At 69.7% G+C, this 54,489-nt stretch carries 58 protein-coding genes and 1 riboswitch (1 of these 59 only partly in view); of the genes, 30 read left to right on the top strand and 28 right to left on the bottom strand.

What is annotated here, in order from left to right:
• A protein-coding gene (locus tag AQI88_RS30095; RefSeq protein WP_067005149.1) for an FAD-dependent oxidoreductase crosses the window boundary here: on the bottom strand, nucleotides 1–702 show its beginning. It extends 927 nt beyond the left edge of the window; 702 of the gene's 1,629 nt are visible here — the first part of the coding sequence; the start codon lies at nucleotides 700–702; its stop codon lies off the left edge, out of view.
• 201 nt (nucleotides 703–903) lie between these two features.
• Between AQI88_RS30095 and AQI88_RS30090 the strand changes: the two genes are divergently transcribed.
• The 7 genes from AQI88_RS30090 (at nucleotide 904) to AQI88_RS30060 (ending at nucleotide 6,127) form a co-directional block, all read left to right on the top strand.
• Nucleotides 904–1,977 carry a SchA/CurD-like domain-containing protein gene (locus AQI88_RS30090; RefSeq protein WP_067005147.1) on the top strand — a complete coding sequence of 358 codons (1,074 nt, stop codon included), beginning with the start codon at nucleotides 904–906 and terminating at the stop codon, nucleotides 1,975–1,977.
• Between the two features lie 88 nt (nucleotides 1,978–2,065).
• Complete coding sequence (locus AQI88_RS30085) at nucleotides 2,066–2,512, top strand: cupin domain-containing protein (protein WP_067005145.1); 447 nt, start codon at nucleotides 2,066–2,068, stop codon at nucleotides 2,510–2,512.
• Complete coding sequence (locus AQI88_RS30080; protein ID WP_067005143.1) at nucleotides 2,509–3,768, top strand: beta-ketoacyl-[acyl-carrier-protein] synthase family protein; 1,260 nt, start codon at nucleotides 2,509–2,511, stop codon at nucleotides 3,766–3,768. The genes AQI88_RS30085 and AQI88_RS30080 overlap by 4 nt, the downstream gene beginning before the upstream one ends.
• 7 nt (nucleotides 3,769–3,775) lie before the next feature.
• Nucleotides 3,776–5,023 carry a beta-ketoacyl synthase N-terminal-like domain-containing protein gene (locus AQI88_RS30075; protein WP_067005141.1) on the top strand — a complete coding sequence of 416 codons (1,248 nt, stop codon included), beginning with the start codon at nucleotides 3,776–3,778 and terminating at the stop codon, nucleotides 5,021–5,023.
• 19 nt (nucleotides 5,024–5,042) lie between these two features.
• Nucleotides 5,043–5,300, top strand: a complete 258-nt coding sequence (locus AQI88_RS30070; RefSeq protein WP_067005139.1) for an acyl carrier protein — start codon at nucleotides 5,043–5,045, stop codon at nucleotides 5,298–5,300.
• Nucleotide 5,301: 1 nt separating this feature from the next.
• The gene (locus tag AQI88_RS30065) at nucleotides 5,302–5,781 is read left to right on the top strand and encodes an SRPBCC family protein (RefSeq protein WP_067005137.1); all 480 of its coding nucleotides are present in this window, start codon (nucleotides 5,302–5,304) and stop codon (nucleotides 5,779–5,781) included.
• Between the two features lie 22 nt (nucleotides 5,782–5,803).
• Nucleotides 5,804–6,127, top strand: a complete 324-nt coding sequence (locus AQI88_RS30060; protein ID WP_067005135.1) for a TcmI family type II polyketide cyclase — start codon at nucleotides 5,804–5,806, stop codon at nucleotides 6,125–6,127.
• An 87-nt stretch (nucleotides 6,128–6,214) separates the two neighbouring features.
• On the opposite strand, the gene AQI88_RS30055 is transcribed toward AQI88_RS30060, so the two are convergent.
• Entirely contained in the window at nucleotides 6,215–7,243 is a 1,029-nt protein-coding gene (locus AQI88_RS30055) for a methyltransferase (protein ID WP_067005133.1), read from the bottom strand.
• Nucleotides 7,244–7,304: 61 nt separating this feature from the next.
• Nucleotides 7,305–8,375, bottom strand: a complete 1,071-nt coding sequence (locus tag AQI88_RS30050; RefSeq protein ID WP_067005131.1) for a right-handed parallel beta-helix repeat-containing protein — start codon at nucleotides 8,373–8,375, stop codon at nucleotides 7,305–7,307.
• Between the two features lie 185 nt (nucleotides 8,376–8,560).
• Between AQI88_RS30050 and AQI88_RS30045 the strand changes: the two genes are divergently transcribed.
• The 5 genes from AQI88_RS30045 (at nucleotide 8,561) to AQI88_RS30025 (ending at nucleotide 13,379) form a co-directional block, all read left to right on the top strand.
• Entirely contained in the window at nucleotides 8,561–9,238 is a 678-nt protein-coding gene (locus tag AQI88_RS30045; RefSeq protein WP_208615939.1) for a rhomboid-like protein, read from the top strand.
• Nucleotides 9,235–10,641: an NAD(P)/FAD-dependent oxidoreductase gene (locus AQI88_RS30040; RefSeq protein WP_067005129.1), complete on the top strand. Its 1,407-nt coding sequence runs from the start codon at nucleotides 9,235–9,237 to the stop codon at nucleotides 10,639–10,641. The genes AQI88_RS30045 and AQI88_RS30040 overlap by 4 nt, the downstream gene beginning before the upstream one ends.
• A 49-nt stretch (nucleotides 10,642–10,690) precedes the next feature.
• Nucleotides 10,691–11,170 carry a GNAT family N-acetyltransferase gene (locus AQI88_RS30035; protein WP_067005127.1) on the top strand — a complete coding sequence of 160 codons (480 nt, stop codon included), beginning with the start codon at nucleotides 10,691–10,693 and terminating at the stop codon, nucleotides 11,168–11,170.
• Nucleotides 11,171–11,229: 59 nt separating this feature from the next.
• Entirely contained in the window at nucleotides 11,230–11,778 is a 549-nt protein-coding gene (locus AQI88_RS30030; RefSeq protein ID WP_067005125.1) for a GNAT family N-acetyltransferase, read from the top strand.
• Between the two features lie 104 nt (nucleotides 11,779–11,882).
• Nucleotides 11,883–13,379: an alpha/beta hydrolase gene (locus AQI88_RS30025; protein WP_067005123.1), complete on the top strand. Its 1,497-nt coding sequence runs from the start codon at nucleotides 11,883–11,885 to the stop codon at nucleotides 13,377–13,379.
• A gap of 11 nt (nucleotides 13,380–13,390) precedes the next feature.
• Here the strand turns inward: AQI88_RS30025 and AQI88_RS30020 are convergent, their stop codons facing one another.
• From AQI88_RS30020 to AQI88_RS30010, 3 genes are read right to left on the bottom strand one after another with little or no spacing between them, the layout of a single operon-like run.
• Nucleotides 13,391–14,905: an MFS transporter gene (locus tag AQI88_RS30020; RefSeq protein WP_067005121.1), complete on the bottom strand. Its 1,515-nt coding sequence runs from the start codon at nucleotides 14,903–14,905 to the stop codon at nucleotides 13,391–13,393.
• Between the two features lie 53 nt (nucleotides 14,906–14,958).
• The gene (locus tag AQI88_RS30015; RefSeq protein WP_067005119.1) at nucleotides 14,959–15,963 is read right to left on the bottom strand and encodes a zinc-binding dehydrogenase; all 1,005 of its coding nucleotides are present in this window, start codon (nucleotides 15,961–15,963) and stop codon (nucleotides 14,959–14,961) included.
• Between the two features lie 49 nt (nucleotides 15,964–16,012).
• Nucleotides 16,013–17,173: an NAD(P)-binding protein gene (locus tag AQI88_RS30010; RefSeq protein WP_067005118.1), complete on the bottom strand. Its 1,161-nt coding sequence runs from the start codon at nucleotides 17,171–17,173 to the stop codon at nucleotides 16,013–16,015.
• 128 nt (nucleotides 17,174–17,301) lie between these two features.
• Between AQI88_RS30010 and AQI88_RS30005 the strand changes: the two genes are divergently transcribed.
• Nucleotides 17,302–17,979: a pentapeptide repeat-containing protein gene (locus AQI88_RS30005; RefSeq protein ID WP_079057889.1), complete on the top strand. Its 678-nt coding sequence runs from the start codon at nucleotides 17,302–17,304 to the stop codon at nucleotides 17,977–17,979.
• A gap of 4 nt (nucleotides 17,980–17,983) precedes the next feature.
• Here the strand turns inward: AQI88_RS30005 and AQI88_RS30000 are convergent, their stop codons facing one another.
• Entirely contained in the window at nucleotides 17,984–18,484 is a 501-nt protein-coding gene (locus AQI88_RS30000) for a hypothetical protein (protein ID WP_067005114.1), read from the bottom strand.
• Nucleotides 18,485–18,554: 70 nt separating this feature from the next.
• On the opposite strand from AQI88_RS30000, the gene AQI88_RS29995 reads away from it, so the two are divergent.
• Nucleotides 18,555–19,949, top strand: a complete 1,395-nt coding sequence (locus AQI88_RS29995; RefSeq protein ID WP_067005112.1) for a M1 family metallopeptidase — start codon at nucleotides 18,555–18,557, stop codon at nucleotides 19,947–19,949.
• Nucleotides 19,950–19,986: 37 nt separating this feature from the next.
• Here the strand turns inward: AQI88_RS29995 and AQI88_RS29990 are convergent, their stop codons facing one another.
• A complete protein-coding gene (locus AQI88_RS29990; protein ID WP_244184395.1) occupies nucleotides 19,987–21,543 on the bottom strand; it encodes a M4 family metallopeptidase in 1,557 nt (518 codons plus the stop codon).
• A 602-nt stretch (nucleotides 21,544–22,145) separates the two neighbouring features.
• On the opposite strand from AQI88_RS29990, the gene AQI88_RS29985 reads away from it, so the two are divergent.
• The gene (locus AQI88_RS29985) at nucleotides 22,146–22,613 is read left to right on the top strand and encodes a hypothetical protein (RefSeq protein ID WP_159050433.1); all 468 of its coding nucleotides are present in this window, start codon (nucleotides 22,146–22,148) and stop codon (nucleotides 22,611–22,613) included.
• A 72-nt stretch (nucleotides 22,614–22,685) separates the two neighbouring features.
• On the opposite strand, the gene AQI88_RS29980 is transcribed toward AQI88_RS29985, so the two are convergent.
• Both AQI88_RS29980 and AQI88_RS29975 read right to left on the bottom strand, forming a co-directional pair.
• Entirely contained in the window at nucleotides 22,686–23,756 is a 1,071-nt protein-coding gene (locus tag AQI88_RS29980) for a hypothetical protein (protein ID WP_159050432.1), read from the bottom strand.
• A gap of 252 nt (nucleotides 23,757–24,008) precedes the next feature.
• On the bottom strand, nucleotides 24,009–24,218 hold the full coding sequence (locus AQI88_RS29975) for a hypothetical protein (RefSeq protein ID WP_067005104.1): 210 nt from the start codon (nucleotides 24,216–24,218) through the stop codon (nucleotides 24,009–24,011).
• Between the two features lie 53 nt (nucleotides 24,219–24,271).
• Between AQI88_RS29975 and AQI88_RS29970 the strand changes: the two genes are divergently transcribed.
• The gene (locus AQI88_RS29970) at nucleotides 24,272–24,697 is read left to right on the top strand and encodes a hypothetical protein (protein WP_067005102.1); all 426 of its coding nucleotides are present in this window, start codon (nucleotides 24,272–24,274) and stop codon (nucleotides 24,695–24,697) included.
• Here the strand turns inward: AQI88_RS29970 and AQI88_RS29965 are convergent.
• From AQI88_RS29965 to AQI88_RS29955, 3 genes are all read right to left on the bottom strand, one after another.
• Entirely contained in the window at nucleotides 24,676–25,278 is a 603-nt protein-coding gene (locus AQI88_RS29965) for a Uma2 family endonuclease (protein ID WP_067005100.1), read from the bottom strand. The two genes, AQI88_RS29970 and AQI88_RS29965, sit on opposite strands and share 22 nt — an antisense overlap.
• Before the next feature lie 49 nt (nucleotides 25,279–25,327).
• Complete coding sequence (locus tag AQI88_RS29960; RefSeq protein WP_067005098.1) at nucleotides 25,328–26,251, bottom strand: helix-turn-helix domain-containing protein; 924 nt, start codon at nucleotides 26,249–26,251, stop codon at nucleotides 25,328–25,330.
• 203 nt (nucleotides 26,252–26,454) lie between these two features.
• Nucleotides 26,455–26,931, bottom strand: coding sequence for an ATP-binding protein (locus tag AQI88_RS29955; RefSeq protein WP_067005096.1), 477 nt, complete (start codon nucleotides 26,929–26,931; stop codon nucleotides 26,455–26,457).
• 156 nt (nucleotides 26,932–27,087) lie between these two features.
• Here AQI88_RS29955 and AQI88_RS29950 point away from each other — a divergent pair, with 156 nt between their 5' ends.
• Nucleotides 27,088–27,942: a helix-turn-helix domain-containing protein gene (locus AQI88_RS29950; RefSeq protein WP_067005094.1), complete on the top strand. Its 855-nt coding sequence runs from the start codon at nucleotides 27,088–27,090 to the stop codon at nucleotides 27,940–27,942.
• On the top strand, nucleotides 27,939–28,211 hold the full coding sequence (locus AQI88_RS29945) for a DUF397 domain-containing protein (protein WP_067005093.1): 273 nt from the start codon (nucleotides 27,939–27,941) through the stop codon (nucleotides 28,209–28,211). The genes AQI88_RS29950 and AQI88_RS29945 overlap by 4 nt, the downstream gene beginning before the upstream one ends.
• Before the next feature lie 72 nt (nucleotides 28,212–28,283).
• Here the strand turns inward: AQI88_RS29945 and AQI88_RS29940 are convergent, their stop codons facing one another.
• Nucleotides 28,284–28,859 carry a TerD family protein gene (locus AQI88_RS29940; RefSeq protein WP_067005091.1) on the bottom strand — a complete coding sequence of 192 codons (576 nt, stop codon included), beginning with the start codon at nucleotides 28,857–28,859 and terminating at the stop codon, nucleotides 28,284–28,286.
• Between the two features lie 159 nt (nucleotides 28,860–29,018).
• Here AQI88_RS29940 and arfB point away from each other — a divergent pair, with 159 nt between their 5' ends.
• Both arfB and AQI88_RS29930 read left to right on the top strand, forming a co-directional pair.
• A complete protein-coding gene (gene arfB / locus AQI88_RS29935; RefSeq protein ID WP_067005089.1) occupies nucleotides 29,019–29,447 on the top strand; it encodes an alternative ribosome rescue aminoacyl-tRNA hydrolase ArfB in 429 nt (142 codons plus the stop codon).
• Nucleotides 29,448–29,752: 305 nt separating this feature from the next.
• The gene (locus AQI88_RS29930; protein WP_159050431.1) at nucleotides 29,753–31,294 is read left to right on the top strand and encodes a hypothetical protein; all 1,542 of its coding nucleotides are present in this window, start codon (nucleotides 29,753–29,755) and stop codon (nucleotides 31,292–31,294) included.
• Between the two features lie 95 nt (nucleotides 31,295–31,389).
• On the opposite strand, the gene AQI88_RS29925 is transcribed toward AQI88_RS29930, so the two are convergent.
• Together AQI88_RS29925 and AQI88_RS29920 are read right to left on the bottom strand one after the other, a co-directional pair.
• The gene (locus AQI88_RS29925) at nucleotides 31,390–31,851 is read right to left on the bottom strand and encodes a GNAT family N-acetyltransferase (protein WP_067005085.1); all 462 of its coding nucleotides are present in this window, start codon (nucleotides 31,849–31,851) and stop codon (nucleotides 31,390–31,392) included.
• A gap of 60 nt (nucleotides 31,852–31,911) precedes the next feature.
• Nucleotides 31,912–32,484, bottom strand: a complete 573-nt coding sequence (locus tag AQI88_RS29920; RefSeq protein WP_079057887.1) for a flavin reductase family protein — start codon at nucleotides 32,482–32,484, stop codon at nucleotides 31,912–31,914.
• 334 nt (nucleotides 32,485–32,818) lie between these two features.
• Here AQI88_RS29920 and cdgB point away from each other — a divergent pair, with 334 nt between their 5' ends.
• Together cdgB and AQI88_RS29910 are read left to right on the top strand one after the other, a co-directional pair.
• Nucleotides 32,819–34,474, top strand: coding sequence for a diguanylate cyclase CdgB (cdgB, locus tag AQI88_RS29915; protein WP_067005083.1), 1,656 nt, complete (start codon nucleotides 32,819–32,821; stop codon nucleotides 34,472–34,474).
• Between the two features lie 117 nt (nucleotides 34,475–34,591).
• Nucleotides 34,592–35,530 (top strand): CBM35 domain-containing protein, encoded by a 939-nt coding sequence (locus AQI88_RS29910; protein ID WP_067005082.1) that lies wholly within the window; start codon nucleotides 34,592–34,594, stop codon nucleotides 35,528–35,530.
• Nucleotides 35,531–35,740: 210 nt separating this feature from the next.
• Here the strand turns inward: AQI88_RS29910 and AQI88_RS29905 are convergent, their stop codons facing one another.
• The 3 genes from AQI88_RS29905 to AQI88_RS29895 form a co-directional block, all read right to left on the bottom strand.
• Nucleotides 35,741–36,661 carry a 1-phosphofructokinase family hexose kinase gene (locus AQI88_RS29905; RefSeq protein WP_067005080.1) on the bottom strand — a complete coding sequence of 307 codons (921 nt, stop codon included), beginning with the start codon at nucleotides 36,659–36,661 and terminating at the stop codon, nucleotides 35,741–35,743.
• A gap of 119 nt (nucleotides 36,662–36,780) precedes the next feature.
• Nucleotides 36,781–37,965: an N-acetylglucosamine-6-phosphate deacetylase gene (gene nagA, locus AQI88_RS29900; RefSeq protein ID WP_208615938.1), complete on the bottom strand. Its 1,185-nt coding sequence runs from the start codon at nucleotides 37,963–37,965 to the stop codon at nucleotides 36,781–36,783.
• Complete coding sequence (locus tag AQI88_RS29895) at nucleotides 37,965–38,906, bottom strand: ROK family protein (RefSeq protein WP_079057886.1); 942 nt, start codon at nucleotides 38,904–38,906, stop codon at nucleotides 37,965–37,967. Before AQI88_RS29895 ends, nagA begins: the two co-directional genes overlap by 1 nt.
• Nucleotides 38,907–39,014: 108 nt before the next feature.
• Between AQI88_RS29895 and AQI88_RS29890 the strand changes: the two genes are divergently transcribed.
• Together AQI88_RS29890 and AQI88_RS29885 are read left to right on the top strand one after the other, a co-directional pair.
• Nucleotides 39,015–40,295, top strand: coding sequence for an ABC transporter substrate-binding protein (locus AQI88_RS29890; RefSeq protein WP_449657835.1), 1,281 nt, complete (start codon nucleotides 39,015–39,017; stop codon nucleotides 40,293–40,295).
• A gap of 35 nt (nucleotides 40,296–40,330) precedes the next feature.
• Nucleotides 40,331–40,555, top strand: coding sequence for a DUF3263 domain-containing protein (locus AQI88_RS29885; protein ID WP_067005073.1), 225 nt, complete (start codon nucleotides 40,331–40,333; stop codon nucleotides 40,553–40,555).
• A 220-nt stretch (nucleotides 40,556–40,775) separates the two neighbouring features.
• Here AQI88_RS29885 and AQI88_RS29880 read toward each other — a convergent pair whose 3' ends face one another.
• Together AQI88_RS29880 and tnpA are read right to left on the bottom strand one after the other, a co-directional pair.
• Nucleotides 40,776–41,984, bottom strand: coding sequence for an RNA-guided endonuclease InsQ/TnpB family protein (locus AQI88_RS29880; protein ID WP_067005072.1), 1,209 nt, complete (start codon nucleotides 41,982–41,984; stop codon nucleotides 40,776–40,778).
• Nucleotides 41,981–42,421 (bottom strand): IS200/IS605 family transposase, encoded by a 441-nt coding sequence (gene tnpA / locus AQI88_RS29875; protein ID WP_067005071.1) that lies wholly within the window; start codon nucleotides 42,419–42,421, stop codon nucleotides 41,981–41,983. Before tnpA ends, AQI88_RS29880 begins: the two co-directional genes overlap by 4 nt.
• A gap of 141 nt (nucleotides 42,422–42,562) precedes the next feature.
• On the opposite strand from tnpA, the gene otsB reads away from it, so the two are divergent.
• The gene (gene otsB / locus AQI88_RS29870) at nucleotides 42,563–43,396 is read left to right on the top strand and encodes a trehalose-phosphatase (protein ID WP_067005070.1); all 834 of its coding nucleotides are present in this window, start codon (nucleotides 42,563–42,565) and stop codon (nucleotides 43,394–43,396) included.
• A gap of 134 nt (nucleotides 43,397–43,530) precedes the next feature.
• Here the strand turns inward: otsB and AQI88_RS29865 are convergent, their stop codons facing one another.
• Both AQI88_RS29865 and AQI88_RS29860 read right to left on the bottom strand, forming a co-directional pair.
• Complete coding sequence (locus AQI88_RS29865; RefSeq protein ID WP_107118700.1) at nucleotides 43,531–44,949, bottom strand: alpha,alpha-trehalose-phosphate synthase (UDP-forming); 1,419 nt, start codon at nucleotides 44,947–44,949, stop codon at nucleotides 43,531–43,533.
• A gap of 88 nt (nucleotides 44,950–45,037) precedes the next feature.
• Nucleotides 45,038–45,982, bottom strand: coding sequence for a glucosyl-3-phosphoglycerate synthase (locus AQI88_RS29860; protein ID WP_067005069.1), 945 nt, complete (start codon nucleotides 45,980–45,982; stop codon nucleotides 45,038–45,040).
• A 131-nt stretch (nucleotides 45,983–46,113) separates the two neighbouring features.
• Nucleotides 46,114–46,269, top strand: a riboswitch (SAM riboswitch).
• A 17-nt stretch (nucleotides 46,270–46,286) separates the two neighbouring features.
• Between AQI88_RS29860 and thrC the strand changes: the two genes are divergently transcribed.
• The 4 genes from thrC (at nucleotide 46,287) to groL (ending at nucleotide 50,532) form a co-directional block, all read left to right on the top strand.
• A complete protein-coding gene (gene thrC, locus AQI88_RS29855; RefSeq protein WP_067005067.1) occupies nucleotides 46,287–47,570 on the top strand; it encodes a threonine synthase in 1,284 nt (427 codons plus the stop codon).
• A 110-nt stretch (nucleotides 47,571–47,680) separates the two neighbouring features.
• Nucleotides 47,681–47,956 carry a MoaD/ThiS family protein gene (locus tag AQI88_RS29850; protein WP_067005066.1) on the top strand — a complete coding sequence of 92 codons (276 nt, stop codon included), beginning with the start codon at nucleotides 47,681–47,683 and terminating at the stop codon, nucleotides 47,954–47,956.
• 432 nt (nucleotides 47,957–48,388) lie between these two features.
• Entirely contained in the window at nucleotides 48,389–48,592 is a 204-nt protein-coding gene (locus tag AQI88_RS29845; RefSeq protein WP_004929928.1) for a cold-shock protein, read from the top strand.
• 317 nt (nucleotides 48,593–48,909) lie between these two features.
• On the top strand, nucleotides 48,910–50,532 hold the full coding sequence (gene groL, locus AQI88_RS29840; RefSeq protein WP_067005064.1) for a chaperonin GroEL: 1,623 nt from the start codon (nucleotides 48,910–48,912) through the stop codon (nucleotides 50,530–50,532).
• A gap of 90 nt (nucleotides 50,533–50,622) precedes the next feature.
• Here groL and AQI88_RS29835 read toward each other — a convergent pair whose 3' ends face one another.
• From AQI88_RS29835 to AQI88_RS48590, 5 genes are all read right to left on the bottom strand, one after another.
• Entirely contained in the window at nucleotides 50,623–51,300 is a 678-nt protein-coding gene (locus AQI88_RS29835) for a Uma2 family endonuclease (RefSeq protein WP_079057885.1), read from the bottom strand.
• A gap of 59 nt (nucleotides 51,301–51,359) precedes the next feature.
• Nucleotides 51,360–52,067, bottom strand: a complete 708-nt coding sequence (locus AQI88_RS43745) for a hypothetical protein (RefSeq protein ID WP_079057884.1) — start codon at nucleotides 52,065–52,067, stop codon at nucleotides 51,360–51,362.
• Nucleotides 52,068–52,341: 274 nt separating this feature from the next.
• Complete coding sequence (locus tag AQI88_RS29830) at nucleotides 52,342–52,791, bottom strand: hypothetical protein (RefSeq protein ID WP_067005062.1); 450 nt, start codon at nucleotides 52,789–52,791, stop codon at nucleotides 52,342–52,344.
• Entirely contained in the window at nucleotides 52,784–52,981 is a 198-nt protein-coding gene (locus AQI88_RS29825; protein WP_067005061.1) for a DUF397 domain-containing protein, read from the bottom strand. The genes AQI88_RS29830 and AQI88_RS29825 overlap by 8 nt, the downstream gene beginning before the upstream one ends.
• Nucleotides 52,982–53,087: 106 nt before the next feature.
• On the bottom strand, nucleotides 53,088–53,210 hold the full coding sequence (locus AQI88_RS48590; RefSeq protein WP_279616580.1) for a hypothetical protein: 123 nt from the start codon (nucleotides 53,208–53,210) through the stop codon (nucleotides 53,088–53,090).
• A gap of 59 nt (nucleotides 53,211–53,269) precedes the next feature.
• Here AQI88_RS48590 and AQI88_RS29820 point away from each other — a divergent pair, with 59 nt between their 5' ends.
• A complete protein-coding gene (locus AQI88_RS29820) occupies nucleotides 53,270–53,839 on the top strand; it encodes a peptidoglycan-binding domain-containing protein (protein ID WP_067005060.1) in 570 nt (189 codons plus the stop codon).
• Nucleotides 53,840–54,489: the final 650 nt, after the last annotated feature.

Raw genomic sequence — 54,489 nt, 5'->3', positions numbered from 1 at the left:
GAGCAGGGCGCCGTCGGCGTCCGGGTGGGTGAGGTAGCAGCAGATGAAGCGGCGGTCGCCGACCACTTCGGCGAGTCCGGCGGAGCGGAAGGTGACGCTGACGTTGGCGAAGAGGTCGCCGGGGCCCGTCTGGCCGATGCCGAGGGCGTGGCGGACGGGGCTGCGGGGGCCGTCGGCGGCGATGAGGTAGTCCGCGCGGACGGTGCAGCGCTCCTCGGTGGTGCGGTCCAGGACGGTCGCCGTCACTCCGTCGGCGTCCTGGGCGAAGGACTCCATCCGGTGGAAGTAGCGCAGGTCGCCGCCGAGTTCCCGGGCGCTGTCGAGGAGGACGGGTTCGAGGTCGTTCTGGCTGCACAGGCACCAGCTGGTGGGGCTGAACCGGGCGAGTCCGCCGCCGGGGTCGATCTGTTTGAACAGCCATTCGCCCGCGTCGCCGACGAGGGTCGGGGTCTGCAGGATGCCGTGGTTGTCCGCGAGGAGTGAGGCCGCCGCCTTGATGTCCGGCTCGATGCCGGCCACCCGGAACAGTTCCATCGTCCGCACGTTGTTGCCGCGGCCGCGGGGGTGGATCGAGGTCCCGGAGTGGCGCTCGACGAGCATGTGCCGCACACCGAGACGGCCCAGGAACACGGACATGGACAGGCCCACCAGGGAGCCGCCCACGATGAGGACGGGGACCCGGTGGTCGGCTTTCTGATGCATCGAAGCCTCCAGAGGCAGGGGTGCGCGTGTGGGGCGCCTGTGAGTTCTCTTGCCCGGTGCGGCCTGCTTCGCGTGCCCAATCACCCACGTGGTTCATACGAGTCGCGGGCTTGTGGGGACCGGCACAGGATCAAGGAACGCTGCCGTCGCGTCAGGTGCGGCCGGCGTCGCCTCTGCCCCCGCGAAGGAGATGTGTGCAGGATGACCACGACGTCTGAACGTCTTTCAGGAACGCTGACCCGTGAGGTGTCGAAGCGTGTCTCCCAGTCCGTGTTCGACGGCTCCCGGCTCCGGGTCGTCCTGCTGGTCGACGTGCACGACGGCGCGCAGCAGCAGTTCCTGGAGGCGTACGAGCAGCTCTGCAACCAGGTTGCGTCCGTTCCCGGTCATGTCAGTGATCAACTCTGCCAGTCCATCGAGAATCCATCCCAATGGCTCATCACGAGCGAGTGGGAGAGTGCTCCGCCGTTCCTCACCTGGGTGAACAGCGAGGAGCACGTGCAGATGGTGGAGCCGCTGCACTCCTGCGTCCGGGACACCCGGTCGCTCCGGTTCCACGTGGTGCGCGAGACCGGTCACGCCGAGTCCGGGCAGCGCCGGCTGCAGGCTCACCCGCGCATCGGTGACGGGGTGATCCGGCACGCGCTGACCTTCACGGTCAGGCCGGGCACCGAGGAGAAGGTCGCGAAGATCCTCTCGGACTACGCCTCGCCCGAGGCCCGCGTGGACGACACGACGCGGCTGTGCCGGACCTCGCTGTTCATGCACGGCAACCGGGTGGTGCGGGCCATCGAGGTGCGCGGCGACCTGCTCGCGGCGCTGCGGCACGTGGCCCGGCAGCCGGAGGTGCGGGCCGTCGAGGAGGCGATCAACCCGTACCTGGAGCAGGAGCGGGACCTCAACAACCAGGAGTCGGCCCGGGTCTTCTTCACCCGGGCGGCGCTGCCGGCCGTGCACCACGTGAGCGCGGACGACCAGCCGGAGGGGATGCGGCAGGCCCTGTGCTACCCGGCCCGGCCCGGCCGCGGGATGCGGTTGGCCGAGCTGCTCGCCCGGACCGACTCGGCGGCCGCGGACGATCCGGCGAGCCCGATCCTGCGCAGCACGGTCTTCCAGCGCGACGACGTCGTGGTGCGGCTGGTCGACGTGCGCGGCGAGCGGGACGTCGAGGCGCTGCCGCCGGATGCCCGTGCGGCCGCGGAGGTGCGGGAGCTGCTCGATGCCGAGGCCGCCCGAATGGAGCTGATCACCGACCGCCGGTCGCCGGACGCCTGATCCGGCGGCCGGGTCCCCCCAACCGCCAAGCGTCAGCGCAGCACACTCAACGGAGGAAACGTTGTCCATCAAACCCCGTCCGAAAATCGTGGACCTCAGTGAGGTCGAGCCCAACGTCCGGCGAGGTGGCGACCTGCGCGCCATGCTCACCCCGGCCACGGTCGGCTCCACCAGCGGCTTCATGGGCGTGGCCATCGTGCAGCCCGGTGACCGCATCGGTGAGCACTACCACCCCTACTCCGAGGAGTTCGTCTACGTCGTCTGCGGGCATCTGGAGGTGGACCTGGACGGTGAGCCGCACACGCTGCGGCCCGAGCAGGGTCTGATGATCCCGGCCTACCTGCGGCACCGTTTCCGCAACGTCGGCAAGGTGGAGGCGCGGATCGTCTTCCACCTGGGTCCGCTGGCCCCGCGGCCGCAGCTCGGCCATGTCGACACCGAGGAGACCGAGGTGATCGGCGCCGCCGCGGTGCTCACCGAGCCGACGCCGGCGGGTGCCGCCTGCGCGGCCGACCGAGGTCAGGTTCGGTCATGACCCGGCGCGTGGCGGTCACTGGCATAGGCATCGTTGCTCCGGGCGGCATCGGCGTACCGGCATTCTGGGATCTGCTTGCCGACGGCCGGACCGCGACGCGGGGCATAACCTTCTTCGATCCCACGGGGCTCAGGTCGCAGATCGCCGCCGAGTGCGACTTCGACCCGGCGGCGTACGGCCTGGACGCGGAACAGGCCGCGCGGGCGGACCGGTACATCCAGTTCGCCCTGGTCGCCGGGGAAGAGGCGGTCCTGGACTCGGGTCTCGACCTGGCCGGGGAGGATCCCTGGCGGGTCGGGGTGTCGGTGGGCACCGCGGTCGGCGGCACCACCCGCCTGGAGCACGACTACGTCCTGGTGAGCCACCGCGGGCAGCGCTGGGACGTCGACCACCGGGAGGCGCAGGCGCATCTGCACCGGGCGTTCTCCCCGAGCACGGTCGCCTCCGCGGTGGCGGAACGTTTCGGCGCCCAGGGTCCGGTGCAGACCGTCTCCACCGGCTGCACCTCGGGCCTGGACGCGGTCGGGTACGCCTTCCACACCGTCGAGGAGGGCAGGGCCGACATCTGCATAGCCGGAGCGTCGGACTCGCCGATCTCCCCGATCACCATGGCGTGCTTCGACGCGATCAAGGCCACGTCCCCGAACAACGACGACCCGGCACACGCCTCCCGGCCCTTCGACAACCACCGTGACGGCTTCGTCATGGGCGAGGGCGGTGCGGTGCTCGTCCTGGAGGAGCTGGAACACGCGCGGGCCCGCGGCGCGCACGTGTACTGCGAACTGGGCGGCTACGCCACCTTCGGCAACGCCTACCACATGACCGGCCTGACCAGCGAGGGCCTGGAGATGGCCCGGGCGATCGACAGCGCACTCGACCACGCCCGGCTCGACCCGACGGCCATCGACTACGTCAACGCACACGGCTCCGGCACCCGGCAGAACGACCGCCACGAGACGGCGGCCGTGAAGCGGGCGCTCGGCCACCACGCCTACGACACCCCCATGAGCTCCATCAAGTCGATGGTGGGGCACTCCCTCGGGGCGATCGGGGCCATCGAGGTGGTCGCCTGTGTGCTGGCCCTCGCCAAGCAGGTCGTACCCCCGACCGCGAACTACGAGACCCCCGACCCCGAGTGCGACCTGGACTACGTCCCGCGTGTCGCCCGCGAACGGAAGCTGACCAGCGTCCTGTCCGTGGGCAGCGGGTTCGGGGGTTTCCAGTCCGCGGTGGTTCTGACCCGGACGAGGGAGTGAGGACACGATGAGCGCTCCGCATGAACGGCGCGCGGCCATCACCGGTATCGGGGTGGTCGCGCCCAACGGGACCAGCACCGACACCTTCTGGAAGGCCACCCAGGAAGGCCTCAGCGTCCTCGACCGGGTCACCCGCGAGGGCTGCGAGCACCTTCCGCTGAAGGTGGCCGGCGAGGTCCGTGCCTTCGAGCCGGCGGCGACGATCGAGGAGCGGTTCCTCGTCCAGACCGACCGGTTCACCCACTTCGCCATGGCCGCGGCGGACTTCGCACTGGACGACGCCCGGCTCGGGCAGGCCGACACCTCCGAGGAGCCGTACTCCATCGGGGTGGTCACCGCCGCGGGGTCCGGCGGCGGTGCGTTCGGCCAGCGCGAGCTCCAGCAGCTGTGGGGCAAGGGCAGCCGGTTCGTCGGCCCGTACCAGTCCATCGCCTGGTTCTACGCCGCGAGCACTGGCCAGATCTCCATCCGCCGGGGGTTCAAGGGCCCCTGTTCGGTCGTCGCCTCCGACGAGGCCGGCGGCCTGGACGCCCTCGCGCACGCGGCGCGGGCGGTGCGGCGCGGCACCGATGTGATCGTGGCCGGCTCCACCGAGGCGCCGCTGGCGCCGTACTCGGTGGTCTGCCAGCTCGGCTACCAGGAGCTGAGCTGTGCGGCCGACCCGTCCCGCGCCTACCGCCCGTTCACGGAGGCCGCCTGCGGCTTCGTGCCCGCCGAGGGCGGCGCGATGCTCGTGGTGGAGGCGGAGCAGGCCGCGCGGGAGCGCGGTGCGGACGTCCGCGCCCTCGTCGCCGGGCACGCGGCCACCTTCACCGGCGCCTCCCGCTGGGCGGAGTCCCGAGGCGGCCTGGCCCACGCCGTCCGGCAGGCGCTGGACGAGGCCGGCTGCGCGCCCGAGGAGGTCGACGTCGTCTTCGCCGACGCCCTCGGGGTGCCGGAGGCGGACCGCGCCGAGGCGCTCGCGCTCGCCGACGCCCTCGGCGCGCACGGCACCCGGGTGCCGGTCACGGCGCCGAAGACCGGCATCGGCCGGGGCTACTGCGCGGCGCCCGTGCTGGACACCGCGGCGGCCGTGCTCGCGATGGAGCACGGACTGATCCCGCCCACGCCGAACGTCTTCGACGTCTGCCACGACCTCGACCTCGTCACCGGCCGCGCCCGCGTCGCCGAGCTGCGTACGGCGCTGGTGCTCAGCCGCGGGCTCATGGGGTCGAACTCGGCGCTCGTGCTGCGGCGCGGCGCCGGCAACGCCTAGCAGCACAGGAGGTAATCGCATGACCGCACAGATCACCGTGGAAGTACTGGCCGCGCTGATGAAGAAGGCCGCCGGGGTCACCGTCGCCCCGGACGCGCTGCTGGAGCTGGGCGAGTCCGGCTTCGACGCGCTCGGCGTCGACTCGCTCGGCCTGCTCGGCATCGTGGGCGAGCTGGAGAACACGCACGGTACCCCGATGCCCCCGGACGCGGAGCGCTGCAAGACGCCCCGGCAGTTCCTCGACCTCGTCAACAGCACCCTGATGGCAGGAGCCTGAGATGGCAGGACACACCCAGAACGAGATCACCATCGCCGCACCGCTGGACCTGGTCTGGGACATGACCAACGACCTGGAGCGCTGGCCCCAGCTGTTCAGCGAGTACGCGTCCGTCGAGATCCTCTCCCGGGAGGGGAAGAAGACGACGTTCCGGCTGACCATGCACCCGGACGACAACGGGACCGTCTGGAGCTGGGTCTCCGAGCGCGAGCCCGACCGCGACACCCTCACCGTGAAGGCCCGCCGCGTCGAGACCGGCCCGTTCGCCCACATGGACATCCACTGGCGCTACGAGGAGGTGCCCGCCGGTACCCGGATGGTCTGGACGCAGGACTTCGCGATGAAGCCGGACGCCCCCGTCGACGACGCGTGGATGACCGACAACATCAACCGGAACTCCAAGGTCCAGCTGGCCCTCATTCGGGAGAAGATCGAGAAGGCCGCCACCGGGCACCGGCCCGCGCCGGCCCTGGCCGACTGAGCCGGACGGAGGAGCAAGCCCCATGCACCAGGCCCTGATCGTCGCCCGTATGGCCCCGGGCTCCGCCCCCGGCATCGCCCAGGTGTTCGCGGAGTCCGACCGCGGAGAGCTGCCCCACCTCGTCGGGGTCACCCGGCGCAGCCTCTTCCAGTTCGGCGATGTGTACCTGCACCTCATCGAGTCCGAGCGCGAGCCGGGACCGGCCATCGCCAAGGTGACGAGCCACCCCGAGTTCCGGGACGTCAGCGAGCGCCTGTCGGCGTACGTCAGCGCGTACGACCCTGAGACCTGGAGGTCTCCCAAGGACGCGATGGCACACCGCTTCTACGTCTGGGAGCGCGACTGAGCCGTACGGCACCCCCGGACGGCCACCGGCCGCCGGGCCCGCAGCGTCGCGGGCCCGGCGGCCGGTGCGCTCGGCCCGGGTACCCCGTCACCCGGGCACGTGGCAGTCGAAGGCGTGCAGGTAGGGGTTGACCGGCCGGATGTCGTCCACCAGCAGGCCCGCCGAGGTCAGCCTGCCCACCATGGAGTCGGTGGTGTGCTTGGCCCCGCCGACGTTGAGGAGCAGCAGCAGGTCCATGGCGGTGCTGAAACGCATCGAGGGGGTGTCGTCCACCAGGTTCTCGATGACGACGACCCGGGTGCCGGGGCCGCCCGCCCCCACGACGTTGCGCAGCAGCCGGGCGGTGCTCTCGTCGTCCCACTCGAGGATGTTCTTGATGATGTAGACGTCGGACTCGACCGGGACGGCCTCCCGGACGTCGCCGGGCACGATCTGCGCGCGGCCGGCGAGGTCCCCGCCCGCGCGCAGCCGCGGCAGGGCGTTCTCGACCACCCGGGGCAGGTCGAGCAGGCTGCCCTGCATCACCGGGTACTTGTCCAGCAGGCACGCCACCACATGCCCCTGGCCGCCGCCGATGTCCGCGACCGACTTGGCTCCGGACAGGTCCAGCAGGGCCGCGACCTCGCGCGCCGACTGCTCGCTGGAGCGCGTCATCGCGCGGTTGAAGACGTCCGCCGACTCGGGGGCGTCCTCGTTGAGGTAGGTGAAGAACTCCTTGCCGTAGAGGTCCTCGACGACGTTCCGGCCGGTGCGCACCGCCTCGTCGAGGCGGGGCCAGGCGTCCCAGGTCCATGGTTCGGTGCACCACAGGGCGATGGCGCGCAGGCTGTTGGGGTCGTCCTCGCGCAGCAGCCGGGACATGTCGGTGTGCGTGAACGTCCCGTCCCGCCGCTCGGCGAAGACGCCGTAGCAGGACAGGGCCCGCAGTAGCCGACGCAGCGGCTTCGGCTCGGTCTTCACCGCCGCCGCGAGGTCCTCGACGGTCATCGGGGCGTCCTCGAGGGCGTCGGCCACGCCCAGCCGGGCGGCGGCCCGGACGGCGGCGGCACAGGCCGCGCCGAACACGAGTTCGCGTAGTCGCATGGGTGGCGGTGGGGCTGTTTCAGCGGACGTCATCTGCCGCCCTCTCTCTCATCGTTCGGCCTGCGTCGGTCCAGCAGGGGCAGTGGTCAGGCGGTCAGCACAGGCCCGCCGGCCTGGAGGCCCGGCAGGAGTTGCGTTCGAAGGCGTTGCCCTTGCCCGTGTCCGTGTTCACGAGGTCGGCCGGGGAGTTGTTCTGCAGCGCGTTCGCGTCGATCCGGTTCTCGTCGCTGGTCACGCCCACGAAGCTCTTGAAGAGCACAATGCCGCCGGACAGCGGGGACGTGCCGGTGTTGCGGGAGACCAGGTTCCCGGTCACCCGGGTCTGCTCGGTGCCCGTCAGGACGATGCCGGAGCCCTGGAGCGCGGGCAGCCGTTCGGTCTTCGGGCAGGACTTGTTGTTGCCGGTGACCCGGTTCTCGGACACGGTCAGGTCGCCGGCCTTGGGCTGGTTCTCGTCGCCGACGACGAACACCCCGGCGCAGTTGCCGGTGACGCGGTTCGCCGTGACGGTGAGGTTGCGCAGCCTGCGCACGGTGATGCCGATCCGGTTGTTCTCGAGGCGGTTCTGCTCGACCAGGGTCTGCCCGGCGTCGTAGGCGCCCGCCTCCTCCTTGATGGTGTTGGCGAGGAACAGGCCCGCGTCGCCGTTGTCGTGCGCGTAGTTGCCCCGCAGGACCGCATGCACGGACCGCTCCTGGGCGATGCCCCACACGCCGTTCTTGTAGGCGTTCACCCGGCGCACGGTCATGCCGTCCGTCGCCGTGCCGTACACGCCGGTCTTGCTGAAGCCGGTCACCGTCAGGTCGGCGACGGTGACGCCCTCGACGTTCTTGGTCTTGGTGCCCATGACGCAGATGCCGTTGCCGCCCTCGGCGCAGCTGTTGGCGGCCTTCGTCGGGGCCTTCGGGTCAGCCGGCTCGATCACCGTCGAGGCACCCATGCCCCGCAGCGTCACCCAGGGGGTGCTGATCTGGACGCTCTCGTGGTAAGTGCCGCCGAGCACCAGAACGGTGTCCCCGGCCTGTGCGGCGTCCACCGCCTTCTGGATCGATTCTCCCGGGTGGACCACCAGGACCTTCTTGGCCGCCGCGGCGGGGGACGCACCCAGTCCTGCGCCGACGAGGGCGGCGGTGCACGCGAGATATGCGATGTGACATCTCTTCATATCGGTTACGGTATGACTGATTAATCCCTTGATCGCCCGGATACGCCATCCGGCGGCGTGTCAGAGCAGGGAGCAGGTCGAAGCCGGGGGCGACGAACGCCCGTCCCGCCTCCCCGTTGAATTTCTCGTGAGAAGCGGCCGGCTTGCGAGGCACCTCGATCACCTTGCCGACCATACTGACGTCTGTGTACCGGGTCATCGGATTTCGACGAGGGCTCCGGGCGGCCGCGGAGTACGTCCGCAGCGCCCCGGGCACCTACGTGTGGCTGCTGATCCTGTTCCTCACCACCGTCGCCCTGCACCACATGTCGCCGGACTTCGAAGAGGACTTCCTGCGGCAGCGCTCCACCAACATCCACGAGCTGTCGCAGAACCCCGTACGGGTGCTGATCACCAGCGCGATGTGGATCGACAGCGGGCACTGGCTGCCGTACGCCTTCCTGTACACCGTCTTCCACGCCCAGGCCGAACGCTGGCTCGGCACCCTGCGCTGGCTCGCGGTGTGCGCGGCCGCGCACGTGTTCGCCACGCTGATCAGCGAGCTGGCCCTGCTGAAGGCGATCCACGACGGCCATGCCCCGCACTCGGCGGTCAACACCCTGGACATCGGGGTGAGTTACGCGCTGGCGGGCGTGGTGGCGGTGCTCGCCTACCGGATCGCGGCGCCCTGGCGGTATCCGTACCTGGCGGCCTTGTTCGCGTTCTACACGGTCCCGCTCGTCGCCGGCCGCACCTTCACCGACTTCGGGCACTTCCTGTCCGTACTGATCGGGCTGGCGTGTTACCCGCTGGTCAGAAGCCGTGGAAAAGCATGGAATCCGAAGGAGACACTGGCTGCGCTGTGGGTTAACGTCCGCGCATGAGCAGCTCGGCAAGCCGCGTCGTCAACGGCGGCATCTCCTTCTGGTACGCGGACGACGGTCTCCCGGCGGAACGGGAGCCGCTGCCCGGGGACGCGTCCGCCGACGTCGTCATCGTCGGCGGCGGCTACACGGGACTGTGGACCGCGTACTACCTCAAGAAGGCCGCCCCCTTCCTCCGTATCACCGTCCTGGAGCAGAAGTTCTGCGGCTACGGCGCCTCCGGCCGCAACGGCGGCTGGCTGTACAACGGCATCGCGGGCCGCGACCGGTACGCGAAACTGCACGGTCACGAGGCCGCCGTACGCCTGCAGAAGGCGATGAACGACACCGTGGCCGAGGTCGTCGCGGTCACCGAGGCGGAGGGCATCGACGCCGATGTGCACCGCGGCGGCGTGCTGGAGGTGGCGACCACGCCCGCGCAACTCGCCCGGCTCAAGGCGTTCCACGAGCACGAGCTGTCGTACGGCGAGAAGGACCGCGAGCTGTACGGCGCCCGGCAGACCGCCGAGCGGATCAGGGTGGCCGGCGCGGTCGGCTCGACCTGGACCCCGCACGGCGCCCGGCTGCACCCGGTGAAGCTGGTGAAGGGGCTGGCGGCCGTGGTGGAGGCGCTCGGCGTGACCATCCACGAGTCGACCCCGGTGACCGAGATCCGCCCCAAGCACGCCGTGACGCCCTACGGCACGGTCCGCGCCCCCTACATCCTGCGCTGCACCGAGGGCTTCACCGCCTCCCTGAAGGGCCAGAAGCGCACCTGGCTCCCCATGAACTCCTCCATGATCGCCACCGAGCCGCTCACCGACGAGCAGTGGGCGGCGATCGGCTGGGACGGCCGCGAGACGCTGGGCGACATGGCGCACGCCTACATGTACGCGCAGCGCACGGCCGACGGGCGGATCGCGCTCGGCGGGCGCGGGGTGCCGTACCGCTTCGGCTCGCGCACCGACAACGACGGCCGCACCCAGCCCGAGACCATCGAGGCTCTGCGGGAGATCCTGACCCGCTTCTTCCCGTCCCTCGCGGGCTTGCGCGTCGAGCACGCCTGGTCCGGCGTCCTCGGCGTGCCCCGCGACTGGTGTGCCACGGTCACCCTCGACCGGGCCACCGGCCTCGGCTGGGCGGGCGGTTACGTCGGCTCGGGCGTCGCCACCGCCAACCTGGCCGCCCGCACCCTGCGCGACCTCGTCCAGCAGGACTCGGGCCAGGCCGGCCGCACCGCACTGACGGACCTGCCCTGGGTGAACCACAAGGTCCGCAAGTGGGAGCCGGAACCCTTCCGCTGGCTGGGCGTACAGGGCATGTACGCCACCTACCGCGCGGCGGACCAGCGCGAACGGCTCCATCCGGGCACCGAGTCCTCGCGGCTGGCCCGGGTGGCGGACCGGGTGGCGGGGAGGCACTGAGGCCGACCGGGTGACCGGGGGAGGGCCGCCGCTGGCTACCCTCCCCCTCATGATTCGCACCGCGACCCCCGCCGACATCCCCGTCATCCACGCCCTGATCCGCGAGCTGGCCGAGTACGAGAAGGCCCCGCAGGAGGCGCGGGCGAGCGAGGAGCAGCTGCGCGAGGCGCTGTTCGGGGAGCGCCCGGCGGCCTTCGCGCATATAGCGGTGGAGGAGGGGAGCGGCGAACCGGTCGGCTTCGCCCTGTGGTTCCTCAACTTCTCCACCTGGCGAGGGGTGCACGGCATCTACCTGGAGGACCTCTACGTCCGCCCCTCCGCCCGCGGCGGCGGCCACGGCCGGGCCCTGCTGACCGAGCTGGCCCGGATCTGCGTGGCGCGCGGCTACGAGCGCCTGGAGTGGTCGGTGCTGAACTGGAACCGGCCCGCGATCGGCTTCTACGAGGCTCTTGGCGCGCGGCCGCAGGACGAGTGGACGGTGTATCGCCTGACGGACGACGCGCTGACCGGGCTCGGGACGGGGCGCTAGTTGCGTGCGGGCAAGGCGATCGGCCGAGAAAACCCCGTCGCGGAAGGCAGTGAACCCGCATGGCCGTAACAGAGATTCGCCCGCTGGCGATTGAGGACAGTGGCATCCTGGCGGATCTCCATCGGGAGAACCGAGAGTTCCTTCGGCCGTGGGATCCACCGCGTTCGGAGGAATTCTTCAGTCACTCGGGCCAGCGCGCTGCCGTGGAATCCGCACTGCGGGAGCGCGACGCAGGACGCAGGTGGCCCGGAGTCGTCCTCCAGTCAGGAGTGATCGTCGGCCAGGTCAACCTGAACAACATTCTTCTCGGTCCGCTCCGCAGTTGTTTCCTCGGCTACTGGATCTCGGGACGGTGCAACGGCCGGGGGATCGCAACCGCGGCCGTGTCGCAGGCACTTGATGTCGCCTTCCGTGAACTTGACCTGCACCGGGTGGACGCATTCGCCCGCGAGGACAATCCGGCGTCCTGCAGGGTGCTGGAGAAGTCCGGGTTCCGGACGGTTGGGATATCGCGCGGGCACATTCATATCGACGGCCGGTGGCGGGACGACATCTACTTCCAGAAACTGGCGCCCTGGGACGACGGGGTGAGGCTGACCGCTTGCTGAGGACCTGCGTGCGCTGGAGCAAAACTCGCCGCGACACAACCCTTCGGCCCGCCGCCTCATCTTGCTTTCCGTCAGCAGTCGAACTGGCATGAAAGCAGGATCACTTGCCCAGCGCGAACCTTCCCTTCGTACGACGTAGTACGGCCGTCGCCGCCGCGTTCGGGCTCGCCGCGCTCGCCGCGTTCGCCGGGCCGCAGGTGGCCGACGCGGCACCGGCCGCCAAGGTCACCGAGCCCGCGGCCCTCCACTGGTCCACCTGCCCCGCAGGCTCCGACGCGCCCCGCGGTACGTACTGCTCCACCCTCAAGGTGCCCCTCGACTACGCCAAGCCCGACGGCCGGCAGATCAAGCTCACCCTGTCGATAGTCGGCGATGCGAACGCCCCGCGCACCCTCGTGGTCAACCCGGGCGGGCCGGGCGAATCGGGTATCGGCACGGCCCAGTTGGTGTGGAGCTCGCTGCCCCAGGACGTCGGCGCGAAGTACAACGTGGTCAGCTTCGACCCGCGCGGGGTCGGTGCCAGCACCCCGGTCTCCTGCGGGGACACGAAGAAGCTGATCAAGCATCCGGCCGTGCCGTACACGCCCTCGACCGACGCGCAGGAGCAGGCGCGTCTCTCCGTGGCCCGCAAGGTCGCCGAGCAGTGCGACGCGAACGGCAAGGGGCTGCTGCCGTACATCACCACCGAGAACGCGGCCCGCGACATGGACCGGATCCGTACCGCGCTCCACCGCGACAAGCTGGACTATCTCGGGTATTCGTACGGGACGAGGCTCGGCGCCACGTACGCCACGCTGTTCCCGTCGCACACCGGCCGCATGATCCTGGACAGCGTGGTCGATCCGACCGTCACCACCTACGCCTCCCAGTACGAGCAGGATCCGGCGCTCCAGCACCGGACCGGCCAGTTCTTCGCGTGGGCGGCCAAGAAGGACGCGACCTTTCACTTGGGTGCCAGCGCGGCGAAGGTGTCGGCCGCGTGGGACGCCGTCCGCAAGAAGCTGGACGCTCACCCCGCCGGAGGCAGGGCGGGCAGCGCCGAGCTCGACGATCTGCTCGCTTCCTCCATGTACACGGACCTGCTCTGGGCGGACGTGGCCCGGGCCGTCTCCGACTACCGGCGCGGGGATGCGAGCGCCCTGCTCGGCGACACCGACCAGCTCGCCTTCGGCGGCGTGGACCCGGCCCAGCTCGCCTACAACTGCGTGGACGACGCGTGGCCCCGCGACTGGGCGACCTGGCACAAGGACACGACGGCGGCGGCCCCCAAGGCTCCGCTGTACGCCTGGCTGAACACCTGGTACAGCGCGCCGTGCGCGTTCTGGAAGGCCCCGACGGCCCGGCCGGTGAAGATCGGGTCGGCGCACGTGCCGCCGGTCCTGCTGCTCCAGGCGAAGGACGACCCGGCGACCCCGGTCGAGGGCGCGCGGCGCATGCACCAGGTGCTGGCCGGTTCCCGCCTCGTCGTCGCGGGCGGCGGCAACCACGGCCAGTACCTGTTCGCCGGGAACACCTGCATGGACCGTCACGGCAGCCGCTATCTGCTCACCGGACAGCTCCCGGCCGACGACGCCACGTGCCCGGCGACCCCGGCGCCCTGAGGGGCGGCGGGTCAGATCGCTGACTCCGGGACGGGTGCTTCGGCCGGTACGCCGTGCCCGGGCGCCCTGGCCGTGACCATCAGCCCCGCCACCAGTCCGGCCAGCAGCATGACGCCCGCCGCCCACCAGATGGCCACCGTGTAGCCGTGCACCACGCCCACCGGGATCACCGTGGCCTTCTCGGACGGGCTGTGCAGGTGGGCGGTGATGTACGCGGCGCTACTGGTGGTGGCGATGGTGTTGAGCAGGGCCGTACCGATGGAACCGCCCACCTGCTGGGAGGTGTTGACGGTGGCCGAGGTGACGCCGGAGTCCTGCGGGGCGACGCCCGAGGTGGCGGTGGCGAAGACCGGCATGAAGGTCAGGCCCATGCCGAGGCCCATGAGGATCAGGGCGGGCAGGATCTCGCCGGAGTAGGAGGAGTGGACCGTCATGCGGGTGAGCAGGAGCAGACCGGAGGCGGCCAGGACCATGCCGGGGACCATCAGTATGCGCGGGGCCACGTGGCTCAGCAGGCGCGCCGAGATCTGGGTGGAGCCGATGATGATCGCGGCGGTGAGCGGCAGGAAGGCCAGGCCCGCCCGGACCGGCGAGTAGCCGAGGATGACCTGTAGGTAGTAGGTCATGAACAGGAACAGCCCGAACATGCCGATGACCGCGAGCATCATGGTCAGGAAGCAGCCCGCGCGGTTGCGGTCCTTGACGATGTGGAGCGGGAGCAGAGGGCTGGGGGCGCGGGTCTGCCACCAGACGAACGCGGCGAGCAGCACCACGCCGGCCGCGAACAGGGCCAGCACCAGCGGGTCGGTCCAGCCGCGTGGCTGGGCCTCGCTGAAGCCGTAGACGATCGCCACGAGCCCGCCGCAGCCGAGCGCCGCGCCGGGCACGTCGAGGCGGGCCCCACCGTGGCCGGGGCGGTCGTGCAGCAGGGCGAAGGCGCCGAGCACCGCGAGGACGGCGATGGGTACGTTGACGTACAGGCACCAGCGCCAGTTCAGGTACTCGGTGAGCAGACCGCCGACGATGAACCCGATCGCCGAGCCGCTGCCGGCGAGGGCACCGTAGATGCCGAACGCCTTGCCGCGCTCCCGGGGATCGGTGAACGTCGTGGTCAGCAGGGAGAGCGCGGAGGGCGCGAGGACGGCGGCGAAGGCGCCCTGCAGGGCGCGGGCGCCGAAGAGCATGCCCGGGGTGGCCGCCGCGCCGCCGAGCGCGGAGGCGGCGGCGAAGCCGACGAGCCCGATGACGAAGGTGCGTTTGCGGCCGGCCAGGTCGGCGATCCGCCCGCCCAGCAGCAGGAGTCCGCCGAAGGCGAGGGTGTAGGCGGTGATCACCCACTGCCGGTTGGCGTCGGTCATGCCCAGGTCGTGCTGGGCGGAGGGGAGCGCGATGTTCACGATCGTCGCGTCCAGGACCACCATCAGCTGGGCGAGGGCGATGACGACCAGGCCCCACCAGCGACGGGGATCGGTGTCCTCGGCTCCGGCCGTCGCCGACGGGGGTTCACCCCTTTGGCCGGTACTCATCTGGCCAGAAGACCATGAATCGGGGCGTATCGCATCCCCCGCAGGGTCCTGGTTCATGGCTCCAGCACCACCTTTCCGATCGTGCCGCGCCTTTCGAGCGCCCGGTGCGCGGCGGCCGCCTCGGCGAGCGGGAAGCGGGTGACGGCCGGGCGCAGCCGGCCCTCGGCCGCCTCGGTGAGGGCGCGCAGCTCGAGGGCGCGCAGACCGCCCGCCCTCTGGAGCATCGCCGGGCCGAGGACCGACTCCGAGACGTCCTCGGCGAAGTACCCCTGCCGGCCCTCCCCGATCCCCTCCGCCGACCAGCCGAAGACGAGATGCCGGCCGCCCGGCCCGAGCAGGGCCACGGCCTCCCTGGCGACTTCGCCGCCGACACCGTCGTAGACGATCGTGGCGTGCCCTTCTCCGTGCCCTTCTCCGTGCCCTTCTCCGTGCCCGAGGTGGGCGCGGACCTTGGCGGGCCAGGTGGAGTCGGTGTAGTCGACGGCGAGATCGGCACCGGCCGCGCGCACCCAGGCGGTCTTCTCCGGCCCGCCCGCCAGGCCGATCACCGTCGCTCCGGCGTTCTTCGCGTACTGCACGAGCAGCGTGCCGATGCCGCCCGCCGCCGCCGGTACGACGACCACGGAGTCCGGTCCCGGTTCGGCGAACTGCGCGACCCCCAGCGCCGTACGCCCCGTGCCGATCATGGCGACGGCCTCGGCGAAGTCCAGGCTCTCCGGTATCTCGTGCAGGCGTTCGGCGCCGGTGACGGCGAGTTCGGCGTATCCGCCGGGCGCGAACCCAAGGTGGGCGACCACCCGCTTGCCGAGCCAGGCCCCGTCCACGCCGTCGCCGAGACCGTCCACGACCCCGGCGACCTCGCGGCCGGGGACGGTGGGCAGGACGGGCGGCTCGGGCAGCGGGCCCTGCTGACCTTCGCGCAGGGCGGTGTCCAGGAGATGCACCCCGGCCGCGGCGACCGCGATCCGCACCTCACCCGGCCCCGGTACCGGATCCTCGGTCTCCTCGTAGGTCAGGTTCTCGGCCGGCCCGAAGGCGTACAGGCGGACGGCGTGCATGGGACCCCCAGTGATCGCGTCTGCGTCTTCCGGGGCCCACCCTCCGACCTCAAGCATGCTTGAGGTCAAGGGCGGACCTGCCGAGGATCAGGGCCACCGCGGTGACCGCGCTGTTGAACGACACCTCCGACAGCACGCCCGGCGCCGCGACCTGGTCGCCCGCGAGGTAGACACCGTCGCCGCGGTCCACGGCGGGCCGGTCCCGCCAGCTGCGGCCCGGCAGGTCCACGGCCCCCGTACGACCGTCCGCCACGGCCTCCCGCCGCCAGGTGACCCGCTCCCGCCACCCCTCGAAGCCCAGGTCGAGCAGCTCCTCGGCCCGGGCGAGCCCGTCCGCGTGCCTCTCGCCGGGAGCGATCGGGATCTGTCCCTGGATCAGCTGCTCACCGGCCGGGGCGAGGGTCCGGTCCTGGGCGGTGAAGCGCTCGATCCAGCCGGGCGCGTCCAGGTCGGAGACGGCGAAGGCGTCCCCGCGCCGGGTGCGCAGCGCGAGGTCGAGCAGCACGGTGCGGCCGCCGGGCCAGGTCAGCGAGTCGTCGCCGAGCAGCCGCCGGGCGGCGGGCAGGGAGGTGGCGACGACCACGGGTGCGTCGGTGGGCAGGGTGTCGATGCGGGACAGCGTCTCGATCCGCACGCCGAGGTTCCAGGCCCGCGCGGCCATCCGGTCGATGACGCTCGCCCAGCCGCCGCGCGGGTAGTGCGCCTCCGGCGGCAGCTTGGTGGCCCGGCGCAGGCGTTCCTGCACGAACGCGGCGGACAGGGCGCCGGGGTCGTGGTGGAAGAGGGCGACGGCCGAGTAGTTGGCGGCCGCGCGGGCACCTTCTTCGCCGGCGATGCCGGTCGCCCAGCTCAGGAAGTCGGCGTCGACGGGAGCCTGGCGGACGCCGGGACGCAGCAGCTTGAGCAGGGCGAAGGGCGGGGTGCGGCGCAGGACGCCGTGGTGGCGCAGCCGCAGCCGGGCCGCCTCCAGTGGGGGGAGCGGGGCGAGCGGCCCGATCAGATTCCGCTGCTTGAGCCAGATCCAGTGCGGGCCGCCGTTGTAGAGGGCGTGCGGTCCTTCGTTCGTCCGGTACGGCCCCTCGGCGGTGCGGGCCCGGCCGCCCAGGGTGTGGTGGGCTTCGTACACGGTCACCTTGGCGCCTGCCTCGGCGGCGGTGATCGCGGCGGTGAGGCCGGCGAAGCCGCCGCCGACGACGGTGATGCGATGCATGGGTGGGTGTCTCCCTCCGCTGTGCTGTGTGCTCTGCAGGTACGACCGCTGGGGGCCCCGGAATGTGACATCGCTGGTGTTTTCGCAGGTCGGGGCGATTGTCAGTGGCGGGGTGCAGCATGGGGGGCATGGCGAGGAGAGCGATGGGTGAGGCAGGAGTACGGTCGGCGCGGCGGCCGGAGGTGCGGCTGCCACCTCTTGAGCCCTGGCCGGACGGGGAGTTGCAGCCGGACGGTGACTACGACGGGCTGGAGTTCCGAGAGGCGGACCTGGCCGGGCAGGACGGCGCGGGGGCCCGCTTCATGGACTGTGCGCTGACGGGCTGCGCGGTGGACGAGACGGCACTGGGCCGGGCCCGGGTGCTGGACTCGGTCCTCACCGGCCTGCGGGGCGTCGGCACGAACCTCGCCGAGTCCACCTTCCGCGACGTCGAGGTGCTCGACCCGCGCCTCGGCGGCACCCAGCTGCACGGCGCCGTCCTGGAGCGGGTGGTGATCCGGGGCGGCAAGATCGACTACCTCAATCTCCGCGAGGCCCGCCTCAAGGACGTCGTCTTCGAGTCCTGCGTCCTGGTCGAGCCGGACTTCTCCGGTGCCCGTCTGGAGCGGGTGGAGTTCGTCGACTGCGCCCTGAAGGAGGCCGACTTCGGCGGCGCGACCCTGAAGGACGTGGACCTGCGCGGGGCCGCTCCGCTGGAGATCGTGCGCGGCCTGGACCGGCTCTCGGGCGCGGTGATCAGCACGGGGCAACTGCTGGATCTGGCACCGGTGCTGGCGGCCGAGCTGGGGATCCGGGTGGAGGGGTGAGCGATCAGGGCAGTCGGGGGAAGCGGGCCTGAAGCGTCCAGATCGCCGGGTTCTCCGCCAGGTCCTCGTGGAGGTCGGACAGGTCGGCGATCAGGTCGTGCAGGAAGTCGCGGGACTCACGGCGCAGTTCGGCGTGGGAGAAGGTGAGCGGGGGCTCCTCGGCCGGCATCCAGTCGGCCTCGATGTCCACCCAGCCGAAGCGGCGCTCGAAGAGCATCCGGTCGGTGGACTCGGTGAAGTCCAGCTCCGCCTGCTGCGGCCGGGAGGCACGGGAGCCCATCGGATCCCGGTCCAGCTGCTCCGCGATGTCGCACAGCGCCCACGCGAAGTCCAGCACCGGCACCCATCCCCAGGCTGTGGACAGCTCCCGGTCCGCCTCGGTGTCCGCGAGATAGACGTCCCCGCAGAACAGGTCGTGCCGCAGCGCATGGACGTCCGCACGGCGGTAGTCGGTCTGCGGCGGGTCCGGGAAGCGGTTGGAGAGGGCATAGCCGATGTCGAGCACGGGAGAGATGGTGTCACGCCCGCTGCCCCGGTCCTGCTGCGGTGCGCTCCGCCCGCCTAAGATCACTGACATGTCCAGATCCGCGCGCCTTGTCCCGTCCGCCGCAGCCCTGCTCGCCCTCGCCCTCACCGGCACCGCGTGCGACGGCGGCGTCCACGGCACCCCGGGCAGCTCCGGCGTGCGCGACCCGTACTTCCCGAAGGCGGGCAACGGTGGCTACGACGTCACCCACTACGCCCTCACCCTCGACTACACCCCCGGCACCAAGCACCTCACCGGCAAGGCGGTCATCACCGCCCGCGCCACCAAGGACCTGACCGCCTTCGACCTCGACCTCGCCGGACTGGACGTCGACTCGGTCAGCGTCGAGGGCAGGCGCGCCCGCTGGAACCGCACCGGCCAGGAACTCACCGTCCGCCCCCACGACGACCTCAGCGACGGCGAGACCTTCAGCACCACCGTCCGCTACTCGGGCACCCCGAAGGCCCTCACCGACCCCGACGGCTCCGAAGAGGGCTGGCTGCCCACCGCCGACGGCGCGCTCGGCCTCGGCGAGCCGGTCGGCTCCATGGCCTGGTTCCCGGGCAACCACCACCCCTCCGACAAGGCGACCTACGACATCACGGTCACCGTCCCGAAGGGCCTCCAGGCGGTCTCCAATGGCGAGCTGACGAGCCAGAGCACCAAGGACGGCCGTACGACGTACTCCTGGCACACGGCCCAGCCCATGGCGAGTTACGTCGCCACCGTTGCCATCGGCCACTACGACATCACCAGCACCAAGGGCCCGCACGGCCTGCCGGTCCTCACCGCCGTCGACCCCACCCAGGCCAAGGCGAGCGCGAAGGTGCTCGCGAAGATCCCCGAGATCATCGACTGGGAGGAGACCAACTTCGGGCCGTACCCCTTCTCCTCCACCGGCGCGATCGTCGACCGCCCGGGCGACGTCGACTACGCCCTGGAAACCCAGAACCGGCCCGTCTTCCCCGCCGACCAATTCGACACCAGCACGCTCGTGCACGAGCTGGCCCACCAGTGGTACGGAGACTCGGTCACGCCGAAGTCCTGGCGGGACATGTGGCTCAACGAGGGCTTCGCCACGTACGCGGAGTGGCTGTACAAGGAGGACCACGGCGGCAAGAGCGCCCAGCAGACCTTCGACGAGGTGTACGAGGACGACGACGAGGCCGTGTGGGCCTTCCCGCCGGCGAAACCTTCCAGCGCCGCGCACATCTCCGACAGCCCGGTCTACGAGCGTGGCGCGATGGTCCTGCAGAAGATCCGGCAGAAGGTCGGCGACGACACCTTCTACGACATCATCCAGGGCTGGGCCGCCGCCCGTCGGCACGGCAACGCGAGCACCGCCGACTTCACCGCGTACGTCGAGAAGAAGGTCCCGCACAAGGACTTCTCCGGGATCTGGAAGGACTGGCTGTACGGCGACGGCAGGCCGGCCCACCCGTGACGGGCGGACCGGCCGGCGTACTGCCTTGTGCGGAGGGTTACTTGACGTTGACCGCCTTCCAGGCCGCCGCCACCGCGTTGTACTCCGCGCTGCCCGAGCCGTACAGGTCGGCCGCGGCCTGCAGGGTGCCGGTGCGGGCGCCCGCGTAGTTCGTGGTCGACGTGAAGTACGTGCTGAGGGCCTTGAACCAGATCTGGTCGGCCTTGGCCCGGCCGATGCCGGTGACCGTGGAGCCGTCGTAGGTCGGGGAGTTGTAGGAGACCCCGTTGATCGTCTTCGCTCCGCTGCCCTCGCTCAGCAGGTAGAAGAAGTGGTTGGCGACGCCCGACGAGTAGTGCACGTCGAGGCGGCCGACCGTCCTTGACCAGTAGTCGGCGGAGCCGCCGTCCTTGCTGGGCTTGTCCATGTAGCGCAGCGGGGTGCCGTCGCCGTTGATGTCGATCTTCTCGCCGATGAGGTAGTCACCGACGTCGGAGGAGTTGTTCGCGAAGAACTCCACCGAGGTGCCGAAGATGTCGGAGGTGGCCTCGTTGAGGCCGCCGGATTCTTTGCTGTAGTTGAGCTTCGCCGTGGCCGCGGTCAGGCCGTGGCTCATCTCGTGGCCGGCCACGTCGAGCGAGGTGAGCGGGTCGGCGTTGTTCGTGCCGTCGCCGTACGTCATGCAGAAGCAGCTGTCGTCCCAGAAGGCGTTGACGTAGGCGTTGCCGTAGTGGACGCGGGAGTAGGCCGCCTTGCCGTCGCCCGCGATGCCATTGCGGTTGAACGCGGACTTGTAGAAGTCCCAGGTGACGGCGGCGCCGTAGGCGGCGTCGACGGCGGCGGTCTGGCGGTTGCTGACGGTGCCGTCGCCCCACACGTCGTCGGCGTCGTGGAAGAGGGTGCCGGTGCCGCTGGTGCCGCCGTTCAGGTCGTACGTCTTGTGGCCGCCGCGGCCGCCGTCGGTCAGGTCGTAACCGCCGGAGGCCGAGGCGGTGGTGCCGAGGGTGACCGTGCCGCTGTACTGGCTGGTGCCCGTGCCGGTGTCGATGCCCTGGTAGGAGTAGATCTTCTTGCCGGTCTGCGCGTCGGTGATGACGTGCAGCTCGCTCGGGGTGCCGTCGTGCTGGACGCCCTTGACGACGGACTCGTAGGCGAGGACCGGCTTGGCGCCGGCGGCCCAGACGACCTTGCGGGAGGTCGAGGCGGTGGTCTTGGCGGTGCCGGCGGCCTTGACGGCGGCCTTCTTCGCGCTCGCGGGGGAGACGGCCGCGGTGATGGTCGGCACGGATATCCGGGCCTTGGCCGCCTTGCTGACACCCTTGAGCGAACCGTTCTTCGCCACGTGGGTGACCAGGTCGCCGCCGAGGACGGGCAGACCGGCGTACGTGCGCTCGTAGCGGGTGTGGACCGTGCCGTCGGCGTCCTTGACCACGTCCCGGACGACCAGCTTCTCCTTGGCGCCGAGGCCGAGTTCGCGGGCCGCCGCACCGGCGTGCTGCTGGGCCGACTCCAGGGCGGTGGCGCGGACCGTGACGCTGAGCGGGAGGGCCGTGGCGCCGAGGGGGTGCGTGGGGGCGGCGGTGGCGGCACCGTTCTGCAGCGCGAGGACGACCATCGCGGCCGAGCCGACGAGGGCGGTGGCGCGCACGGCGGTCTTGCGGGAGGTGCCAGAAGCGTGGGGCTGCTGTCTCACTCGATCTCCTTCGGACTGGTCTCCGTGGGGCCGGAGACACAGGTGGGGCACAGGGGATGCACAGAGTTGCGGCGGCGAGGAGAGAGTGACATCGGCCATGGCCTGTTTGACAGGGTGGCGACAAGACTTTACATGTTTGTATCCGAAAGACGTGCTGCGGGATCCGCTATGCGGACGGAGTGTGTGCGGTCAACTCCCCACTGTTCAGGCGCACTTGAGGCTGCCGGTGTCACGCCCCGCGCACCGGTGCTCCCGGAGCTCCCAGCGGTCGGGCCGGTGGCCGGCGATGCCCGATCCGGCGACTGCCCGCCGAGTGGCGGGAATTCGGATTACGCCCTTCCGGATAAGGCCGCCACGCCGAGAACTCTCCAGGTGTGGACATGACACCAATGGGTGTTATTGTCTGCCAGCTTGATCATCTTGCGGCCCCATAACGGCTTGCAACCAATCATGGATCGACGAGGCGCTTCGGCATGCCCGAAAACCCGGCATGCCCGCGTCTCGGCATAACGGAGGGGATCTTTGTGAAGAGGAAAATAGCCAAGGCGTTCATGGTCGCCGCGGCAGTGCCCGCCCTGCTCGTCGCCACGTCCGGCGCCGCGTCCGCGGACGGCTGGATCACGTGGAAGAACGTGAAGTCCGGCTATTACCTCACGGCCAACAGCAGTGGCACCGTCAAGGGCGACTGGGCCATGCCCGGGGTGAACGAGGACGACTACCAGTGGTACGACCAGTCCAACGGTGACACCAGCTACACCGAGTACAACGGCCACGGCATGTGCCTCGTCGGCTACTACCGGCAGGTGTACACCGAGAACTGCAGCAAGGGCCGTGACCAGTCGAACTGGTGGCAGCGCTGGTACGAGATCTCGACGAACTCGGGCTGGAAGCTCAAGAACCGCCAGACCGGCTGGATCCTGGACGACGAGGGCCACGGCGGCATCTACGCCAACTCCGGCGACTACAACAACTCCAACCAGCGCTGGAAGTAATTGACGCGCCACAGGGCCTGCCGATCCATTCGGCAGGCCCTGTCCTGGTGTCACCGAATCGGCAACGGCTTCTCAGGCGCCGGCCTTGATGATCTCCTTGGCCGATTCCACCTTCCGCTTCTGCGTGCGCCGCGCGTCCTGCAATTGCGTGCTCCGCTGCTCGATGACCTTCCGCTCATAGGCGGCGGAAACCAGAGCGGCGGTCTGCACGTACTGCGTCTTCCGCTTGCATTCGACGTCCGTGACGGCGGCCGCGATCTCGGCGGGGGAGGGCGGAGGCAGGGTCGCCCCCTTGGGGACGGGCAGACCCTTGCCGAGCAGGCTCCGGTCGTGCGCGGGGGCCAGCGGGTTGGCGTAGTCGTAGCCGGATTTCTTCATGCAGGCACTCCACTTGGAGACCGCGGCCACGACCCGGCTGTCCTGGAAAGTAGCGTTGAGCGTCTGCGACCTCAACTGCTGGACGATCGCGAACAACGTCTCCGGGTTCTTGCCGCCGAGTTTCCTGCGCGCCTTCCCCTCGCAGCCGAGCCTGCCGCTCTTCGGGTCGTCGAAATAGGCCCGCTTCACCGCCGGAGTGATCCCGTCGTCAGCCGGTCGACCGCTCGCGGGTTCCTTTTCCGGGGACGGCTCCCGGTACCCGTAGACCTTGACGGCCTTCATGTCCATCACGCCGTAGATCACATAAGGGGCCGGCGGCTCGGGTCCGTTGTCCAGCGTGAGCGCGTCGGGGAGTTTCAGCCCCTTGTCCTGCATGCACTGCTGCGCGAGGACGTTCTCGGCTCGGACGATCGTGCTCTCGTCCTTCAGCGAGACATACGCGTCCAGTGGCAGGGTCATCGAACCGTCGGGCCGGACGACCGCACCGCCGCCCTTGAAATCGACCGGCTTGGACGGATCGCCGCCTGCCGCCGTGCCAAGCGGCGGAATCGACGGCTCCGGCCCCGAAAATCCCGGTGGGGCGGACTTCTTCGCCGAATCGCCCGTCTCCGGGCCCGATGAATTGCTGCATCCCCCGACCGCGACGACGGCCATCAGCACTGTACCGGCCACCCACAGTGGCCTGGATTCACGTATCGCTCTCATCATCCCGAAATCGATCCGAAGTGATCGGACAAGGCCGGGGGTGATGGGTGCCGGGCTCACGGCACGGCCACCACGGTGACCGAGTCGGTCACCGGTGTCCGTCCGCGAGGACGCGATATCCAGTTTGGTCTGCACGCCCGGCGAAAGCGCCGGGTCGCCCCCCGAGCAGACCCATGAGCGCTGATTCTGTCAGATACCGCCGCTCGATTCGGTCTCGCGCCGCCGGCGCACCCGGTTGGCGAGCAGCGTCGAACCGACCCCCACCACGGCGCCGATTCCGTACCGGCCGGCGTCGTCTACTCCACCGCCGCCTCAGACCTCCCACTCGTCCAGCAGCCGCGCGAGGTCCGGCGGCCACACCGGCTCCGCCTCCTCCACCTGCTCGGGCCGGATGTCGTCCGGATTCGGGAAGTCACCGCTGAGCGCGAAGAACTCACGGTTGGCGGCGTAGAGCGAGGTGAGTTCGGTGAGCAGCTCACCGGGGAGGGAGCCGTCCGTCGGCGAGAGCTGTTCGAGAATCACGGCATGACAGTATTTCCCCAGGTGTCACACCACGATCGGGAGGACGGAAGCCGATGACCACGCAGCCACCGCCGTACGGCAACCAGCCCCCGTACGGCCAACAGCCACCGCCCCCACCGGCGACTGCCCCGTCGGGCTTCGGCCCGCCGCCGCCCCAGTACGCCTACGCCCCGACGCCGCCCCAACCACCGGTCGACGGACCGGAGTTCATGGCGGTCGACCGGCACAACTCGATCGTGGTCGACGCAGAAGGTGTTGCCTTCGAGAACCATGGCCTGTCCGCCGACTTCCCCTGGCAGCAGATCCGCAGCGCCCACTTCAAGGCGAGCCCGTCCGGCAGGGCCCTGATGCTGGCGGTGGTCCTTGTGGACGGCAGGGTCTTCGAGTGCGTGGTGGAGGCGAAGCCGAGGGCGAAGCTGGGGGAGTGGTTCGCTCAGCTGGCGGCGGTGCTGAGCTATTACCGGCCGATGGGCTCGTAGCGCGGCAGGTCGTCCGTGGAGATCGTCCAGTCACCGATGGTGACGTCCTCGCCGTAGACGAAGTCCTTGCGGGTGGCGTAGCGGGGGCCGTCGGGGGTGGGATGGATGTCCGCGAAGACGGCGCCGGTACCGGTGCGGGGGTCGAAGATCGCGTAGACCGGGATGCCGATCAGGGGGTAGTCACGCATCTTGGTGACCCAGTCGTTGTCCGGGTTGGAGCGGGAGACGATCTCGATGGCGGCGATGAGCGTACGAGGGTCGAAGGCCCCTTCCCCCTCCATGTCCGCCTCGGCGATCACCATGATGTCAGGGCGGCGCATGATGCCTTCTGGCGCCACCTCCACATCGGGTTCACCCGTGTGGGCCACGATCTCCTCAGGCATGACCTTCTCCAGGCGTTTCCGGAGACGTAGTGCGGTGAGCTCGTGCGGCCGGACAGGCGACATCATGTCGAGGACGATCCCTTCCTTTGTGATCTCGAACTTGCCGGGGAGGGTCCCGTCCGTGGACTCCACGAAGTCACGCATGGCCCGGTAGAGGTGGGAGGCGCCCTGCTGCGCGTTGTCCGGGGCAATGGTCATGGCGCTCGCTCCTCGTCTGTGCCCGGGGGTAAGGATCGTCACGTTCATGTTAGGCGGCCTCAAGGAGATCGGTTCGGCAGTCGCGGCAGCGGCCGGGTGCAGGCGCGCGGAAGGCGCGGTCGCAGCCGTTGCAGGTCTGGAGTGGGTGCCGGCTGGTGGGCGGCGGTGCCGGGGCCCGGAAGGGTGGCAGTGGCGGCAGCTGGGCGGTCAGGCGGTGGGCCAGGAGGGCGGCGGGGCGGCGGAGGCCCTCGGGTGGGAGGTCGCTGGCCAGAGCGTGGCGTACGGCTGTGGGGGTGACGTCGCGCTGCAGCCATGCCGCGACGCCGGGGGTGAGGTGGGCGGTGTCGTGGGCCGACAGGAGGAGGCGGGGGTCGACGTTGCGCAGACCGGTGAGGAGGTCGGTGGCGGTCTGGAGGAGGGTGGGGGAGGGGTAGGCCGGGTGCGGTACGGCGGGGAGGGGGCGTGGGGGGCGTTTCTTGGGGTGGGGGGTGTCGTGTGCGGCCTGTGGTGCGACCGTGTGCGCGGATGCTCGGGCAGCGCGTACGGGCGCGCCGGTGGGTGCCGGGTCGGCGTGGTCGGCGCGGTGCGGCTTCGGCTGGTTGCAGGAGATCGTGCGGGTGACGATGCGGCCGCCGGGGATACGTGTGCGTTCGCGGCGCAGGTAGCCGTGGGCTTCCAGCTCGCGCAGGGCGGCGGCGATGCGGGCCGGGCCTTCCGGGAAGCGGGCGGCGAGGGACTTGATGTCGGCGCGGGCGCCCGGCGGCAGCGACTGGATGTGTGCGCCGAGGCCGATGGCCAGGAGCGACAGCTCGGGGTGCTGGGTGAGGTGGTTGCCGATCACCGTGAAACGGGTGGTGTGGCGGGTGTGGTCGTGGATCAGACCACCGCCGGTTTCGGGGTGCCGGTTCGGGTGGATGTTGGCGGCAACACGGGACTGGGCGTGCGGGGGCACGCTAGGGTTTTCGGTGTCCATCAGGAAGCCTGAGACCTTCCTCGGTGGTCAGGCCCTCGCATTGGGATGCCAGTCCCGGCGAGGGCCGTCGCATGTCTGCGGGTGTTGCGCCGAGCGTAGGGCAGGCAACCAGCCCGAAATCCAGCTGAGTTGGTGATGTTCACCCGCGTGGGTGAGGGCACTCGGCGGGCGGGCGGGAGGGGTGGGGTTTGGTGGGGGTTCTTTCAGTCTCCCGTTTCTTGGGAAAGGCCTCCCGTCCCACCGACGCATGGTCCGACCGGAGCATGGTCCGCCGTGCTCCGGTCGAGGCGGACTTCGGCCCACACCGTCTTGCGTGGCCGCAAGCCCGGTGCAACACCCCACCTGTCGGCGAGCGCGTCCACGAGCACGAGGCCACGGCCTGACTCGACGTCCGCAGCCGGTAGTTGGGTGCGCGGCAGGCGGTCACCTCGTGTGTCCGTGACCTCGATGCGGAGGGTGCCGCCGACGACGTAGAGCATGAGGCGGAAGTCGCGTCCCGGTACTCGGCCGTGGGTGGCCGCGTTCGCCGCCAGCTCGGCCACGATGTGCGCCGCCGGATCCAACGGGAGCCCCCAGGTGCGGAGTTGTTCGGTGGCCAGCAGTCGGGCCAGGCGGGCTCCGCGTGGTGTGGGGGAGAGCTGCACGCTGAAGTTGGGGATGACGGCGGTTTCTTGATTCACGTCACTCAGCGTGGCGATGCGGGCTTACCGTGAACAGTGATGACGCCGATACGTACGGTGACTGTCCTGAGCTTCTCCGGTGGTGTCCGGGCTGTCGGGAACGGCCGTAGGGGTAGGGGCGTCGCGAGTTCGGACGTACTGGCGGAGGGGTGCGGCATGAGCGTGGACGGCGAGGCGGTCGAGCCGGGTTGGGAGGTCGACCCGGACGACGAGTGGGGCGTGGCGGTGATCGCGACTGTTGGACGCCAACTGAAGTTGCGGCGGGAGGCGGTGGGGATGCGGGCCGCCGACTTCGGGGACGCGGTCGGGTACGGCGAGGACCTGGTCTACAAGATCGAGGGCGGGAAGCGAATTCCCCGACAGGAGTATCTGGACAAGGCCGACGAGGTATTGGAGGCGGGCGGGCTCATTGCCGCGACGTGGGAGGACGTGAAGAAGGTCCGGTACCCGAAGAAGGTGCGGGAGCTGGGGAAGCTGGAGGCCAAGGCGGTTGAGATCGGCCTATACGAGTGCAACATCATCGCAGGGCTGTTGCAGACGCCGGAGCATGCACGAGCCGTGATCTCGGCTGCCCAGCCGCCGTGCTCACCGGACGATGTGGAACGCATGGTGACTGCTCGCTTGGCTCGGCAGTCGGTCTTCGAACGTGACCCGGCCCCGTCCATCCACTTCGTCCTGGAAGAGGCACCGCTGCGTCGGCAGGTCGGGGGCACAATGATGTGGCGACAGCAGCTTGAACGTCTGCTGGAGGTGGGGCGGTTGCACAATGTCACGCTTCAGGTCATGCCGACCAACACTGATGCCCATCCGGGGCTGGACGGCAGGATTGAGCTGCTGAAGTTCCCGGACGGCACGGCTGTTGGACGCTCCGACGGTGCGTTCAACGGACGGCCGACCACCGATCCGAAACAGCTTCGCGTCATCGAGCTGCAATATGGCACCATCCGGGCGCAGGCTCTCCCACCACGGGAGTCGCAGGCCTTCATCGAGCAACTGCTGGGAGAGACATGATCCGCAAGGCCTCCTTCGGGGACGCCTCCGAACTGGCGTGGTTCAAGAGCAGCTACAGCGGCGGCACCAACGGTGAGTCCTGCGTCGAGGTGGCGATGGCGTGGTTCAAGAGCAGCTACAGCAGCGGTAATGACGGCAACTCCTGCGTCGAGGTCGCCACCACTCCCGGCACGATCCACGTCCGCGACTCCAAGCAGACCACTGGCCCCCAGCTGGCCTTCGCCCCCACCACCTGGGCGACCTTCCTGCCGTACGCCACCACGGACTGACCGAACGCCGGAGCCCCCGGCCGCAGCGAACCGCAGCCAGGGGCTCCCGCACAGCGCAGCGTGTCGCGTCCCTCAGACGTTCACGCCGAAGTCCTGCGCAATGCCCACCAGGCCCGAGGCGTAGCCCTGGCCGACCGCGCGGAACTTCCACTCCGCGCCGTTGCGGTACAGCTCGCCGAAGACCATCGCCGTCTCCGTGGCCGCGTCCTCGGAGAGGTCGTAGCGGGCGATCTCGGCACCGCCGGCCTGGTTGATGATGCGGATGTAGGCGTTGCGGACCTGGCCGAAGTTCTGGCCGCGGTTCTCGGCGTCGTAGATGGAGACCGGGAAGACGATCTTGTCGATGTCGGCCGGGAGGGCGGCGAGGTTGACGTTGATCGCCTCGTCGTCGCCGGCGCCTTCACCCGTGCGGTTGTCGCCCGTGTGGACGATCGAGTTGTCCGGAGTCTGCTTGTTGTTGAAGAAGACGAAGTGGGCGTCGGAGTAGACCTTGCCCTGCGTGTTGACCGCGATGGCGGAGGCGTCCAGGTCGAAGTCCGTGCCGGTGGTGGTGCGGACGTCCCAGCCGAGGCCCACGGTGACGGCGGTCAGGCCCGGAGCCTCCTTGGTGAGCGAGACGTTGCCACCCTTGGACAGGCTTACAGCCATGATGTGGGAGTCCTTCCCTTTAGGTTTCTGTGCCGACGAAGCTACCGTCACCGGGAAGAACGTCGAGGGGGGTCCCGATGGTTCCGGATCCCTTTACCTCTTTTACCCACACCGAAAACCGGGTGACGTGAGGCGGGCCGGACCGGGAACATGGGACTCATGTCCGGTCCTCATCTCATCCGTGGCTCCGTCTCGCTTCCCGAGGCCGAGCTGATCTGGCGTTTCTCCAGGTCGTCCGGGCCGGGCGGCCAGCATGTGAACACCAGCGACTCCCAGGTGGAGCTGCGCTTCGACCTGACCGCCACCGAGGCGCTTCCCGCGGTGTGGAAGGAGCGGGCGCTCGAGCGGCTGGCCGGGCGGCTGGTCGACGGGGTCGTCGTCGTACGGTCCTCCGAGCACCGCTCCCAGTGGCGCAACCGCGAGACCGCCGCCGTACGCCTCGCCGCCCTCCTCGCGGAGGCCACCGCACCCCCGCCCAAGCCCCGCAGACCGACCCGGATCCCGCGTGGGATCAACGAGCGTCGGCTGCGGGAGAAGAAGCAGCGCTCGGACACGAAGCGGGGCCGCTCCGGCCGGGACTGGGGGTAGCCCCTCCGGCCGCCCCAGCCCTATGCATGCCGCCGTGCTTGTCATGTTCCTGCCAGAGACGCATGCGCTGGACGGGTGGAGAACACGTGCTGAGCAGTGTGTCAGCAGTCCAGGCATCTTGTATTCCTTCACGATCTTCGCGGCTGCTCGACATGCTGGGCGAAGGGACTGGTGTGATGAAAGCCAGATATCCGGCACTTCTCGGAAGACGCTGGCGCATCGGATTGTTGGCCTTGGCCGTGCTGCTGCCTCTTGCCGGGATCGGTTCTGCGGGGGCGTAGGCGACGGAGGGCAACGGACATCAGGTGGTGTACCAGGAATCGGTGCCCACGTCGGCAACGCCCGTCCTTGCGAAGAATTTCAAGCCCGGCGCTCGCGTGACGCCCAGGCAGCACAAGGCCATGTGGGAAGCGTTGGTCAAGAGGCGCAAGAAACTCGCCTCCCATGTCCCTCAGTCAGGCGGAAAGCAAGGGGTCCCGCCCGCCACGGCGCCCGCATCGGAGGCGAAGAACGTTTCTCCCGGGCCGAAGGCGCCCACCGGCCCGAACGATCTCGTCATCGCACGGAACCACCGCAACCCTCTCGCGTCCACCGACCAGTGTGGTGTGGCAGCCTCGCTCGCGGAGCCGTCTGCAGCAAATGACGGACGGAACGTCTACTACACGGGCAATTTCGACCACCAGGAGTTCTCGACCAACCGTGGCTCCTCGTTCTCCTGTGCTCAGCCCTACCCGGCGGGACCGGCCCAAGCGCGGTTCCCGTGCTGCGACACCCAGGTCGTCTATCACCGTGCGCGGGATGTGACGTTCCACAGCATGCTGTACGTGGACGACCTTTCCACGTTCACCAACGGCATCGTGCGCATCTTCGTGCGGCGGCAAATTCCCTCGCCGGACAACTGCTACTACGACATCGACTTCGACCCGACACGGACGGACGTCCTTGCCGACTTTCCGCATCTGGGCCTCAGCAAGAAATTCTTGTACGTAAGCGCCAACCGAAATGACGGGCCCAATCCCGAAGACTGGCTGGGCGCCGGGATGAGACGCTTCAACCTCGACCAGCTCGCCGCGTGCCGGGTCGCTTCGGGGCGAGCCATCAACTTCACGAACCCCGGTGGACAGCGGATTCTGGTCCCCGGCAGCGGCACCCAGAACGTCATGTACTTCTCCTGGGTCAACACTCCCACGCAGTGGCGCGTGTTCAGCTGGCCCGACGACTCGACGCGGGTCGGTTCAACCCTGCACGATGTCGCTGCCATGACCTTCGGTGACGCCGACTGCCGGGGCGGGGTGAACAACGCCGACTGGGCCGACGAAATCGCGGCGAACATCGTGGGATTCAATGTGCAGACGGCGATCACCAGGAACTCGGTGAACGTCTGGGTGCCCACGAACTCCGATGCCAAATACCGGCAGCCCCACATTGTCGGTGCCGAGTTCCGACGCGGAAAGCACCCGAACGACCTGGGGCTCGTCCAGCAACCCGTCATCGCCTTCTCGGGCCAGTGCGCGGGCGTGCCGGCCGTCGGCGTCAACGACTCCGGTGACCAGGGCCTGGCCATCGGCGTCGGCGGCAGGGTCGGAGGCCGCGGGCCCGCCGTCACCACAGCCGTGGGGATCAAGGACAAGTACAACCAGGGGCCCGGTCGCTTCGTCTTCCGGAAGATCGCCCAAGCCACGTACAACCCCGACGACGCCCGCTACGGCGACTATTTCACCGTCAACAGGAACTCATCCTGCGGCAGGTTCTTCGACGCCACGGGCTACGGCCTGCTCGGCGGCACTGCCCCATCGAACGTCAACGCGCGCTATGTCGAGTTCGGGCGCGGCCCGGTCTGCAGTTAGTTCTCTCGCCTCTGGGAGGCGGTGATCGGCCTCCTCTCACGCACGTTGCGGCCCCCGCCTTCGGGCGGGGGCCGCTTTCATGAGACACGTCCCGGCTACGACAGCTCCAGCACCCCCACCGTCTGCCCCCCGCTCGTCTCCCCGTTCGTGCGGAAGCCCAGGCGGAGGTAGAACTCCTCGGGGCCGTCCGGGCCCGGGTGCCAGGTGACGTACATCTCCTTGGTGCCCCGGCGGCGCAGTTCCGCGGCGACGGAGTCGACGGCGAAGCGGCCGTAGCCCCTGCCCTGTTCCCCGCCGTCGATGTTCAGGCGCCACAGGCCGGAGCGGATCAGGCTGCCGTCGCCGTGCCAGTCGATGTCGAGGAAGGCCATCAGGAAGCCGACCGGACGGCCGTCGTCCACGATCAGCCGGGGCCAGGCGACGCCGGCGGGACGGACGTACGCCTCGGCGAGGGAGTGCGCGACCGGCTCGACCGCGTGTTCCTGGCCGGGGCGGACGCGGATGGTGAGGGCGGCTTCGAGATTCCGGGTGGATATCTCTTCCAGTCGGGGTGTCATCCGCGCACATTAAGCAGGCCGTTCACGGCACTGCCACGGAATTACCGGCCGGCCGCCCGATCAGCCCAAATGCCGGTAGCGGCCCTGGAAATAGAGCAGCGGTCCGCCCTCCGCGCCGGGCACCCGCGCGGTGAGCACCCGGCCGATGACGAGGGTGTGGTCCCCGGAGGTCACCCGCTGCTCGGTGCGGCACTCCAGGGCGGCCAGCGCACCGCCCACCAGCGGGGCGCCGGTGGCCTCCCCGCGGATGCAGGGGAGGTCCTCGAAGAGCAGGCGGTCGCTGATGCGGCCCTTCATGGCGAAGCGGCCGGCGACGTGCCGCTGGCTCTCGGCGAGGACCGAGACGGCCCACAGCGGCTGCTCGTCGAGCAGGTCGTCCATGCGGGAGCCCTCGCGCAGGCTGACCAGCACCAGCGGCGGGTCCAGCGAGACGGACATGAAGGCGGTGGCGGTCATGCCGACGTCCTCGACGTCCGGTGCGGTGGGGTCGTCCGGGTCCAGCGCCGGCTCCTGCGCGGTGACCAGGACCACGCCCGCGGCCAGCCGGGACATCGCGGCCCGGAACTCGTCGTTGCTCACCCCCTCAGCATGCCCGGAAGCGGTGGGGGCGGTGGGTGAGGGAGTGTTCAGCACGCCGAAACGCTAATCTCCGCACCGCGCACACCGCATCGGGCCTGAGCCCGAGCCGGGTCCTAGGACCGGGGGACCAGGGGAGAGCCCGCTTTCAGTAAACACACAGGGAAAACGCGGAAACCCCACTCAATTGTTCATGTTCTTCTGTGACTTGAGTCACAAGGGGCAGGAATTGTTGACCCTGTGTACCGAGTGGGCAGCGCGCTGTGATTCAGTGGCGGGAAGCTGCAAGAGCGCCGTAAGAGCACCATCTGGACCACTACTCAGAGCACCACCGTAAGGAACGCCGAAGACAACCCTTGATTCGCTGCGAGGTCTCGGGGGGAGGGCGAGCATGGAGACCGAGTCGGAGCCGTATGTCCGTCTTGCGTCCCTGCGGCAGCTGCACCAGGTCATGGCCGACATGAACACGGCACGCAGCCTGGCGGACACACTGCAGACCGTGGCCGACGGCGTCGTGAACGCCCTCGGCTACGAGATGGCATGCGTGAACCTCGTACGCCCCGACGGCGACCTCGTCGTCGCCGCGTTCTCCGGGAACTCCGCCGCCGAGGCCCTGATCACCGGCCGGGTCGGTTCTCGCGACTCCTGGCTGCGGCGGCTGAACATGGGTGAACAGTGGGGCGACCTGGTGTTCATACCGCATACCGAGGGCTGGGTGCTGGACGACGACGACGTCCCGCAGTGGTTCACCGACGGGCCCGCGCCGCGCTTCGAGGACGAGTGGCACCCCTCCGACCGGCTCTTCGCGCCGATGTACACCCCGGGCGTGCAGGGCGGCTCCTCGGGCGAGCTGCTCGGCGTCATATCCGTCGACCGGCCGCGCAACGGCCGCCACCCCGGCGCCTGGGGCCGCGAGGCCCTGCAGATGTACGCCTTCCAGGCCGCCATCGCGATCAGCAACGCGCGTCTACGAGCCAATATGCAGCGCGCCCTGGTCCGTCTGGAGCGCGAGCAGCAGGCCCTGCGCGCCAGCGAGGAATCCTTCCGCCAGGCCTTCGAGTACGCCCCCTCCGGCATGGCGATCGCCGAGATGGGCGGCGACCAGCACGGCCGGATCCTGCGCACCAACGACGCCCTGTGCCGCCTGCTCGGCCGCCCGGCCTCAGCGATGCGCCGCTACTCCTTCTCCGACCTCGTGCACCCCGAGGACATCGGCACGCTGCTCAGGACCTCCGCCGAGGGAGGCCGCGCGGAACTCCGCCTCGGCCGCCGCGACGGCACGTACGTGTGGGTGTCCCTGCGCAACTCGGTCGTCGCGGACGCCGCCGACGGCCCCCGCTTCCTGCTCACCCACGTCGAGGACATCGAGGAGCGCAAGCGCCGCGAGCTGCAGCTCGCCCACCGTGCCTCCCACGACTCCCTCACCGGCCTGCCGAACTCCGCCGAGCTGCGCTCGCGCCTGGCGGCCCGCCTGTGCCGACGCGCGGCCCAGCCCGGCGCCCTGGAATCCCTGGACGCGGCCTACGGCCACCCCGCCTTCGACGCCGCCACCGGCCACGGCTTCGACTTCGCACCGGGCGCGGAGGCATACGAGGGCTACGACCACCACGTCCACACCGTCGCCCCCGAGGAGGGGCACGACGACGGCGCCAAGGGCCTCGCGGTCCTCTTCTGCGACCTGGACGGCTTCAAGTCGATCAACGACCGGTTCGGCCACAACGCGGGCGACGCGGTCCTGATCGAGGTCGCCCGCCGGCTCTCCCGGGGCGTCCGCGACGGCGACACCGTGGCCCGCCTCGGCGGCGACGAGTTCGTCATCCTCGCCGACGGCCTCGGCAAGGCCGACGCCCAGGACCTCGCCGTACGCCTGCGCAACGAGATCATCCAGCCGATCCGCGCCGAGGGCCGGGCCGTCCGGGTGGGCGCCAGCTTCGGCATCGGCTGGGCACACTGCGGCATGACCGCGGACGAAGTGTTGAAGTCAGCCGACGAGCGGATGTACGTAGAGAAACGATCTCGTCCCAAACAGCACCGGCGCGCCGGATGATCCGCAGGTCAGTGAGTTGATGGGGTCCGAGTCACCCGTTTGGGCCAGCCAGAGCGGGTAGGCTCGCCATTCCAGACCTGTACCGGATCCACCCGCACCCGCTGAGGAGACCAAGGGATGACGCCCGGCGAAAACAGCCCGAGCACGCCCGAGGACGACGACCCATTCGGCTACCTGTACGCCGACGGCCAGGCCAGAGGGGCCCAGCCGCCGTCCGGCGGGTACGGCTACCCGAACTCGGTCAGCAGGAGCAGCAGGGTACGCGCGGTCGGCGAGCGCCAGTACGGCCAGCAACAGGCCCCGTACGGTCAGCAGCGGCCGACCGTCCCACAGCAGCAGGGCGCCTACGGCCAGCCGAACGCCCACTATCAGGCCCCGGAGACGATGCCCGGCGGCGCCCCGACCAGCCGCCAGCCGGTGCCGTCGGCTCCCGGCCGCCGCGGCCCGAACACCAAGGGCCTGCTGATCGGCGCGATCGCGGTGGTCGCGGCTGTCGTCATAGGCATCGGCGTCGCGATGCTCAACGACAACGACGGCAAGAAGTCCGACAACCAGGCGGGCAGCACCCCGACCCAGTCCCAGAGCAGCGAGCCGAGCCCGTCGGGGAGCAGCTCGGCGGCGTCGGGGGAGCTGCCGAAGGTCGACGCGGCCGACGGCTCCGTACAACTGGCGGGCGGGGCGACTAAGGCCTCGGACGTCAAGGGGGCGAATGCGGCCGGCGGGGTCTATGTGACAGGGTTCAACAGCGTCGGCGCCTCGGTCACGTGGACTGTCAGTGACGTCCAGAAAGCTGGCTCGTACCGCCTGTACGTGCGTTACAGCATTCCCGGTGTGGACGCCAACGCGACGCTGACGGTCAACGGCAAACCCAACCAACAGCCGCTGGGCATGAAGGACTTCACCCATCGGGCGAAGGGTGACTTCGAGAAGGGCTGGCAGTCCACCTGGGCTCCGGTGACGTTGACCAAGGGCTCCAATACGTTGACGATCTCCTGTGGTCAGGGGAACCAGTGCAACGCCCTCATCGACCAGCTGTGGGTGGGCTCAGACAGCTGAACGGTCCGCCGGTGGACCGGCGGACCGTCATGAGGCCGCGGTACTACCTCGCCCAGACTTCAATCCCCGTAACGGTGCCATGGGTGTTGTCCGAGTAGGTGTGCGAGAGGACGGTCCTGTTCGTCCCCGATCATCCGACCAGCGTGAGAGTGAAGGGCGTTTCTCGGTCAAACTGCTACGCGGCCATATCCGGCGAGGGCTGCAAGGCTTTCACGCCGCCGTCACCGACACTCGTGCCAGGAGTTTCTCGTAGGCCGCGCGGTCGAAGTCGCCTGCTGTCGGGGCCCGTACGGTCGCGGCTGACAAGGCGACCGCGTGGGTCAGGCGCTCCGGCCAGGGGAGCTTCTCCACCAGCCCCGACAGCAGGCCCGCCACCGCCGAGTCGCCCGCGCCGGTCGGGTTGCCGTGGACGTGGGTCGGTGGGGCGGCACGCCAGCGGCCCTCCGGGGTCACGGCCAGCAAGCCCTCCGCGCCCAGTGAGGCCACCACCGCCTGGGCGCCCCGGCGGCGGGCGTCCTGGTTGGCGCGCAACGGGTCGTGGGAGCCGGTGAGTTCGGCCAGTTCGTCGGCGTTGGGCTTGATGAGGTCGGGGCGGGCGGCGACCCCGCGGCGCAGGGGTTCGCCGCTGGTGTCCAGGAGGACCGGGACGCCGAGAGTCCGTGCGGCCCGTATGAGGCCCGCGTATGCGCCGACCGGTACCCCCGGTGGCAGGCTGCCGCACAGGGCCACCGCCGAGGGACCGGCGGCCAGCAGATCGGCGTACGACCCCAGCAAGACGGCCCACTCGGCCGGGGAGACCTGCGGGCCCGGCTCGTTCAACTGGGTCGTGTCGCCGGACAGTTCGTCCACGACCGCGATCGTGCGGCGGGTCGGACCGGCGATCGGGACCAGCGCGTCCGTCACCCCGCGCGTGTCCGCGAGGCGTTCGCGCAGCACCCGCCCGGTCGCGCCGCCCGCGAACCCCGTGACCGTCACCTCGTGCCCGAGAGCCGCCAGCACCCGGGCCACGTTCACGCCCTTGCCGCCCGGTCGCTCGATGACGTCCGAGACGCGGTGCGAGGTGTGCGGCCGCAGGGACCGTACGCGATAGGTGATGTCGAGAGCGGTGTTCAGTGTGACCGTGAGGATCATCCGGGCCGACCTCCCTCGAAGTCCGTGTGCCATCGGTTTCCGGGGCCCTGATCATGCCAAAGAGACGGTGGCCGGCCCAGGGTGCGGGTCGGCCACCGTCTCTTCGACACGAGCACGGATCAGGGCAGTTGGGGCGCTACCACCCATTCGCCCCGCCGCATTACGCCCTTGAGATCGAAGTTCGCGTCGAGAAGGACCAGGTCGGCGTCCTTGCCCGGCTCCAGGGAGCCGATGCGGTCGGACAGGCCGAGCAGGCGGGCCGGGTTCGCCGACAACGCCGTCACGGCGTCCTGCACCGGCAGCTTGTCGATCGTCACCGCCCGCTTGAACGCGCGGTCCAGCGTCAGCGTGGAGCCCGCGATCGAGCCGCCGTGCACCAGCCGGGCCACGCCCTCGCTGACCTCCACCTCCAGCGGGCCGAGCATGTAGCGGCCGTCGCCGATGCCGGCCGCGTCCATCGCGTCGGTGATGAATGCGACCCGGGAGGCGCCTGCGTGGTGGAACGCCAGCTCCAGCGCGGCCGGGTGGAGGTGGGTACCGTCGTTGATCAGCTCTACCGTCACCCGCTCGTCCTCCAGCAGGGCCGCGATCGGGCCGGGGGAGCGGTGGCCGAGGGTGGGCATCGCGTTGAAGAGGTGGGTGGCGACCGTGGCGCCCGCGTCGATGGCCTCGACCGTCTGCTCGTAGGTGGCGTCCGTGTGGCCGATGGCGGCGATCACGCCGTGCTCCGCGAGCAGCCGTACGGAGTCGAGGCCGCCCGGCAGCTCGGTGGCGAGGGTGACCATCTTCGCCTTGCCGCGGGCCGCGTCGATCAGCTTGCGCACCTCGGCCGGTTCCGGGTCGCGCAGCAGCTCCTCGGAGTGCGCGCCCTTGCGGCACGGCGAGATGAACGGACCCTCGAAGTGGATGCCCGCGATGTCGCCCTGCTCGGCCAGCTCGCTCAGCAGCCCCGCCTGCTGGACCAGCAGGTCCATCTCGTCGGTGACCGTGGAGGCGACGAGGGTGGTGGTGCCGTGCAGGCGGTGCGTGCGGATGGCTTTCAGTACGTCGTCCGCCGTGCCGGAGAAGGAGGCTCCGCCGCCGCCGTGGTTGTGGATGTCCACGAAGCCCGGTACCAGCCAGTGGCCGGTTACGTCGATGACTTCGGCGTTGGCTGGGGCCGTACTGACGATGCGCTTGCCGTCCACGACCAGCCGGCCGTTCTTCACCGTGCCGGTGGGAAGCACCACGTTTGCGCCGGTGAGCACCTGCGGGTGCGTCGTGGCTGGTCGCGCAGTTCCCCGCGCCCCTGGGTCGGCTGCCATCAGGGGGTTACCTCCGTACGGTCGGTGTGGTTGAGGAGATCCCGCGCAAGCAGCCCCGCGCCCAGGCAGCCGGCCGTGTCGCCGAGGGCCGCGGGGACGATGGACGGCAGTTTCTGGAAGGTGACCCGCTGCCGGACGGCATCCCGCAGGGGCTGGAACAACACTTCCCCCGCCTCGGCCAGGCCGCCACCGATGATCAGCGTGCGTGGGTCCAGCAGGGTGAGCGCGGTCACCAGTCCGTCGGCGAGCGCGTCCACCGCCTCCTGCCAGATCCGGACGGCGTTCGGGTCACCGGACGCGACTGCTTTCGCGCAGTCGGCCGCGTCCGCTTCCGGGTCTCCGCAGGCCGCTGCCCACGCCTCGCTGACCGCGGACGCGGAGGCGTACCGCTCCAGACAGCCGCGCTGCCCGCAGGGACAGGGGATGCCGGACGGTCGTACGACGACGTGGCCGATCTCGCCCGCGAAGCCGTGCGCGCCGGACTCGACCCGGCCGTCGATGCCGATGGCGCCGGCGATCCCGGTGCCGAGCGGCACGAACAGGAACCGGTCGGCACCCTTGCCCGCGCCGATCCGGCCCTCGGCGAGCCCGCCGGTGCGCACGTCGTGGCCGAGCGCCACGGGCACGCCGAGCCGGTCGGCGAGCAGCGCGCGCAGGGGTACGTCCCGCCAGCCGAGGTTGGCCGCGTAGACGGCGACGCCGTGCTCCTCGTCGACGATGCCGGGGACCGCGAGGCCGGCAGCGGCGGCCGGTTCGCCGTAGCGCTCGACGCCGTACGCGCGCAGCTCGGCGGCGAAGTCGAGGATGTCCGCGACCACCGCGTCGGGGCCGCGCTCGCGGCCGGTCGCGCGGCGGGCGCGGTGCAGCAGCGCGCCGTCGTCGCCGACGAGGGCCGCCTTCATCCCGGTACCGCCCACGTCCAGGGCGATGACATGTCTCACGGGGACAGTGTGGCCCGCGGACCCGCAAGAGGTCTAGTCCACTCACGTGGTGTAGACCTTATGTGTCCATATATTGAACGGTCAGACAGCAGGGTTGGGGCTTTGACGGTGGGTCGGCGTACGGCAGGAACGATCGCGGTGGTGTCCGCACTGGGCATGACGGCGGTCCTCGGAGGCTGCGGGAGCACGGGGTCCTCCGACGTGACCCTCAAGCTGGTCGCGGCCGACTACGGCGACTCCGCCGCCAGCAGCTCGCAGAAGTACTGGGATAAGCTGGCCAAGGAGTACGAGTCCCAGCACTCCGGCGTGAAGGTCGAGGTCAGCGTCTACTCCTGGAACGACGTCGACGCCAAGGTCAAGGAGATGGTCGACGCCGGGCACGCCCCCGACCTGGCCCAGATCGGCGCCTACGCCGACTACGCTGCCGCGGACAAGCTCTACCCGGCCTCCGACCTGCTCTCCATCCGCACCCAGGCCGACTTCCTCTCCCAGCTCGCCGACGCGGGCGAGTGGAAGCACGTGCAGTACGGCATCCCGTTCGCCGCCTCCACCCGGGTGCTCTTCTACAACAAGACCCTGTTCGCCAAGGCCGGCATCGCGCCGCCCACCACCTGGAGCGAGCTGGCGGCCGACGCGAAGGCGCTCAAGGACAAGGGCGTGAAGTACCCCTACGCGCTGCCGCTGGGCCCCGAGGAGGCCCAGGCCGAGACCATGCAGTGGCTGCTGAGCGGCGGCAACGGCTACACCGACGACATCGGCACCTACACCATCGACTCCGCGCAGAACGTCCAGACCTTCAGCTGGCTCAAGGACGAGCTGGTCGGCAAGGGCCTGACCGGTCCCGTCGCCCCCGGCAAGCTCAACCGCGCCGCCGCCTTCGCCGCCTTCGCCGACGGCCAGGTCGGCATGCTCAACGGGCATCCCACGCTGATCCAGCAGGCCGGAAAGAAGGGCGTGCAGTTCGGCATGGTCCCGATGCCGGGCCGCACCGGCAAGGCCAAGGCCGCGATGGGCGTCACCGACTGGATGATGGGCTTCAAGCAGAACGGGCACGCCAAGCAGATAGGCGACTTCCTCGACTTCGTCTACTCGGAGAAGAACGTCCTCGCCTTCTCCCACGAGTACGGGCTGCTGCCGGTCACCGGTTCCGCGTCCAACACCATGAGCGACTCCGGCTCGGCCCAGGACAAGGATCTGCACCCCTTCCTCGACCAGCTGCCGACCTCCCAGCTGTACCCGGTCGGCAAGACCTCCTGGGCGGCGGTCAGCGTGGCCGTGAAGAAGGACATCGGCCAGGCGGTCGCCCCCGACGGCAGCCCCTCCGGCATCCTGACCCGCCTGCAGGCGACGGCGACGACGGCCGACAGCGGTTCGGCTTCCGCCGGCTGAGCCGGTTGTCGGTGCCTGGCGTTACGGTTGCGCACATGGAACTGGGCAGCCGTGAAAAGGCCATCCTCGCGCTGGAGCGCCGGGGCTTTTCCGGCCCCGGCGCGAAGGAGCGGGCGATACGCGAGGAACTGGGCCTGGCGCCGGTGCGCTACTACCAGCTTCTCAACGCACTGCTGGACGACGCGAGAGCGCTGGCACTGGATCCGGTGACGGTGAACCGTTTGCGGCGGGTGCGGGAGTCCCGGCGGTCGGAGCGCTGACTTTCCCACCCGCCCATTCGTATCTGTTAGCAGAAACGCGCCGGAAGGGGGAGTGCTGCCAGGGCTCGTTGATGTTGCGCTACTCAGCTGACCGAGACGGGTGGGCGGATGGGAAAACGGGGTCTGGGGCGGATCCCCGGGAGTGAGTCCGGCCTGACCTGGATAGTGTCGCTCTGTGACTCCACCCACGACTGACGTCGCGGGCTTCCTGTGCCGGTGGCTAGGCCACGTCGCAGAGGACCAGCCCGGCCCTGTTGAAGACGTTCGTCGCGCCGACGTGGTCGGCGTTCGCTGTGAAGCCGCACGTGACGCATTCGAACTTCGCTTGGGTGGTGCGGTTCTCCTTTGCGACGTGCCCGCATGCGAGGCACGTGCGGGAGGTGTTGCGCGCGTCCACCGGAACCAGGAGGCGACCGGCACTCTCAGCCTTATTCGCCAGGATTCCGAGGAACTGCGCCCAACCCGCGTCGAGGATCCTGCGGTTGAGCCCGGCCTTCGCGGCGGCGCCGTTCGGCAGGAAGGCGCCGGGCGTCTTGGGGTCGGGCTTGGGCTTGGGTGCACGGGTCATGCCCGCCGTGTTGAGCCGCTCGTGCGCGATCGCGTCGTGGTCGCGGACCAGGGCGAGCGCGGTCTTGTGGTGGAAGTCGAGGCGCTGCTTGCGGATCTTGGCGTGCAGCTTGGCGACCTTGCGGGCCGCCGCACGGTGCTTCTTGTTGCGCTGCTGGGCGCGCTTGGGGAACGTCGCGAGGTGCCGCTGCGCGTCGGCCAGCTCGGCGGCCGCCGTGTCGAGAAACTTGGGGTTGGCGACATGCTTGCCGTCGGAGGTTGTCAGGAAGCGCGTGGTGCCCATGTCGATGCCGATCACCGCGCAAGTGGGTGGGAGCGGCTCGGCGGGGACGTCGTCGCAGGAGAGGACAACGTACCAGCGGTTCCCCTCGCGCTTGATGCTGATCGTCTTCACCCGGCCATGCACGGGCCGGTGCTGGTGCACCCGGACGTGCCCGACGCCTTGGAGGCGCACGCGGGTGTGCCGGTCGTGCGGGGTGGAGTCCCAGCGGCAGCCGTCGCCGTCCTTCGGGAACACCACGGTGTCGAAGTGCCCGACGCCCTTGAAGCGGGGGTAACCCGGCGTCTGCCCGGCCTTGACACGCCGGAAGAACGCCTGGAATGCCTTGTCGAGGCGGCGCAGGGTGGCCTGCTGGGAGGAGAACGACCAGCGGCCGTGACGCTCCGGGTCGAACGCCCGGATCTCCTTGAGCTGGGCAGACTGGTTCCCGTACTTGATGCTCGTCTTCGAGCTGTGCCGCCAGGCGTCCCGGCGTTCCTGCAAAGCGCCGTTGTACAGCGAGCAGTGGTCCCGCAGCATCTCGCCCAGCGTGGCCTTCTGGCCGGCCGTGGGGCGCAGGAGGAACTTGTACGCCCGGTTCACGAGCCGTCCCTCTTCTTCCAGGGGCGTTCCCGCCCGGTGTCGATGTGCGGCTGCACCGTCTCGGCGCTCGCCGTGGCGACCGAGGCGGCGAAGTACGACGACGACCGCCGGGTCGGAGCCTTCGACCGCAGGTGTGGGAACTCCTTGCGTAGGACGCGGGAGGTGAAGCTCTCGAACTGGTTCGCGACATGCGAGGCCGATGACTTCACATCGTGCTTGACGGGCAGGTGGACATGGCCGGACATCACTTCGAGCGCCACGATCTCCCACCCCCGCTCATCGACCCTGGCCCGGATCAGTTCCTCAAGGCGTGACTCGACCCGTTCACGGAGCTCCAGACGGCGGTACTTCGACCACCACATCACGTGCGGCCCGAGGTCGTACACGCCGCCGGAGAACCGGCGAACTTTCCTGGTCACAGCCCACGAGGCGAACATACAAGCGGCACCTGTAGATGAAATCCCCTAGCCCTGAACCTCACACGAACGTGTGACGGAGCCGCCCGGCTACGCCGGGCAACCCCGAAGAGGTCTTGATGCCCCACCGGCCAAGCCGGTGGTCCCCTCGAAGGAGATCTGATGGACCTTCTGCCGACTCCGGTGACTCAGGCTGGCCAAGCCGGACTCGCCGCGCTCCTCGCCAAGCCGCGCACCGCAGTGATCGGCCTGGACTTCGACGGCACGCTGGCCCCCATCGTCGCCGACCCCGAGCAGGCCCGCGCCCACCCCGACGCCGTCCCCGCGCTCGCCGCCCTCGCCCCCAAGGTGGCCTCCGTCGCCGTGATCACCGGCAGGCCCGCCGGGGTCGCGGTACGGCACGGCGGCTTCGCGGGCACGGCGGGCCTGGAGCACCTGGTCGTCCTCGGCCATTACGGCGCCGAACGCTGGGACGCCGCGACCGGCACGGTCACCGCACCCCCGCCCCACCCCGGCGTGGCCGCGGTCCGCGCCGAGCTGCCCGGCGTCCTGGACCGCATCGGCGCCTGGCACGGCACATGGGTCGAGGAGAAGGGCCGGGCCGTCGCCGTCCACACCCGCCGCGCGGACGACCCCCAGGCCGCCTTCGAGGCCCTGCGCGAACCCCTCGCCGACCTCGCCACCCGGCACGGCCTGATCGTCGAGCCCGGCCGGATGGTCCTCGAACTCCGCCCGCCCGGCATGGACAAGGGCGTCGCCTTCCTCGACCACGTCCGCACCACCGGCGCCGAGTCCGTCCTCTACGCCGGCGACGACCTCGGCGACCTCCCCGCCTACGCGGCCGTGGACAAACTCCGCTCCGACGGCATCCCCGGCCTCCTGGTCTGCAGCGGCAGCACAGAGGTCACGGAACTGGCAGAGCGCGCGGACGTGGTGGTCGACGGCCCCGAGGGAGTCGTATCCCTGCTCCGCACACTGGCAGCCCACATGCCCTGACCAACCGCCGTGAGCAGCCGTTCCGCCCACTGCCGTGGGCAGTCGTTCCGCAGGGCGATGGGGGTCCCCCCCGCTCGAGCGAAGCCGAGAGTGGGGGAGGGTGGGCACGGCCTACAGCGCCGGGTGCCCGGCATTCACCGCCCCAGTGCACCCAGCTGATCCAGAAACCACTGCGCGGGCGGCAACGCGGTAGCAGCCGCAGCCAGCCTCTTCGAACGCTCCGCCCGCTCACCGCCCGCCCAGCCCAGCGCAGCGTGCAGCGCATCCGCCGTCCCTCCGATGTCGTACGGGTTCACCACGATCGCGTCCTCGCCCAGCTCCTCGTACGCCCCCGCCTCCCGCGACAGCACCAGCGCGCAGCCCTCGTCGGAGACGACCGGTACCTCCTTGGCGACCAGGTTCATGCCGTCCCGGATCGGGTTGACCAGCGCCACGTCCGCAAGCCGGTACGCGGCCAGAGAACGCGCGAAGTCGTCCTTGACGTGCAGCACAACCGGTGTCCAACCCGGCGTGCCGTAGTGCGAGTTGATCTCCTGCGCCACCCGCTGCACCTCGGCCGTGTAGTCGCGGTAGACGGCGAGGTCCTGCCGGGACGGGTAGGCGAACGCCAGATGCACCACCCGTTCGCGCCACTCGGGGTGGTCGTCCAGCAGCTGCCGGTACGCCAGCAGGCCCCGGACGATGTTCTTGGACAGCTCGGTGCGGTCCACCCGGACGATCGTCCGGCGCCCCTCGCCGATCTCCGCCCGCAGTACGGCCATCCGCTCGGTCACGTCCGGCCGGTGCGCCCGCTCCCGCAGGAAGTCCGCGTCCGCGCCGAGTCCGTGCACCCCGATCCGGGTCCCGGACGGGATGCCGGGCCCCAGTACCGCGTGACAGCAGTCGGTGAACGCGTCCGCCCACCGCCGGGTCAGGAACGCCGCCCGGTCCGCGCCCAGGATGCCGGTCAGCAGCTCGGCCGCGATGTCGTCGGGCAGCAGGCGGAAGTAGTCCGGCGGGGCCCACGGAGTGTGTGAGAAGTGGCCGATGCGCAGGTCGGGGCGGAGTCGGCGGAGCATCCGGGGGGCGAGCGCCAGGTGGTAGTCCTGGATCAGCACCGCCGCGCCGTCCGCCGCCTCCTCGGCCAGCGCCTCGGCGAAGGCCCGGTTGTACGCCTCGTACGACGCCCACTGCCGCCGGAACTCCGCGTCGAAGACCGGCTCCAGCGGGGTCTGGTACAGCATGTGGTGGACGAACCACAGCACCGAGTTGGCGATGCCGTTGTACGCGTCGGCGAACACCGCCGCGTCGATGTCGAGCATGCGTACGCGCTGTCCGCCGGTCTCCTCCGTCGGCAGCAGCCCGCCGCCCGTGCGCCGTACCGCCTCCCGGTCGCCGTCGCCCAGTGCGGCGCACACCCACACCGCGTCGGTGTCCGGCCCGATGGCCGAAAGACCCGAGACCAGTCCGCCGCCGCCCCGCTTGGCGTGCAGCGAGCCGTTCTCGAGGACCTCGTACGAAACCGGGCCGCGGTTGGACGCGACCAGCACCTCAGCACCGTGGGTGGAAGCCATACGCCTCAACCTAGCCCGGCCCGGAAACGCTCAAACGTACGGTCTGCCCCAGAAGGGGGGCTGTATACAGCCGTTCTCGTGCGCCCCCTCAGGCGACCCGGCGTGCCGCGTACTCCGCGATCTCCGCCATCGGCGGCCGTTCCTCGGTGTCGACTGAGTAGGTGCGTGGCTCGAAACCGTCCTCGCCCCGCTCGAACTGGGTGAGGGAGGGCCGGACGAGGTGGCCGCGGGCCAGCCGCAGCTGGGCGGTGCGGTAGATCGCCGCGGCCATCCGGCCCAGGGCCTGCCCGTCCTGGTGGCGGTGCTTGCGCACGCCGACGTCCACCTGGGCGAGGGCGTCCAGGCCCACCAGGTGCAGCGCGTCCACCAGCATGCCCAGCTCCACGCCGTAGCCCACCGGGAACGGCAGCTGCTCCAGCAGGGAGCGGCGGGCCGCGTACTCGCCGCCCAGCGGCTGGACGAATCCGGCCAGCTGCGGCCAGTGCATGTTCAGCAGCGGGCGGGCCATGAGTTCGGTGACCCGGCCGCCCTGGCCTGCTGCGCCGCCGAGCGGGCGGTCGTACATCGCCTTGACGAGGTCGATGTCCGGGTCGGTGAGCAGCGGGCCGACGATCCCGGAGACGAAGTCGGAGGAGAACTCCTTCAGGTCGGCGTCGATGAAACAGACGACGTCCCCGCTGGTCACCAGCAGGGAGCGCCACAGCACCTCGCCCTTGCCCGGGACGGCCGGGATGCGCGGGAGGATGTCGTCGCGGTGGACGACCCGGGCGCCCGCGGAAGCGGCGGCCTCGGAGGTGCGGTCGGTGGACCCGGAGTCGACGACGACGATCTCGTCGACCAGCGGGACCTGCTGCATGAGGTCGTGGCGGATGACGGCGACGATGTCGCCGACCGTCTCCTCCTCGTTGAGCGCGGGCAGCACGACGGAGACCGACTGGCCCGTGCGGTGCTTGGCCGCCAGGATCTTGTGGAGCGGGCGTTCGGTCACGGACCAGGAGCGGGTGGCCAGCCAGCGCTCGACTTCTTCCAGCACAGTCAGCGGCTCCTCACGTTGTCTCGCGGTTCGGACGACTATCTCAACTGTCCTGGCCTTCGGTTACAGTCTTGAACAACGCCGATGACCATCGCATGTCGGGTGGTCAAGTGGCGTTGACAACTGCATACAGCTCATCCAGAGGGGCAGAGGGACACGGCCCGATGAAGCCCCGGCAACCCTCCAGTCGGTACTCGTAGATCGCTGTTGATCGCTTCGCGAGGCTCCCGGCTAGGGAAGGTGCCAAATCCGTCTCACGGCGAGGTGCGTCGTGAGGAAGATGAGGAGAAAGGGCCTCGCCTCCATGGCTGTGCAGACTGTTGCAAGCACCAGCAATCCCACCGTAGACCTCGGTCCCGCCGCGGCGCTGAGCTGCCGCGAGTGCGGGCACCGCGTGCCGCTCGGCCCGGTGTTCGCCTGCGAGGAGTGTTTCGGCCCGCTGGAGATCGCCTACGACTTCTCCGCCTACGACACCGAAGAGCTGCGCCGGCGCATCGAGGCCGGCCCCGCGAACATCTGGCGTTACGCGCCGCTGCTGCCCGTCCCCGCCGACGTGGCCGACAAGCCGAACATCAACCCGGGCTGGACCAAGCTCGTCAAGGCCGACAACCTGGCGCGCGAGCTGGGCGTGACCGGCGGGCTGTACGTGAAGGACGACTCCGGCAACCCGACGCACTCCTTCAAGGACCGGGTGGTGGCCCAGGCCCTGGAGGCGGCGCGTGCCTTCGGCTTCACGACCCTCTCCTGCTCCTCCACCGGCAACCTCGCCGGTGCCGTCGGCGCCGCGGCCGCCCGGGCCGGCTTCCGCTCCTGCGTGTTCATCCCGCACGACCTGGAGCAGGGCAAGGTCGTCATGGCCGCGGTCTACGGCGGCGAGCTGGTCGGCATCGAGGGCAACTACGACGATGTGAACCGCTTCTGCTCCGAGCTGATCGGCGACCCGGCCGGCGAGGGCTGGGGCTTCGTCAACGTCAACCTGCGGCCGTACTACGCGGAGGGCTCGAAGACCCTGGCGTACGAGATCTGCGAGCAGCTCGGCTGGCGGCTCCCGGACCAGCTCGTGGTCCCGATCGCCTCCGGCTCCCAGCTCACGAAGATCGACAAGGGTCTGCAGGAACTGATCAAGCTCGGTCTGGTCGAGGACAGGCCGTACAAGATCTTCGGTGCACAGGCCGAGGGCTGCTCGCCGGTGTCCACCGCCTTCAAGGCCGGGCACGACGTGGTCCGCCCGCAGAAGCCGAACACCATCGCCAAGTCCCTCGCCATCGGCAACCCGGCCGACGGTCCGTACGTCCTGGACATCGCGCGCCGCACGGGCGGGGCGGTGGAGGACGTGACCGACGAGCAGGTCGTGGACGCGATCAAGCTGCTGGCCCGTACGGAAGGTATTTTCGCCGAGACTGCGGGTGGCGTGACCGTCGGAGTGACGCGCAAGCTGATCCAGGACGGTGTCCTGGACCCGACGAAGACGACCGTTGTGCTCAACACCGGGGACGGTCTCAAGACGCTGGATGCGGTGGCGGGTACGGGGCTTACCGCGACCATCCGTCCCAGCCTGGAGTCGTTCCGCGAGGCCGGCCTCGCATAGCCGCTTTTCGTCTGCGGGCCGGTGGGGGCTGGCCGCGCCCACGCGGCGGCAGCCGCACATCAAGCACAGCCCCGCCCCTGAGGCCGATTACCTGACCGGAGGTCACCAGCATGAGCGTCACCGTTCGCATCCCCACCATCCTGCGCACCTACACCGGCGGCCGGGCCGAGGTCGCCGCCGAGGGGGCGACCCTCGCCGAGGTCATCAAGGACCTGGAGAAGAACCACACCGGGATCGCCGCCCGGGTGCTGGACGACCAGGGCCAGCTGCGCCGTTTCGTCAACGTGTACGTCAACGACGACGACGTCCGCTTCGAGCAGGGTCTTGAGACGGCGACCCCGGACGGTGCCGGTGTCTCCATCATTCCGGCCGTCGCCGGCGGCTGATCATTACCTTCGGTAACCGAGGTTACTGATTGTTCATCGAATGGCCTCCTCCGTGAGAGAAACGGAGGGGGCCATTCAGTGTGATTGAGCGCGGTACAGTTGGGGAACGCGTTCCGGACCTGCGGGTCGCAGGCCCCGGATTTCACGCCGCACACCCGATAAGAAGTAGCCAAAGTGCACGGGTTTTATGCGGCTTTTTTACCCCTTTATGTAGCCCGACTTGCCCTGAATTCGGCCGAATTTTTGGCAGATTCCGGACCGGGCCCGTCCAGAATTCTCGTCCGATTGACCTGTTGCAGAGGGCAGTTGGACAGATACATTCAGCCGCGGTCGACGCGTTCCGGCGCACGCCCCCGACCAATGGGGGGTGAGGTCTGACCCGGGTCCGCGAAGTGTGGATCTGTGCAAGGGCCAGTAATAGGGGAGTTAGGCATGGCTCAGGGCACCGTCAAGTGGTTCAACGCGGAGAAGGGGTACGGCTTCATCGCGGTCGACGGTGGTGCGGACGTCTTCGTCCATTACAGCGCCATTCAGATGGACGGCTACCGCACCCTGGAAGAGGGCCAGCGGGTGGAGTTCGAGATCTCGCAGGGCCAGAAGGGCCCGCAGGCCGACATGGTTCGCCTCAGCGCCTGAACGTTTCTTGTGACGAAGGGCCCGCACCGGCACAGGGTGCGGGCCCTTCGTCGTGCCCGGATGCCCTTGTGTCGGGCCCGGATGCCCTTGTCCGCGGGGGCTGAGCGCCCCCTGTACCCCGTCAGGCGCTTGCACTCGACCATGCCGAGTGCTAATCATTGGCGTTAGCACTCTGAAGGTGAGAGTGACAAAGAAGGACCGGGTCAGTGAGGCCCGCAGGCCAGGTGGGGCAAGGAACCACAGGTCGGCGAGCCGTCCGTCGCGGGCGCGGGCGCGGTCCGAAGGAATCACCCCCAGTCCTGGAGGGACCACTTCACATGGCCAAGATCATCGCGTTCGACGAGGAGGCGCGGCGCGGCCTCGAGCGCGGCATGAACCAGCTCGCGGACGCCGTGAAGGTGACGCTCGGCCCCAAGGGCCGCAACGTCGTCCTCGAGAAGAAGTGGGGCGCCCCCACGATCACCAACGATGGTGTCTCCATCGCCAAGGAGATCGAGCTCGAGGACCCGTACGAGAAGATCGGCGCCGAGCTGGTCAAGGAAGTCGCCAAGAAGACGGACGACGTCGCCGGTGACGGTACGACCACCGCGACCGTGCTCGCCCAGGCCCTGGTCAGGGAAGGCCTGCGCAACGTAGCCGCCGGCGCCAACCCGATGGCCCTCAAGCGCGGTATCGAGAAGGCCGTCGAGGCCGTCTCCGCCGCCCTGCTGGAGCAGGCGAAGGACGTCGAGACCAAGGAGCAGATCGCCTCCACCGCGTCCATCTCCGCCGCCGACACCCAGATCGGCGAGCTCATCGCCGAGGCCATGGACAAGGTCGGCAAGGAAGGCGTCATCACCGTCGAGGAGAGCAACACCTTCGGTCTGGAGCTCGAGCTCACCGAGGGCATGCGCTTCGACAAGGGCTACATCTCCGCCTACTTCGCGACCGACATGGAGCGCATGGAGGCGGTGCTCGAGGACCCGTACATCCTCATCGCCAACTCCAAGATCTCCTCGGTCAAGGACCTGCTCCCGCTGCTGGAGAAGGTCATGCAGTCGGGCAAGCCGCTGCTGATCATCGCCGAGGACGTCGAGGGCGAGGCCCTGTCGACCCTGGTCGTCAACAAGATCCGCGGCACCTTCAAGTCCGTCGCCGTCAAGGCCCCGGGCTTCGGCGACCGCCGCAAGGCCATGCTCGGCGACATCGCCATCCTCACGGGCGGCGAGGTCATCTCCGAGGAGGTCGGCCTCAAGCTGGAGAACGCGACCCTGGACCTCCTGGGCCGCGCCCGCAAGGTCGTCATCACCAAGGACGAGACCACCATCGTCGACGGCTCCGGCTCCTCGGACCAGGTCGGCGGCCGGGTCAACCAGATCCGCGCCGAGATCGAGAACAGCGACTCGGACTACGACCGCGAGAAGCTGCAGGAGCGCCTGGCGAAGCTCGCCGGCGGTGTCGCGGTCATCAAGGCCGGTGCCGCCACCGAGGTGGAGCTCAAGGAGCGCAAGCACCGCATCGAGGACGCCGTCCGCAACGCGAAGGCGGCCGTCGAGGAGGGCATCGTCGCCGGTGGTGGCGTGGCCCTGCTGCAGGCCTCCCAGGTCTTCGAGAAGCTGGAGCTCGACGGTGACGAGGCGACCGGCGCCAACGCCGTGAAGCTCGCGCTGGAGGCCCCGCTGAAGCAGATCGCCGTCAACGGTGGTCTCGAGGGCGGCGTCGTCGTGGAGAAGGTGCGCAACCTGGCCGTCGGCCACGGTCTGAACGCCGCCACGGGCGAGTACGTCGACATGATCGCCGAGGGCATCATCGACCCGGCGAAGGTGACCCGCTCTGCGCTGCAGAACGCCGCCTCCATCGCCGCGCTGTTCCTCACCACCGAGGCCGTCATCGCCGACAAGCCGGAGAAGGCCGCCGCGGCCGCTCCGGGCGGCATGCCGGGCGGTGACATGGACTTCTGATCGACCTGACGGTTGATCGCCTGTCCTTCGGACCGAGGGCGGTACGTCCAGCTTCTGGCTGGGGTGCCGCCCTTGGGCGTTTCGTGAGCCTCAGTCGGCGTAGTCCTTGAGGTCCTCGGTTTCGAGGGTGATGCTCACCGGAGAGGGGAGTTCGACGGTGGCGCCCCAGGGATAGGACGGGGACTGCCGGTAGCGGCCGTCCTTGGGGGCACTGTGCACGACAAGCGTGTCGTTGTCCCGGTCGATCAGCAGGTAGATGGGGATACCGGCCTCGGCGTAGCCGCGGACCTTGTCGATGCGGTCGCGTCGGTCGGTGTCACGGTCGCGAGAGGTGACTTCCACGACCATGAGGACGCCGTCGGGGTCCGCCCAGTCTCCCTCCTGGGCGATGAAGTGGTTGAACGGGGCCAGCGCACCGTCTGCGCAGGCGTGGCCCTTGCGGTAGGCCCCGACCTTGAGCTGCTGTTCGGGGTACAGGGCCAGCTCGGGACGTAGCTGCATGAACAGCCGGAGGAGCCACATCACGATGCCCCGGTGACGCTGGTCAGGCATCGGCTTGACCTCTAGCCTTCCGTCGATGAGTTCGAGCTTGACGCCCTCTGGAGCCTTACGGGCAAGTTCCTCGAAGTCCTCGTCCGTGATGCGGTCGCCCTTCACGTACAGCCGCCCGTTGATGAATTCGAGCTGCACGTTTTCCGGGGCCCTGCGGGCAAGCTCCTCGAAGTCCTCGGCGGACATCTGCGGGCGCTGGGCGGTGCTGGGGGTCATGGCGTCGCCTCCTCCCCTCCATCGTGCCCTGGGCCGGTGTTGTCGGACCGTAGGAGCGGTCATACGTGTGTCCTTTCTCGTCGCTTCAGGGACATCGCAGCCCGGATCTCGCCCGCGTGGACGTGGACTGCGGGGGCGGGCAGGGGTGTACGGGGGCGCGCGGGAGCGCGTTCGCCTCGGCAACCGCCGCACACACCTCCAGGCAGTGCTTCCGGTCGCCCCGGCACCCCGCACTTCGCGCACTCCAGCACCCGGCGCGGTGGACGGGGCACCGGTTCCGGGGGGAGCTTGTCGATCAGACGGCGGCGGACCAGGGCTGCGGGGTGGTGGACCGGGGTGGGCAGGCCCTCGGTCAGGGCGCGGAGGATGTGAGCGCGGGAGCGGGTGGTGCGGGCGCGTTCGTCCGGTGGCTGCTCCGGTTCCGGTACGTCGCCGCGCGTGAACGCCGCCCACCAGTCGTCGGCACGTGCGGTACGGGACCACCACGATCGGGTGATCCAGCGCGAGCCGCCGCCTTCCGCCTCCAGTCGCTCCCTTCCTCGCCGTAAGTGCCCTGACCGCTGGAGGTGGTTGAGGGCCGTACGCAGGGCGCATTGGCCGTACAGGAGCTGTTTGGCCAGCGTCTTCACGGAGATGTCGGCGCCGTCGGGGAGTCGGTCGATGTAGGCGGCGATGGCGGCTTCGCGGGGAGGTAAGTGTGCGAAGTCGTTTTTGGTGCGGGGGAGTTGGCTGGGCGCGCAACGCTTGCCGTAACCCGGATTGGCCATCGGGTGCGGGGACGCGTGCGCGGGCGGGAGGGCAGGACTAAGCTTGGCATCAGCCACGGGATCGCCTTTCCGATCTCGTAGGTCAGACCCCCGCAGGTGTTGGTAGCACCTGTCGGGGGTTGTTCGTTATGCGGGCACGCTAGAGGATCGTGACTGTGCGTCGCAAGCCGAACGCGTCAAGTCAACTCGCCGGGTGGGAGGGTGGGTTGGGGCCCTCCATCCGTTCCTTGAAAAGAGGGCTCGGAGTTCGGAGCTTGAGCCTCGGGGCATGCGTTCAGGACTCCTTGCAAGCTCCGTCCGTCACTTCTACGTTGAGCATCGCCTTGTCTCCGTACGGCACCGGGACCAGGTGCATGCAGAACGCCGCGTCCGTTCCCTTGCCGGTCACCGTGTACGTCGCGGTGCCCTTGGCCGAGTCGTCGACCTGCTCGACGTGTGGGCCGTACGACGGGCCGACGCCGGTCTTTTCGAAGGCGTCGTCGATGTACATGTCGTAGCCGAGCGACTCGTCGACGGTCACCGGCTCCTCCTCCAGCCTCGCGGCCGCCTTGTGCGTCGCCTCCCGCAGCTCGTCCTCGCTCCACTGGGAGTCCAGCTTCAGATAGACGATGGCGCCGACCGCGAAGGCCAGCGAGAGGAAGATCAGCGCCAGGCCCAAGGGGTTGTTGGGGTTGTAGAAGGACCGGCCGCCCTTTCTGACGAAGACCGGCTCGTGATCACTCACCCTTCACGCCAGCGACGAAGGCCGACCAGGCCTCCGCCCGGAACACGAGCTTCGGGCCGTGGGGGGCCTTGGAGTCGCGGACGGGGGTGAGGGTGGGGTGGCCGTCGGCGACTTCCAGGCAGTCACTGCCGCCTTGGCTGTAGCTCGACTTGTGCCAGGTGGCTGTGCTCAGGTCAGGGATGTTCCTCATGGGCGCAATCCTGCGCCAACGCCTCGAACAGGGCCAGGGACTTCGTCCAGCAGCGCCGCGTACTCCAGCTGCATCCGCCGAGTCCATCACGAGGAGCCCCACGGACTCACCGCTCACAGAGGTCGATTTCTCCCTGGAGGTGGTTGTTGTCGGCGGGTCTGGTGGAGTGGATGTGGCGGATGGGCTTGTTGGAGTTCTGGAGGGGGGTGCTGCCTGCCGTCCCTGTCATCATGATCAGGTAAGCAGATCTTACCTTTCTACGGGGGAAGGACCCGAATGAACTTCCGTATGACCCGCACCCGTTTGGCCACCGCCGCGGTGAGCGCTGCCGTCGCGGGCGCGCTCGCGGTGAGCGCCTCGCCGGCCTCGGCGTCCGCGTCCGGCGGCTATGTCAGCGGCGGCGGCTCGTTCTACGACGACTTCGCCGACGAGGGCACGCTGTCGACCACGTCGTACAAGGACACCAACGCGACCTGCCTGTGGCAGATCATGCTGTACGCGGAGGGTGTCAAGGAGAGCGACGGAACCCAGTTCGACTGGGACGACATCAACGGCAAGTTCAGCTCGAACACTGCGTACGCCACCAAGCAGCTGCAGAAGGCCTGGGGCCTGACGCAGGACGGCAAGGTCGGCAAGACGACCTTCGGCGCGGCCGATGACAAGTGGAACCCCACCACCGGGGCGGGCGAGCTGGAGTACCGGAGCACCGGAACGACCGACGCCACCAAGTACAAGCTGCGGTACCACGGTTCGCGCTACTACTTCGACATCTTCCGCACCGCGAGCGGCAAGTACCGCTTCTACCACAAGAACGTCTGGCACTACGCGAGCTACAAGAACGACAGCAGCTGCAGCTGACGGTTGACGGCTGACCGCAGCGATTCCCTGGAGGAATTCGACGAAGAGGGCCCAGGCGCGGGTCGGGTAGGCCGGCGCCTGGGCCCTCTGGGTTCTCGCTTCAGGACGGCCGTACGCGTCCGGGTCACCCCGCTCGTGAGCCGGCGGGCGCGAGCGGGACTGACCGCCGGAGTCGGCCGAACCCGCGCCGCCGGGCAAGGTGTTGCGGGAGCGGGTGCGGCGGCTGAACCGGGAGGCGAGCCTCTGGGGGGCGGTCGAGCCGCCGCGCTGGACAGCGTCCTGCGCGAGACGGCCCGGGTGGTTCCGGAGCGGCCAAGTGGCGCATGCGTACGCGTGTCGGAGGCCTTGTGCCAAGGATTTCCGATTTCGTGCACGCTCGGCGCCCCCCTCGAATGCGGCGGGCTGCCTGAAGCCAGATCCTTTCTGAGAGGGCAATCATGAGACTTGCGCTCCGTGGCCGGGCCCCGATGTGGAGGGCCGTAGCCGCCTTCTTGGCAGCCCTGCTGTGGTGCGGCCTGTCCCCAGGGGCATGGCTGAGCACGGCACACGCTGACGGCGGCAGATCCAGCGAACCTGGCATCGCGGCCGCTTGGGGGGAGAATAACGGCGGCGCGCTCGGCGACGGCTCCACTGTGCTCTCCAGCACTAGT

Origin of the sequence: Streptomyces cellostaticus (assembly GCF_001513965.1) — a bacterium.
In the GTDB taxonomy this organism is placed as follows: domain Bacteria; phylum Actinomycetota; class Actinomycetes; order Streptomycetales; family Streptomycetaceae; genus Streptomyces; species Streptomyces cellostaticus.
Note: the sequence above shows the minus strand (reverse complement) of the source record. Positions and strands in the feature narration are given on the sequence as shown.

Bases quoted from the DNA above. Each gene is read 5' to 3' on its own strand.
- AQI88_RS30080 (WP_067005143.1), top strand. From the start codon at position 2,509: ATGACCCGGCGCGTGGCGGTCACTGGCATAGGCATCGTTGCTCCGGGC.
- AQI88_RS48590 (WP_279616580.1), bottom strand. From the start codon at position 53,210: ATGACAGGGACGGCAGGCAGCACCCCCCTCCAGAACTCCAACAAGCCC.
- AQI88_RS29885 (WP_067005073.1), top strand. From the start codon at position 40,331: ATGGAACTGGGCAGCCGTGAAAAGGCCATCCTCGCGCTGGAGCGCCGG.
- AQI88_RS30005 (WP_079057889.1), top strand. From the start codon at position 17,302: ATGGCGAGGAGAGCGATGGGTGAGGCAGGAGTACGGTCGGCGCGGCGG.
- AQI88_RS43745 (WP_079057884.1), bottom strand. From the start codon at position 52,067: ATGGCCAATCCGGGTTACGGCAAGCGTTGCGCGCCCAGCCAACTCCCC.
- AQI88_RS30030 (WP_067005125.1), top strand. From the start codon at position 11,230: ATGGCCGTAACAGAGATTCGCCCGCTGGCGATTGAGGACAGTGGCATC.
- AQI88_RS29950 (WP_067005094.1), top strand. From the start codon at position 27,088: ATGAGCGTGGACGGCGAGGCGGTCGAGCCGGGTTGGGAGGTCGACCCG.
- AQI88_RS29995 (WP_067005112.1), top strand. From the start codon at position 18,555: ATGTCCAGATCCGCGCGCCTTGTCCCGTCCGCCGCAGCCCTGCTCGCC.
- AQI88_RS30090 (WP_067005147.1), top strand. From the start codon at position 904: ATGACCACGACGTCTGAACGTCTTTCAGGAACGCTGACCCGTGAGGTG.
- AQI88_RS29940 (WP_067005091.1), bottom strand. From the start codon at position 28,859: ATGGCTGTAAGCCTGTCCAAGGGTGGCAACGTCTCGCTCACCAAGGAG.
- AQI88_RS29865 (WP_107118700.1), bottom strand. From the start codon at position 44,949: ATGGCTTCCACCCACGGTGCTGAGGTGCTGGTCGCGTCCAACCGCGGC.
- AQI88_RS30070 (WP_067005139.1), top strand. From the start codon at position 5,043: ATGACCGCACAGATCACCGTGGAAGTACTGGCCGCGCTGATGAAGAAG.
- AQI88_RS30020 (WP_067005121.1), bottom strand. From the start codon at position 14,905: ATGAGTACCGGCCAAAGGGGTGAACCCCCGTCGGCGACGGCCGGAGCC.
- tnpA (WP_067005071.1), bottom strand. From the start codon at position 42,421: ATGTTCGCCTCGTGGGCTGTGACCAGGAAAGTTCGCCGGTTCTCCGGC.
- arfB (WP_067005089.1), top strand. From the start codon at position 29,019: ATGTCCGGTCCTCATCTCATCCGTGGCTCCGTCTCGCTTCCCGAGGCC.
- AQI88_RS29925 (WP_067005085.1), bottom strand. From the start codon at position 31,851: ATGACACCCCGACTGGAAGAGATATCCACCCGGAATCTCGAAGCCGCC.
- AQI88_RS29910 (WP_067005082.1), top strand. From the start codon at position 34,592: ATGACGCCCGGCGAAAACAGCCCGAGCACGCCCGAGGACGACGACCCA.
- thrC (WP_067005067.1), top strand. From the start codon at position 46,287: ATGGCTGTGCAGACTGTTGCAAGCACCAGCAATCCCACCGTAGACCTC.
- AQI88_RS29845 (WP_004929928.1), top strand. From the start codon at position 48,389: ATGGCTCAGGGCACCGTCAAGTGGTTCAACGCGGAGAAGGGGTACGGC.
- AQI88_RS29820 (WP_067005060.1), top strand. From the start codon at position 53,270: ATGACCCGCACCCGTTTGGCCACCGCCGCGGTGAGCGCTGCCGTCGCG.
- AQI88_RS30035 (WP_067005127.1), top strand. From the start codon at position 10,691: ATGATTCGCACCGCGACCCCCGCCGACATCCCCGTCATCCACGCCCTG.
- AQI88_RS30015 (WP_067005119.1), bottom strand. From the start codon at position 15,963: ATGCACGCCGTCCGCCTGTACGCCTTCGGGCCGGCCGAGAACCTGACC.
- AQI88_RS29835 (WP_079057885.1), bottom strand. From the start codon at position 51,300: ATGACCCCCAGCACCGCCCAGCGCCCGCAGATGTCCGCCGAGGACTTC.
- AQI88_RS29945 (WP_067005093.1), top strand. From the start codon at position 27,939: ATGATCCGCAAGGCCTCCTTCGGGGACGCCTCCGAACTGGCGTGGTTC.
- AQI88_RS29960 (WP_067005098.1), bottom strand. From the start codon at position 26,251: ATGGACACCGAAAACCCTAGCGTGCCCCCGCACGCCCAGTCCCGTGTT.
- AQI88_RS29825 (WP_067005061.1), bottom strand. From the start codon at position 52,981: ATGAGGAACATCCCTGACCTGAGCACAGCCACCTGGCACAAGTCGAGC.
- AQI88_RS29965 (WP_067005100.1), bottom strand. From the start codon at position 25,278: ATGACCATTGCCCCGGACAACGCGCAGCAGGGCGCCTCCCACCTCTAC.
- AQI88_RS29970 (WP_067005102.1), top strand. From the start codon at position 24,272: ATGACCACGCAGCCACCGCCGTACGGCAACCAGCCCCCGTACGGCCAA.
- AQI88_RS30010 (WP_067005118.1), bottom strand. From the start codon at position 17,173: ATGCATCGCATCACCGTCGTCGGCGGCGGCTTCGCCGGCCTCACCGCC.
- AQI88_RS30055 (WP_067005133.1), bottom strand. From the start codon at position 7,243: ATGACGTCCGCTGAAACAGCCCCACCGCCACCCATGCGACTACGCGAA.
- otsB (WP_067005070.1), top strand. From the start codon at position 42,563: ATGGACCTTCTGCCGACTCCGGTGACTCAGGCTGGCCAAGCCGGACTC.
- AQI88_RS29990 (WP_244184395.1), bottom strand. From the start codon at position 21,543: ATGGTCGTCCTCGCGCTGCAGAACGGTGCCGCCACCGCCGCCCCCACG.
- cdgB (WP_067005083.1), top strand. From the start codon at position 32,819: ATGGAGACCGAGTCGGAGCCGTATGTCCGTCTTGCGTCCCTGCGGCAG.
- AQI88_RS29905 (WP_067005080.1), bottom strand. From the start codon at position 36,661: ATGATCCTCACGGTCACACTGAACACCGCTCTCGACATCACCTATCGC.
- AQI88_RS30050 (WP_067005131.1), bottom strand. From the start codon at position 8,375: ATGAAGAGATGTCACATCGCATATCTCGCGTGCACCGCCGCCCTCGTC.
- AQI88_RS30065 (WP_067005137.1), top strand. From the start codon at position 5,302: ATGGCAGGACACACCCAGAACGAGATCACCATCGCCGCACCGCTGGAC.
- AQI88_RS30040 (WP_067005129.1), top strand. From the start codon at position 9,235: ATGAGCAGCTCGGCAAGCCGCGTCGTCAACGGCGGCATCTCCTTCTGG.
- AQI88_RS30060 (WP_067005135.1), top strand. From the start codon at position 5,804: ATGCACCAGGCCCTGATCGTCGCCCGTATGGCCCCGGGCTCCGCCCCC.
- AQI88_RS29850 (WP_067005066.1), top strand. From the start codon at position 47,681: ATGAGCGTCACCGTTCGCATCCCCACCATCCTGCGCACCTACACCGGC.
- groL (WP_067005064.1), top strand. From the start codon at position 48,910: ATGGCCAAGATCATCGCGTTCGACGAGGAGGCGCGGCGCGGCCTCGAG.
- AQI88_RS30075 (WP_067005141.1), top strand. From the start codon at position 3,776: ATGAGCGCTCCGCATGAACGGCGCGCGGCCATCACCGGTATCGGGGTG.
- nagA (WP_208615938.1), bottom strand. From the start codon at position 37,965: ATGGCAGCCGACCCAGGGGCGCGGGGAACTGCGCGACCAGCCACGACG.